Origin of the sequence: Microbacterium sp. NPDC058269, assembly GCF_042881445.1 — a bacterium.
In the GTDB taxonomy this organism is placed as follows: Bacteria; Actinomycetota; Actinomycetes; order Actinomycetales; family Microbacteriaceae; genus Microbacterium.
Map to the genome: position 1 here is coordinate 1,146,599 of NZ_JBHVXT010000001.1, position 55,167 is coordinate 1,201,765.

53 protein-coding genes (2 of these 53 only partly in view) are annotated in these 55,167 nt (G+C 69.2%); 24 read left to right on the top strand and 29 right to left on the bottom strand.

Annotated features, from left to right (window positions below; translation table 11 throughout):
* Both ACFVWL_RS05695 and ACFVWL_RS05700 read right to left on the bottom strand, forming a co-directional pair.
* Positions 1-494: the 5' portion of a carbohydrate ABC transporter permease gene (locus ACFVWL_RS05695; protein WP_387179637.1), read on the bottom strand. Its footprint begins 445 nt before the window's first position; the window shows 494 of its 939 coding nt (coding positions 1-494); it begins with the start codon at positions 492-494; the stop codon falls past the left edge of the window.
* Positions 491-1,822, bottom strand: a complete 1,332-nt coding sequence (locus ACFVWL_RS05700; protein WP_387179640.1) for an ABC transporter substrate-binding protein — start codon at positions 1,820-1,822, stop codon at positions 491-493. The genes ACFVWL_RS05695 and ACFVWL_RS05700 overlap by 4 nt, the downstream gene beginning before the upstream one ends.
* A 100-nt stretch (positions 1,823-1,922) precedes the next feature.
* Here ACFVWL_RS05700 and ACFVWL_RS05705 point away from each other — a divergent pair, with 100 nt between their 5' ends.
* Positions 1,923-3,143, top strand: a complete 1,221-nt coding sequence (locus ACFVWL_RS05705; protein ID WP_387179643.1) for an ROK family protein — start codon at positions 1,923-1,925, stop codon at positions 3,141-3,143.
* Between the two features lie 7 nt (positions 3,144-3,150).
* Here ACFVWL_RS05705 and ACFVWL_RS05710 read toward each other — a convergent pair whose 3' ends face one another.
* From ACFVWL_RS05710 to ACFVWL_RS05725, 4 genes are all read right to left on the bottom strand, one after another.
* Positions 3,151-4,497 carry a dihydrolipoamide acetyltransferase family protein gene (locus tag ACFVWL_RS05710; RefSeq protein WP_387179646.1) on the bottom strand — a complete coding sequence of 449 codons (1,347 nt, stop codon included), beginning with the start codon at positions 4,495-4,497 and terminating at the stop codon, positions 3,151-3,153.
* A gap of 28 nt (positions 4,498-4,525) precedes the next feature.
* On the bottom strand, positions 4,526-5,491 hold the full coding sequence (locus ACFVWL_RS05715; RefSeq protein ID WP_387180934.1) for an alpha-ketoacid dehydrogenase subunit beta: 966 nt from the start codon (positions 5,489-5,491) through the stop codon (positions 4,526-4,528).
* Between the two features lie 11 nt (positions 5,492-5,502).
* Positions 5,503-6,645, bottom strand: a complete 1,143-nt coding sequence (locus tag ACFVWL_RS05720; protein ID WP_387179648.1) for a thiamine pyrophosphate-dependent dehydrogenase E1 component subunit alpha — start codon at positions 6,643-6,645, stop codon at positions 5,503-5,505.
* Positions 6,646-6,760: 115 nt separating this feature from the next.
* The gene (locus tag ACFVWL_RS05725) at positions 6,761-7,828 is read right to left on the bottom strand and encodes a histidinol-phosphate transaminase (protein WP_387179651.1); all 1,068 of its coding nucleotides are present in this window, start codon (positions 7,826-7,828) and stop codon (positions 6,761-6,763) included.
* Between the two features lie 86 nt (positions 7,829-7,914).
* Here ACFVWL_RS05725 and ACFVWL_RS05730 point away from each other — a divergent pair, with 86 nt between their 5' ends.
* Genes ACFVWL_RS05730 through ACFVWL_RS05740 form a run of 3 tightly spaced genes read left to right on the top strand, consistent with a single transcriptional unit; the run spans position 7,915 to position 8,941 of the window.
* Complete coding sequence (locus ACFVWL_RS05730; protein ID WP_055866625.1) at positions 7,915-8,121, top strand: ribbon-helix-helix protein, CopG family; 207 nt, start codon at positions 7,915-7,917, stop codon at positions 8,119-8,121.
* Between the two features lie 3 nt (positions 8,122-8,124).
* Complete coding sequence (locus ACFVWL_RS05735; protein WP_387179654.1) at positions 8,125-8,505, top strand: type II toxin-antitoxin system death-on-curing family toxin; 381 nt, start codon at positions 8,125-8,127, stop codon at positions 8,503-8,505.
* 34 nt (positions 8,506-8,539) lie between these two features.
* Positions 8,540-8,941 carry a phage holin family protein gene (locus ACFVWL_RS05740; RefSeq protein WP_387179657.1) on the top strand — a complete coding sequence of 134 codons (402 nt, stop codon included), beginning with the start codon at positions 8,540-8,542 and terminating at the stop codon, positions 8,939-8,941.
* A 12-nt stretch (positions 8,942-8,953) separates the two neighbouring features.
* Here the strand turns inward: ACFVWL_RS05740 and ACFVWL_RS05745 are convergent, their stop codons facing one another.
* Positions 8,954-10,282 (bottom strand): hypothetical protein, encoded by a 1,329-nt coding sequence (locus ACFVWL_RS05745; RefSeq protein ID WP_387179660.1) that lies wholly within the window; start codon positions 10,280-10,282, stop codon positions 8,954-8,956.
* A 10-nt stretch (positions 10,283-10,292) separates the two neighbouring features.
* A complete protein-coding gene (locus ACFVWL_RS05750) occupies positions 10,293-10,571 on the bottom strand; it encodes a hypothetical protein (protein WP_387179662.1) in 279 nt (92 codons plus the stop codon).
* A gap of 187 nt (positions 10,572-10,758) precedes the next feature.
* Here ACFVWL_RS05750 and ACFVWL_RS05755 point away from each other — a divergent pair, with 187 nt between their 5' ends.
* Genes ACFVWL_RS05755 through ACFVWL_RS05765 form a run of 3 tightly spaced genes read left to right on the top strand, consistent with a single transcriptional unit; the run spans position 10,759 to position 13,037 of the window.
* Positions 10,759-11,208: a low molecular weight protein-tyrosine-phosphatase gene (locus ACFVWL_RS05755; RefSeq protein ID WP_387180937.1), complete on the top strand. Its 450-nt coding sequence runs from the start codon at positions 10,759-10,761 to the stop codon at positions 11,206-11,208.
* Positions 11,209-11,231: 23 nt separating this feature from the next.
* A complete protein-coding gene (gene purB, locus ACFVWL_RS05760) occupies positions 11,232-12,614 on the top strand; it encodes an adenylosuccinate lyase (RefSeq protein ID WP_387180940.1) in 1,383 nt (460 codons plus the stop codon).
* Positions 12,615-12,620: 6 nt separating this feature from the next.
* Positions 12,621-13,037 carry a DivIVA domain-containing protein gene (locus ACFVWL_RS05765; protein ID WP_387179665.1) on the top strand — a complete coding sequence of 139 codons (417 nt, stop codon included), beginning with the start codon at positions 12,621-12,623 and terminating at the stop codon, positions 13,035-13,037.
* Positions 13,038-13,192: 155 nt separating this feature from the next.
* Here the strand turns inward: ACFVWL_RS05765 and ACFVWL_RS05770 are convergent, their stop codons facing one another.
* From ACFVWL_RS05770 to ACFVWL_RS05785, 4 genes are all read right to left on the bottom strand, one after another.
* Positions 13,193-14,626: an MFS transporter gene (locus ACFVWL_RS05770; RefSeq protein WP_387179667.1), complete on the bottom strand. Its 1,434-nt coding sequence runs from the start codon at positions 14,624-14,626 to the stop codon at positions 13,193-13,195.
* 88 nt (positions 14,627-14,714) lie between these two features.
* Positions 14,715-17,918, bottom strand: coding sequence for a glycoside hydrolase N-terminal domain-containing protein (locus tag ACFVWL_RS05775; RefSeq protein WP_387179668.1), 3,204 nt, complete (start codon positions 17,916-17,918; stop codon positions 14,715-14,717).
* 230 nt (positions 17,919-18,148) lie between these two features.
* Positions 18,149-18,505, bottom strand: coding sequence for a hypothetical protein (locus ACFVWL_RS05780; protein WP_387179671.1), 357 nt, complete (start codon positions 18,503-18,505; stop codon positions 18,149-18,151).
* The gene (locus ACFVWL_RS05785; protein ID WP_387179674.1) at positions 18,502-19,152 is read right to left on the bottom strand and encodes an acyl-CoA synthetase; all 651 of its coding nucleotides are present in this window, start codon (positions 19,150-19,152) and stop codon (positions 18,502-18,504) included. The genes ACFVWL_RS05780 and ACFVWL_RS05785 overlap by 4 nt, the downstream gene beginning before the upstream one ends.
* A 304-nt stretch (positions 19,153-19,456) precedes the next feature.
* On the opposite strand from ACFVWL_RS05785, the gene ACFVWL_RS05790 reads away from it, so the two are divergent.
* Positions 19,457-20,380 carry a hypothetical protein gene (locus tag ACFVWL_RS05790; protein ID WP_387179676.1) on the top strand — a complete coding sequence of 308 codons (924 nt, stop codon included), beginning with the start codon at positions 19,457-19,459 and terminating at the stop codon, positions 20,378-20,380.
* Here the strand turns inward: ACFVWL_RS05790 and ACFVWL_RS05795 are convergent.
* Positions 20,368-21,207: a sulfurtransferase gene (locus tag ACFVWL_RS05795; RefSeq protein ID WP_387179679.1), complete on the bottom strand. Its 840-nt coding sequence runs from the start codon at positions 21,205-21,207 to the stop codon at positions 20,368-20,370. The genes ACFVWL_RS05790 and ACFVWL_RS05795 overlap by 13 nt on opposite strands.
* Positions 21,208-21,348: 141 nt before the next feature.
* On the opposite strand from ACFVWL_RS05795, the gene ACFVWL_RS05800 reads away from it, so the two are divergent.
* Positions 21,349-22,239: a DMT family transporter gene (locus tag ACFVWL_RS05800; RefSeq protein ID WP_387179682.1), complete on the top strand. Its 891-nt coding sequence runs from the start codon at positions 21,349-21,351 to the stop codon at positions 22,237-22,239.
* Here the strand turns inward: ACFVWL_RS05800 and ACFVWL_RS05805 are convergent.
* Positions 22,229-23,248, bottom strand: a complete 1,020-nt coding sequence (locus tag ACFVWL_RS05805) for a zinc-dependent alcohol dehydrogenase family protein (protein WP_387179685.1) — start codon at positions 23,246-23,248, stop codon at positions 22,229-22,231. The two genes, ACFVWL_RS05800 and ACFVWL_RS05805, sit on opposite strands and share 11 nt — an antisense overlap.
* Before the next feature lie 128 nt (positions 23,249-23,376).
* Here ACFVWL_RS05805 and ribA point away from each other — a divergent pair, with 128 nt between their 5' ends.
* From ribA to ACFVWL_RS05825, 4 genes are all read left to right on the top strand, one after another.
* Positions 23,377-24,036, top strand: coding sequence for a GTP cyclohydrolase II (ribA, locus tag ACFVWL_RS05810; RefSeq protein ID WP_387179688.1), 660 nt, complete (start codon positions 23,377-23,379; stop codon positions 24,034-24,036).
* Between the two features lie 29 nt (positions 24,037-24,065).
* Positions 24,066-24,539 (top strand): MarR family winged helix-turn-helix transcriptional regulator, encoded by a 474-nt coding sequence (locus ACFVWL_RS05815; RefSeq protein ID WP_387179691.1) that lies wholly within the window; start codon positions 24,066-24,068, stop codon positions 24,537-24,539.
* A gap of 71 nt (positions 24,540-24,610) precedes the next feature.
* Positions 24,611-25,498 (top strand): helix-turn-helix transcriptional regulator, encoded by an 888-nt coding sequence (locus ACFVWL_RS05820; RefSeq protein ID WP_387179694.1) that lies wholly within the window; start codon positions 24,611-24,613, stop codon positions 25,496-25,498.
* 66 nt (positions 25,499-25,564) lie between these two features.
* Positions 25,565-25,930 carry a helix-turn-helix domain-containing protein gene (locus ACFVWL_RS05825; protein ID WP_387179697.1) on the top strand — a complete coding sequence of 122 codons (366 nt, stop codon included), beginning with the start codon at positions 25,565-25,567 and terminating at the stop codon, positions 25,928-25,930.
* A gap of 73 nt (positions 25,931-26,003) precedes the next feature.
* Here the strand turns inward: ACFVWL_RS05825 and ACFVWL_RS05830 are convergent, their stop codons facing one another.
* The 3 genes from ACFVWL_RS05830 to ACFVWL_RS05840 all read right to left on the bottom strand — a co-directional run bounded on the left by ACFVWL_RS05830 (position 26,004) and on the right by ACFVWL_RS05840 (position 28,776).
* Positions 26,004-26,594 (bottom strand): ClpP family protease, encoded by a 591-nt coding sequence (locus ACFVWL_RS05830; RefSeq protein ID WP_387179700.1) that lies wholly within the window; start codon positions 26,592-26,594, stop codon positions 26,004-26,006.
* Positions 26,591-27,205 carry a ClpP family protease gene (locus tag ACFVWL_RS05835; RefSeq protein ID WP_387179703.1) on the bottom strand — a complete coding sequence of 205 codons (615 nt, stop codon included), beginning with the start codon at positions 27,203-27,205 and terminating at the stop codon, positions 26,591-26,593. Before ACFVWL_RS05835 ends, ACFVWL_RS05830 begins: the two co-directional genes overlap by 4 nt.
* Positions 27,206-27,348: 143 nt before the next feature.
* Positions 27,349-28,776 (bottom strand): hypothetical protein, encoded by a 1,428-nt coding sequence (locus ACFVWL_RS05840; RefSeq protein ID WP_387179706.1) that lies wholly within the window; start codon positions 28,774-28,776, stop codon positions 27,349-27,351.
* 214 nt (positions 28,777-28,990) lie between these two features.
* On the opposite strand from ACFVWL_RS05840, the gene ACFVWL_RS05845 reads away from it, so the two are divergent.
* Complete coding sequence (locus ACFVWL_RS05845; RefSeq protein ID WP_387179709.1) at positions 28,991-29,464, top strand: acyl-CoA thioesterase; 474 nt, start codon at positions 28,991-28,993, stop codon at positions 29,462-29,464.
* A 28-nt stretch (positions 29,465-29,492) separates the two neighbouring features.
* Here ACFVWL_RS05845 and ACFVWL_RS05850 read toward each other — a convergent pair whose 3' ends face one another.
* On the bottom strand, positions 29,493-30,743 hold the full coding sequence (locus ACFVWL_RS05850; protein WP_387179711.1) for a trans-sulfuration enzyme family protein: 1,251 nt from the start codon (positions 30,741-30,743) through the stop codon (positions 29,493-29,495).
* A gap of 112 nt (positions 30,744-30,855) precedes the next feature.
* Here ACFVWL_RS05850 and ACFVWL_RS05855 point away from each other — a divergent pair, with 112 nt between their 5' ends.
* Complete coding sequence (locus ACFVWL_RS05855) at positions 30,856-31,323, top strand: Lrp/AsnC family transcriptional regulator (protein WP_387179714.1); 468 nt, start codon at positions 30,856-30,858, stop codon at positions 31,321-31,323.
* A gap of 63 nt (positions 31,324-31,386) precedes the next feature.
* Positions 31,387-33,096: an AMP-binding protein gene (locus ACFVWL_RS05860; protein WP_387179717.1), complete on the top strand. Its 1,710-nt coding sequence runs from the start codon at positions 31,387-31,389 to the stop codon at positions 33,094-33,096.
* 18 nt (positions 33,097-33,114) lie between these two features.
* Here ACFVWL_RS05860 and ACFVWL_RS05865 read toward each other — a convergent pair whose 3' ends face one another.
* Both ACFVWL_RS05865 and ACFVWL_RS05870 read right to left on the bottom strand, forming a co-directional pair.
* Positions 33,115-33,537 (bottom strand): hypothetical protein, encoded by a 423-nt coding sequence (locus tag ACFVWL_RS05865; protein WP_387179719.1) that lies wholly within the window; start codon positions 33,535-33,537, stop codon positions 33,115-33,117.
* Between the two features lie 134 nt (positions 33,538-33,671).
* A complete protein-coding gene (locus ACFVWL_RS05870; protein ID WP_387179722.1) occupies positions 33,672-35,144 on the bottom strand; it encodes an MATE family efflux transporter in 1,473 nt (490 codons plus the stop codon).
* A gap of 155 nt (positions 35,145-35,299) precedes the next feature.
* Between ACFVWL_RS05870 and cycA the strand changes: the two genes are divergently transcribed.
* Entirely contained in the window at positions 35,300-36,769 is a 1,470-nt protein-coding gene (cycA, locus tag ACFVWL_RS05875) for a D-serine/D-alanine/glycine transporter (RefSeq protein WP_387179723.1), read from the top strand.
* Positions 36,770-36,842: 73 nt separating this feature from the next.
* Here the strand turns inward: cycA and ACFVWL_RS05880 are convergent, their stop codons facing one another.
* The 4 genes from ACFVWL_RS05880 to ACFVWL_RS05895 all read right to left on the bottom strand — a co-directional run bounded on the left by ACFVWL_RS05880 (position 36,843) and on the right by ACFVWL_RS05895 (position 41,443).
* Positions 36,843-37,265 carry a DUF2871 domain-containing protein gene (locus ACFVWL_RS05880; RefSeq protein ID WP_387179725.1) on the bottom strand — a complete coding sequence of 141 codons (423 nt, stop codon included), beginning with the start codon at positions 37,263-37,265 and terminating at the stop codon, positions 36,843-36,845.
* A gap of 101 nt (positions 37,266-37,366) precedes the next feature.
* Positions 37,367-37,990 (bottom strand): response regulator, encoded by a 624-nt coding sequence (locus tag ACFVWL_RS05885; RefSeq protein WP_387179728.1) that lies wholly within the window; start codon positions 37,988-37,990, stop codon positions 37,367-37,369.
* The gene (locus tag ACFVWL_RS05890; RefSeq protein WP_387179730.1) at positions 37,987-39,270 is read right to left on the bottom strand and encodes a sensor histidine kinase; all 1,284 of its coding nucleotides are present in this window, start codon (positions 39,268-39,270) and stop codon (positions 37,987-37,989) included. Before ACFVWL_RS05890 ends, ACFVWL_RS05885 begins: the two co-directional genes overlap by 4 nt.
* Positions 39,271-39,304: 34 nt before the next feature.
* Positions 39,305-41,443, bottom strand: a complete 2,139-nt coding sequence (locus tag ACFVWL_RS05895) for an MMPL family transporter (protein ID WP_387179733.1) — start codon at positions 41,441-41,443, stop codon at positions 39,305-39,307.
* Positions 41,444-41,657: 214 nt separating this feature from the next.
* Between ACFVWL_RS05895 and ACFVWL_RS05900 the strand changes: the two genes are divergently transcribed.
* From ACFVWL_RS05900 to ACFVWL_RS05910, 3 genes are all read left to right on the top strand, one after another.
* Positions 41,658-42,644 carry an aldo/keto reductase gene (locus tag ACFVWL_RS05900; protein ID WP_387179736.1) on the top strand — a complete coding sequence of 329 codons (987 nt, stop codon included), beginning with the start codon at positions 41,658-41,660 and terminating at the stop codon, positions 42,642-42,644.
* A 30-nt stretch (positions 42,645-42,674) separates the two neighbouring features.
* Complete coding sequence (locus ACFVWL_RS05905) at positions 42,675-43,328, top strand: IMPACT family protein (RefSeq protein ID WP_387179738.1); 654 nt, start codon at positions 42,675-42,677, stop codon at positions 43,326-43,328.
* Positions 43,329-43,470: 142 nt separating this feature from the next.
* On the top strand, positions 43,471-44,412 hold the full coding sequence (locus ACFVWL_RS05910) for a J domain-containing protein (RefSeq protein WP_387179741.1): 942 nt from the start codon (positions 43,471-43,473) through the stop codon (positions 44,410-44,412).
* A gap of 61 nt (positions 44,413-44,473) precedes the next feature.
* Here the strand turns inward: ACFVWL_RS05910 and ACFVWL_RS05915 are convergent, their stop codons facing one another.
* Positions 44,474-47,977, bottom strand: coding sequence for a GEVED domain-containing protein (locus tag ACFVWL_RS05915; RefSeq protein ID WP_387179744.1), 3,504 nt, complete (start codon positions 47,975-47,977; stop codon positions 44,474-44,476).
* Positions 47,978-48,195: 218 nt separating this feature from the next.
* On the opposite strand from ACFVWL_RS05915, the gene ACFVWL_RS05920 reads away from it, so the two are divergent.
* Both ACFVWL_RS05920 and ACFVWL_RS05925 read left to right on the top strand, forming a co-directional pair.
* On the top strand, positions 48,196-48,618 hold the full coding sequence (locus ACFVWL_RS05920; protein ID WP_387179748.1) for a Fur family transcriptional regulator: 423 nt from the start codon (positions 48,196-48,198) through the stop codon (positions 48,616-48,618).
* A 65-nt stretch (positions 48,619-48,683) separates the two neighbouring features.
* Positions 48,684-50,135, top strand: coding sequence for a catalase (locus ACFVWL_RS05925; protein WP_387179751.1), 1,452 nt, complete (start codon positions 48,684-48,686; stop codon positions 50,133-50,135).
* A 131-nt stretch (positions 50,136-50,266) separates the two neighbouring features.
* Here the strand turns inward: ACFVWL_RS05925 and ACFVWL_RS05930 are convergent, their stop codons facing one another.
* Positions 50,267-50,704, bottom strand: a complete 438-nt coding sequence (locus tag ACFVWL_RS05930) for a winged helix-turn-helix transcriptional regulator (protein WP_387179753.1) — start codon at positions 50,702-50,704, stop codon at positions 50,267-50,269.
* A 67-nt stretch (positions 50,705-50,771) separates the two neighbouring features.
* On the opposite strand from ACFVWL_RS05930, the gene ACFVWL_RS05935 reads away from it, so the two are divergent.
* Both ACFVWL_RS05935 and ACFVWL_RS05940 read left to right on the top strand, forming a co-directional pair.
* Positions 50,772-51,137 (top strand): DoxX family protein, encoded by a 366-nt coding sequence (locus ACFVWL_RS05935; protein WP_387179756.1) that lies wholly within the window; start codon positions 50,772-50,774, stop codon positions 51,135-51,137.
* 58 nt (positions 51,138-51,195) lie between these two features.
* The gene (locus ACFVWL_RS05940) at positions 51,196-51,996 is read left to right on the top strand and encodes an alpha/beta fold hydrolase (protein WP_387179758.1); all 801 of its coding nucleotides are present in this window, start codon (positions 51,196-51,198) and stop codon (positions 51,994-51,996) included.
* Between the two features lie 72 nt (positions 51,997-52,068).
* On the opposite strand, the gene msrA is transcribed toward ACFVWL_RS05940, so the two are convergent.
* From msrA to ACFVWL_RS05955, 3 genes are all read right to left on the bottom strand, one after another.
* A complete protein-coding gene (gene msrA / locus ACFVWL_RS05945; RefSeq protein ID WP_387179761.1) occupies positions 52,069-52,614 on the bottom strand; it encodes a peptide-methionine (S)-S-oxide reductase MsrA in 546 nt (181 codons plus the stop codon).
* Positions 52,611-53,105 (bottom strand): peptide-methionine (R)-S-oxide reductase MsrB, encoded by a 495-nt coding sequence (gene msrB / locus ACFVWL_RS05950; RefSeq protein WP_387179763.1) that lies wholly within the window; start codon positions 53,103-53,105, stop codon positions 52,611-52,613. The genes msrA and msrB overlap by 4 nt, the downstream gene beginning before the upstream one ends.
* 132 nt (positions 53,106-53,237) lie before the next feature.
* Positions 53,238-55,167 carry the 3' portion of an exo-alpha-sialidase gene (locus tag ACFVWL_RS05955; RefSeq protein WP_387179766.1) on the bottom strand. Its footprint extends 32 nt past the window's final position, so the window shows 1,930 of its 1,962 coding nt (coding positions 33-1,962); its start codon lies off the right edge, out of view; the stop codon is at positions 53,238-53,240.

Sequence of the window (55,167 nt, forward strand, 5' to 3'; positions counted from 1 at the left end):
CACGGGATGCCGGCCGCCGCCCCCGCCGCCGGGATCGAGTTCGAGAACAGGAAGTTGAACACGTAGGCGATGATGATGCCCGAGATCACCATCGGGATCACGAAGATCGTGCGCAGGGCGGTCTTGAAGCGGATGCGCGAGGTGAGTCCGACCGCCAGCAGGAACGCGACCACGTTCACGACGATGACGGTCGCGATCGAGAATCCGAACGTGAACAGGTAGCTCTGCAGGATCGACGGGTCGCTGAACAGCGCGATGTAGTTCGTCAGCCCGTTGAAGTTCCACTCCCCGATGCCGATCGAGTCTGTGAAGCTGAAGAAGATGCCGATGACCCCGGGCACCGTGATCGCCAGAGTGAAGATCACCAGGGTCGGCAGCAGGAACAGGTAGTAGATCGGTTCGACGCGACGCGTGTGCCGCCGGAGCTTTCGGTCGCCGCCGGTGACGATGAGGGTCGTGCTGTCGCCGGTCGTGGTGGGGGTGGTGGTGCTCATGGCGCGGACTCCTCTGTCTCGCCGGAAGCGGATGCGGTGTCCTTCGTCGAGGGGATCGGCGCACGGAAGGCGATGCGCGCCCAGTCCGCGTCCATGGTGCGCAGGATGGAGGTGGGAGAGGCGCCGAGCACCATCGCCTGCGCGTAGTTCATCATCGGAAGCGTCTTGGGAACGAGCACCGAGGGACCCTGATAGATCTGCCCGTTGTCGTAGTACTCGATCATCCCCTCGACGCGGGGGTCGTCGGGGGCTGGGGCACCCTTCGTGGGGGTGAAGCCGAGCTGCGAGGCGTTGTACTCCTCGATGTTCTGCGGCTCGTAGAGGAACTCGAGGAAGTCGCGGGCGGCCTCCTGATGGTGCGAGCCCTCCGGGATCATCGCGGCGAGGTCCATGTTGACGCGCACGCCGAGGTCGGCCGGGTCGTCGGTCATCGGCAGCGGGAAGGTGCCCAGCTGCAGGTCGGGTGCGGTCTTCGCGATCTCGCTGAAGGCCCACGGACCCTGCAGGTACATCGCGGCCTCGCCCTTGCCGAACGCGAGGTTGCCGTCGCCGTAGCCGCGGCTCGGAGCATCCTCGTTCGTGTAGTCGTTCGCGAGCTGCAGCATCCGGTCCATCGGCTCGGCGAAGTCCTTCGAGAACGAGACCTCGGAGTCGGGGCCGACATCCGCACCCTCCGCTGCGAGAGCGTCGAAGAAGTCGATCACGTCGACGGAGCCGCCGGCCGTGTAGTCGTACCAGCCCTGCCCGACGGTCCAGTCGTCTTTGAAGGTGCCGTAGAACGGGTCGATGCCGGCGGCCTTCAGCTGGTCGCACACGGCGAGCAGCTCGTCCCAGGTCTGCGGCACCTCGAGCCCCTGCGCCTGGAAGATCTCCTTGTTGTAGATGACGGATGCCGCCATCACCGAGTACGGCAGGGCGCTCGTGCGGCCCTCGCAGGATCCATACTGATCCATGAGCGGCTGCAGGTCGTCGCGGATGTTCGCGGCTGCGTCGGTCTCGGAGAGATCGGTGAGGGCGCAGCGCTGCACGAACCGGGCGATCTCGTAGTTGTAGTTGGCGAGCATGATGTCGGGCGGATTGCCCCGCACGAAGCTCGCCGAGACGACGTCGACGCCCGAGGTGTCGATCTCGACCTTCACGACGCTCTGCGAGGAGTTGTACTCGGCGACGAGGGCGGTCATGAACTCGATCGCCTCGCGCTTGCTGAACGTGAAGCGGATGGTCTCCGCCCCCGTGTCGGGAGCGCAGCCGGCGAGCGCCGTGCCGACCAGGGTGACCCCCAGGGCTGCGGCCACCGCTCGCACCGCGCGTGTTCGTCTCTCAGACACCGTCGTCCTTTCCTCGTATAAATCCATGCACTAAATCTAGTGAGCGAATTTATTCTGTCGAACGGTACTCTCTCATTGGAAGACAGGGAGGTCAAGCGCAATGACAGAAGTCTCCGCAGACCTGGGAACAGGGCGCGCGAGCGTCGGAGCAGTGCTCGACTTCGCCTGGACGGCGGGCGAATTCACCGCGACCGAGGCGATGGCCGGCACCTCCCTGACCCGCTCGACCGCGATCGACGCGATCGACACCCTGGTCGGCGCAGACGTGCTGCGCGAGCTCCCGAACGCACGGGCCGCCGGCACCTACCGCTCCGGTCGCCCCTCTCGCCGCTTCGCGCTGGCCCCCGACCTCGGCGTCGTGATCGGGATGGACGCGGGAGACACCCACCTCGCCGTCACCGTGGCCGACCCCCTCGACCGGACCCTCGTGCATCACCGCGTGGAGTTCGAGCCCTCGCAGTCGGCCGAGGAGCGACGCGCAACGATCCTCGAGCGCCTGGGCGATGCGCTCGCCGAGGCCGACGTGACGCGCGACCAGGTGCTCGCGCTGTGCGTCGGCGTCGCGGCGCCTGTGAACCGCGACGGCATCTCCCCGCCCCACCCCGACGGCTTCTGGGAGCGCACCAACCCCGGCCTGGCTGAGGCCCTGCGCGACTGGGCCCCGGTCGTCCAGATCAAGAACGACGCGCAGCTCGCCGCCATCGCCGAGGGCGCGGAAGGTGCGGCAATCGGATGCCGCGACTACGTCGCCCTGCTCGCGAGCGAACGGTTCGGCGGCGGCGTGGTGGTCGACGGCCACGTGCTGCACGGTGCGCACGGCGGCGTCGGCGAGGGCGTCGTGTTCGACCACATCGTGGGCGTCGGCTCGGCGTTCGGGCTCCGCTACTCCGTGCAGGATCAGGTGCGCGCGGCGCTCGACTCCGGAGAGATCGCGCAGGACAGCGTGGTCGGCCGCCTCGCCGAGACCGACCGCATCGACCCGCGGCTCGTGCTGACCCTCGCCGCATCGGGCGACCCCGATGCCGTGCTGGTCACCTCCCGCGTCGGGGCCACCGTCGCCCGCATCGTCGGCGTGCTCGGCAGCATGTACGACCCGACACGCGTCATCGTGTGCGGAGCGGTCGCCGAGAGCATCGAGCCCGTGCTGACCGCGGCCCGACGCATCCTCCCCGAAGAGCTGCACCTGCCCGCGCCGGAGATCCTGGCCTCGACGCTCGGGGCCGAGGTCGTCTCACGCGGGGCCGTGGCGACCGCTCGCCGCGCGGCCAGGGAGCACGCGGTGCCGCTGTTGGCCGAGGAACGTCTGCGCGCGAGCGCCTAGCGCGGATTCAGTCCACGAGCAGCGCGGGCTCCTCGAGAACCGAGGCGACATCGGCGATGAAACGGCTCATGCCGTCGCCGTCGATCACGCGGTGGTCGAAGGAACCGGCGACCGTGGTCACCCAGCGCGGACGCACCTCGCCGTCGACGACCCACGGCTTCTGGCTGATGGTGCCCATCGCCACGATGCCGGCCTCGCCGGGGTTGATGATCGGGGTGCCGGCATCCATCCCGAACACACCGATGTTCGTGATCGTGATCGTGCCGCCCTGCTGATCGGCCGGCGGGGTCTTGCCCTCGCGCGCCGTGAGCGTCAGACGGTTCAGCGCCCGCGCCAGGTCCTTCATGCCGAGGTCCTGGGCGTCCTTGATGTTCGGCACCAGCAGGCCACGCGGGGTGGCGGCGGCGATACCGAGGTTCACGTAGTGGCGCACGGCGATCTCGGCACCGGCTTCCGTCTCGATCCAGGCGGCGTTGACCATCGGGGTGCGGCGGGCAGCCCAGATCACGGCGCGCGCCATGATCAGCAGCGGTGAGACCCGGATGTCGGCGTAGTCGGGCGAGGCCTTGAGGCGCTTGACGAGCTCCATCGTGCGGCTGGCGTCGATCTCCTTCCACACCGTCACGTGCGGGGCCGAGTACGCGCTCTGCACCATCGCCGAAGACGTGGCCTTGCGCACACCCTTCACCGGAATCGACTCGGTACGGTCGTCGCCGGCGGCCGAAGGCTGGGTCGGAGCGAGTCCGCGTGCGAGCCCTGCCGGTGCAGCCTGCGGTGCGGGCACGGTCTCCTCGCGCACCGTCCCCCACTCGGGAGTCTCGATGTTGCGGAAGACGCTCGCCTGCGAGGCGTGCTTCATGACGTCGTCCCTCGTGACTTCGCCGTCGGCGCCGGTCGCGGCGACCGTCGTGAGGTCGACGCCGAGGTCCCGCGCGAGCTTGCGGATCGGGGGCTTCGCGATCACGCCGACCGAAGAACGGACCGGACGCTCGGCCGGGCGCTTGCGACGCGAGGTCGCACCGCCACCCGTGCCGTAGCCGACCAGCACCGAGCCACCGCCCTCTTCCGCGGCAGGAGCCGCGGCGACCGGAGCCGCCGGAGCACCCGCCGCAGGCTCGGTCACGAAGGTGATGATGGGCGTGCCGACCTCGACCGTCGCGCCCTCTTCGACGAGCAGCTCACCCACCACACCGGCGTGCGGCGAGGGCAGCTCGACGAGCGACTTGGCCGTCTCGATCTCGCAGAGCACGTCGTTGATCGCGACCGTGTCGCCGGGGGCGACCTTCCAGGCCACGATCTCGGCCTCCGTGAGGCCTTCCCCGACGTCGGGGAGGGTGAAGTTCTGCGTGCTCATGACGAGTCCTTTCGGCCGAGCGGATATGTCAGTATGCCAGCGAGCGGTCGACGGCCTCGAGGATGCGATCGGCATCCGGGAGGTACGCGCCTTCGAGCTTCGCCGGCGGGAACGGGGTGTCGTAGCCGGAGACGCGCAGCACCGGAGCCTCGAGCGCGTAGAACGCCCGCTCCATGACGGTCGCGGCGATCTCACCGCCGATGCTTCCGAAACCCTGCGCCTCCTGCGCGTAGACCATGCGTCCGGTCTTTCGCACCGAGTCGAGGATCGGCTCGTAGTCCACAGGGGAGAGCGAGCGCACGTCGACGACCTCGCAACTCGTGCCCTCGGCTTCGGCGAGCGCCGCGGCCTGCAGGAGCGTGGTGACCATCGCGCCGTGTCCGACGAGCGTCACGTCGCTGCCGGAGCGCACGACTCGTGAGGAGTGCAGCGGAACGGCGGACGCGTCGAGCTCGACCTCGCCCTTCTGCCAGTAACGGCTCTTCGGCTCCATGAAGATCACGGGGTCGTTCGACGCGATCGCCTCCTGGATCATCCAGTACGCGTCGTTCGGTGTCGACGGCGAGACCACGCGCAGGCCGGGAGTGTGCGCGAAGTACGCCTCCGGGCTCTCCTGGTGGTGCTCGACCGCGCCGATGTGTCCGCCGTAGGGGATGCGGATGACGATCGGCATGCTGATCGCGCCCTCGTGCCGGTTGGTGAGCTTCGCCAGCTGCGTGGTGATCTGGTCGAACGCGGGGAACACGAAGCCGTCGAACTGGATCTCGATGACGGGACGGAACCCGACCATCGCCATGCCGATCGCGGTGCCGACGATCCCGGACTCGGCCAGCGGGGTGTCGAGCACCCGACGGTCGCCGAAGTCGCGCTGCAGGTGCTCCGTCACACGGAAGACGCCACCGAGCTTGCCGATGTCCTCGCCCATGAGCAGGACCTTCGGGTCGTTCTCCATCGCCTTGCGCATCCCCGCATTCAGCGCCTTGCTGAGCGGCATCGTCTCGAGAGTCACCGGGCTCCTCCTTCGAACGACGCGTCTTCGAAAGACGCCTCGTACTGCGCGCGCCAGGCTTTCTGCTCGTCGATCAACGGATGCGGCTCGCTGTAGACATGGTCGAACATCTTGTCGGCGCTGGGGGCGGTGAGCTCGACGGTGCGGGCGCGCAGATCCTCCGCGGCATCCGCGGCCTCGGCCTCGACGTCGTCGAAGAGCTGCGCCGATGCTCCGCGGCCCTCGAGGAAGGCGCGCATCCGGACGATCGGGTCGCGACCGGCCCAGTACTGCTCCTCGTCGCTGCCGCGGTACTTCGTCGGGTCGTCGCTCGTGGTGTGCGCGCCGAGCCGGTAGGTGACCGCCTCGATCGCCTGCGGTCCGTTGCCGGCGCGGGCCTCGTCGAGAGCTGTGCGGGAGACCGCATAGCTGGCGAGCACGTCGTTGCCGTCGACCCGGACACTCGGGATGCCGTAGCCGGCGCTGCGCTGCACCAGCGGAACACGCGACTGCGTGGACACGGGCACCGAGATCGCCCAGTGGTTGTTCTGGAGGAAGAAGACCGTCGGCGCCTGGTAGCTCGCAGCGAAGACCATCGCCTCGTGCACGTCGCCCTGGCTGGAAGCACCGTCGCCGTAGTAGGTGATGACGGCCTCGTCGCGGTCGAGGTCGCCCGTACCGGTGCGGCCGTCGAAGACGAGACCCATGCCATAGCCCGCGGCGTGCAGCACCTGCGATCCGAGCACGAGCGTGTACAGCCGCGTGTTGCCGTTCTTGGGGTCGGTGGGGTCCCACCCGCCGTGCGAGACACCGCGCATCAGTTTGATGATGTCGACCGGGTCGACGCCGCGGATGCGGGTCACCGCGTGCTCGCGGTAGGAGGGGAAGATCGTGTCCTGGGCCCGGGCCGCACGACCGGAGCCGACCTGCGCCGCCTCCTGCCCCCGGCTCGGCGGCCACAGCGCGAGCTGTCCCTGCCTCTGCAGGTTCGTCGCCTGGGTGTCGATCGCGCGGATGACGACCATGTCCCGGTAGAACTGCTCGAGTTCGGCGTCGCCGATCGCTTCGATCAGGGGAAGGTACCGTTCTGCGGCGGCGGACGGGGCGTACCGTCCGGTCTCGTCCAGAACGCTCACAAGGGGTGTCTCGGAGGTGGTCACGCTCTCACGCTACCCGCGCCCGCATGCTTGGTCACGCATACCTAGGACGCCCTTGTAACTGCCCGGAACTCGGAGAAAACCGCGGAAAACCGCCTCGACCCGGTGGCTCGGCGACTCAGCGGACGGAAGCTGCGACCTCGAGCACGCGTGCGATGGAGTCTTCCTCGCCCACCGAGATGCGGATGCCGTCCCCCGAGAACGGACGGACGATGAGGTCGTTCTCGACGAAGGCCGCAGCCACCTCGTCGGTGCGCTCCCCTGCGGGCAGCCAGACGAAGTTCGACTGGGAGTCGGGGACGTCCCAGCCCTGCGCACGAAGGCCCTCCACGAGGCGACCGCGTCGCTCGACGATGACGGCGACCCGTTCCAGGAGCTCGGATTCGGCGTCGAGGCTCGCGATCGCGGCGTTCTCGGCGGCGGAGGTGACCGAGAGCGGGATGCCGGTGGTGCGTGCGGCGTCGAGCACCTTCACATGTCCGATCGCATAGCCGACACGGAGGCCGGCAAGACCGTAGGCCTTCGAGAAGGTGCGCAGCACCACCACATTCGGGTGCTGCTCGAACACGCGCTCGGCGAGACCGTCGACCGCGTCGGGCGCCGTGACGAACTCGGTGTACGCCTCGTCGAGGATGATCAGGACGTCATTCGGGACGCGCTCGACGAAGGCGGCGAACTCAGCGGACGTGATGATCGGGCCGGTCGGGTTGTTCGGTGTGCACAGGATGATCGCGCGGGTGCGCTCGGTCACGGCATCCGCCATCGCGTCGAGGTCGTGGCGGGAGTCGGCGGTGAGCGGCACCTGCACGCCGGTCGCCCCGGCGACGAGCGGCAGGCTCGGGTACGCCTCGAACGAGCGCCAGGCGTAGATGACCTCGTCGCCGACGGACGCGGTCGCGAGGATCAGCTGGTGCAGGATCGACACGCTGCCGGAAGCGACGTGCACCTGGTCGGGCTCGACCCCGTAGCGGGCGCCGAGACGTGCGCGCAGACGGCCGGCGGTGGCATCCGGGTAGCGGTTGATCGGCGTCGTGCCCTGCAGCGCTTCGAGCACCGACGGGAGCGGATCGAACGGGTTCTCGTTGCTCGACAGCTTGAACGCATCCGGCCCTGCCTGCTTGCCCTGGCGATACGGCGCGAGGGCGGCGATGGCTGGTCGGATGCGGGGCAGGATCGGCTCGGTCACGAGGTCGAGTCTACGAGGGAGCTCCGGGCGGCGACGGGCTCGGACGCGGCCTACCGAGGCGCGATGGGCGGTGGTACCATTCTGGTATGGCGATGACGGTGCGACTCCCGGAAGAACTCGATGCGCAGCTCGAGGCGATCGCGCGCGCCCGGCATACCTCGAAGCATGCGGTGATCATCGAGGCGGCGGCGCGGTTCGCGAACAGCGAGTCGAAAACAGACCGCGTGCTCTCGATCGCCGACGAGGTGACCGAACGCTACGCCGAGACCCTCAAGCGACTCGAAGACGCCTGAGCGATGGCGACGGAATACATCGAGCCGGAGCAGTCCCTCGCCCTGATAGCGAAACTCGGACTGCACGTCCGTGACGAGGGGTTGCTCTTCTCCGCGCTCGCTCGCCCCTCAGCGGGGATGTTCGGAGCCGATGCCTATCCGTCCTTCGCGGAGAAGGCCGCGGCGCTGATCAGTTCGGTCGCACAGAACCACGCGCTGTTCGACGGGAACAAGCGGATCTCCCTGTACCTCACGTTCATCTTCATCCGACTCAACGGATACGAGGTGACGTTCACGAACGACGAGGCATTCGACTTCGTTCTCGACGTCGCGCAGAGCCGTTTGGATCTGAACCAGATCGCACAGGTCATCACCGCACACATCGTGGAAGACACGGCAGGCTGACACCGTCGGGTGTCCGTGGGACACTGGTCGGACTATGCGCTTCATCATCCGCGTCGTCGTCAATGCCTTCGCCCTCTGGGTCGTCACGCTGATCCCTGCCCTGCAGGTCGTGATCACCGCCTTCCCGCCCGGCGAGACGCTGCAGCTGGTGCTGACCCTGCTCGCGGTGGCCGCGATCTTCGCCCTCGTGAACACGATCATCGGCACAGTCGTGAAGATCGTCGCCTTCCCGCTCTACATCATCACGTTCGGGCTGATCGGCTTCCTGATCAACGGCTTCCTGCTGTGGCTGACGGCCTGGATCACGAGCGGCTTCGGATGGGGCCTGACGGTCGGCGACTTCTGGTGGGGCGTGCTCGCCGCGCTCATCATCTCGGTGATCAACGGCATCTTCGGCTTCATCCTGCGCCCGCAGAGCAAGAGCCGCCGCGACTGAGCCCATCGGGGGTCACCCCGTCCGTTCGGCGTGGAACTCGATGCGCTCGACCTCGACGGCTTCACCGAGCTCTTCCCAGTACGCATCGACGGCTTCGGCGCGCGGATCGTGCGACGCATCCACCATCTCCGCCGTCTCGACGTAGGTCTCAAGACCGTGGGTCTGCAACTGCAGATCCTGGATTCCGTCGTGCGGATCCCCTTCGCGCGAGGCCGTGAAGCTGTCAGGTGTTCCCGTGCCCTCCGCCGACCCGCCTGCGGCGAGCGCGGACACGACGTCGTCAGTGTGACGGAGCTGGAGCAGGGTCTGATCGTCATCGAGGGTCGGCTCGGTGGGGCTTCCGGCGGTCATCAGGGTCGACACCTCGAACTCGCTCTCCATCGCGAGGCGGGCGGCGATCATCCCGCCCTGGGAGTGCGCGACGACATCGACCCGGTCACCCGACTCGACGCCCGCGGCCGCCAGGGCATCGAGGGTGGCCTGATACGACGCCGACGTGCCGCCCTGATAGAGCTCGACGTTCGACTCCATGTCCCACGGCTCCGACTTCCCCGCTCGCCACGGCAGGGATTCCCGGGTCCCGGCGACGTAGGCCACGTACCGGGTCGCCCCGCCGACCATCGTGTACTTCTCGACCGCGACCTGCGCGGTCGAGCCCGGCACGCGCCGGAAGGCCGCAGCGAGACCGGTCGGCGCATTCGGAGTCGACGTCTTCACCGGTGTCACCTTCACGGGATCCGCCACCCCCGACAGCACCGCGCTCGACACGACCGTCTTCGGCCGGACCTTCCCGAGGCCCGATGCGACGCCCACCATCGCCCCGGCCAGGAACAGGGGTGGGAGTGCTCCCGCCAGATCGTACTGCTCCCCCAGTCCCTCGAACCGCCGCTCCTTCCACCCGGCCACCAGCCACTCGGCCATGGTTCCGATCCGCTCGTCGTCGGCGACGAGCCTGTCGGCGCGCGCCTGCACGTCGTTCGCCGCCGCGACGTCGGTGAGAGCGAGTGCCTCCGCCTGCGCCCGCAGCTCGACCACCTCGAAGGCGTCGGCCATCACGAGCGTTCCCGCGCAGGCGTTCTCGATCTCGGCACCCAGCGCCCCGATCCGCTCGCCGCTGCGCCGCAGAGCACCGACATCGACGTGCCGCTCGGCGTCTGCGGAGGAGACGAGCACCAGGGCACGAGCGACCGCCTCCCGCGCGTCCTCGTACCGCGACACCACCGTCCGCAGGCGCGCGCCGAGATCGCGCAGCTGCTCGGTGTCGACGGCGATCGCTCCGCCGTGGTCGATGCTCAGCCCTCCGTCGTCGGCTGACGCTCCCCTGCCTGCGATCGCGTTCATTCCGGCACCCTCATGCCGCCCCACCCAGTTCCCATTCATGCACCTTGAGGTGTCCGATCTCCGCTCCGGTGTCGTCGCGCAGCCGCGCGAGCAGAGCGTGCAGCGCGCGGAATCCCTCGGATTGCCAGTCCGATCGGTCGGCGAGCGCGACCAGAGTCGATCCGGCATCTTCCAACGTGGTGACCGCCTCTCCGATCTCCTGGGCGGCGAGAAGTCGATCACCGGCCTGCGCGGAGTCGGCTTCGAGGATGTTGGCGAACGAGTACATGGCCCCAGCATCCGGGATCACGGGCATCTCGCCCGGCCCGATACCCGCAACCGGTGGAGAGATGGATGCCCGTTCGCGGTGTGCAGAGGATCGCGCGGAACGGCTCGCGCTGTGCAGGACGGCCGAGGGCGGGCAGAATGTATCTGTGACATCCCCGGATCCCTTCCGCGTGATCTTCGTCTGCACGGGGAACATCTGCCGCTCTCCCATGGCCGAGGTCGTCTTCCGCGACCTCGCCGAGAGGCAGGGACTCGGCCCGCGCATCGTCTCGCGCAGCGCCGGAACAGGCGACTGGCATCTCGGCGAACGCGCCGACCATCGCACGATCGACTCGCTGGCCCGGCGCGGCTACGACGGCTCGCAGCACCGGGCTCGCCAGTTCACCGCCGCGGCCTTCGCCGAAAACGATCTCGTCGTCGCCCTCGACCGCACCCACGAGCGCATCCTGCGGGAATGGGCGCACGACGAAGACGAAGAGGGCAAGGTCACCCTGCTGCTGGCCTTCGACCCGAACGCCTCGACCCACGACGTGCCCGACCCTTACTACGCGGGCACGGAGATGTTCGATTCCGTGCTCGGTATGATTGAGGCGGCGACTCGGGGCCTGTTCCGCCAGCTCGAACCCGCTCTGCGTCTCCCCCGCACGCCCCGCCTCTGAGGGGCCCGATCAGGAGGACTCCCCTGACTTTCCAGCCTTCGCTCCCGCCCCAGCCCCTGAGCCCTCTCGACGGCCGCTATCGCGGCGCCGTCACCGGTCTCGCCGACTTCCTGTCCGAGGCGGGCCTCAACCGGGCGCGCGTCGAGGTCGAGGTCGAGTGGCTGATCGCCCTCACCGATCGCTCGCTGTTCGAGACGACGCCGCTCTCGGATGCCGACAAGGAGCGCCTGCGCGCCCTCTACCGCGACTTCGGACAGGCCGAGATCGACTGGCTCGCCGAGAAGGAAGCCGTCACCCAGCACGATGTGAAGGCCATCGAGTACCTCGTGCGCGACCGCCTCTCGACGCTCGGGCTCGACGGCATCGCCGAGCTCACGCACTTCGCCGCCACGAGCGAAGACATCAACTCCGCCTCCTACGCCCTGACGGTGAAGCGCGCCGTGGAAGAGGTCTGGCTCCCGGCCCTCGACACCGTGATCGCCAAGCTGCGTGAACTCGCGGTCGAGCACGCCGACGCCGCGATGCTCTCGCGCACGCACGGCCAGCCCGCGACGCCCTCGACCATGGGCAAGGAGCTCGCGGTGTTCGCGTGGCGCCTCGAGCGTGTGCGCGGCCAGATCGCCGCCTCCGACTACCTGGCCAAGTTCTCCGGCGCGACCGGCACCTGGTCTGCACACCTGGCCGCAGACCCCGACGCCGACTGGCCGACCATCGCCCGCGAGTACATCGAGGGCCTGGGGCTCGGCTTCAACATCCTCACCACCCAGATCGAGTCGCACGACTGGCAGGTCGAGCTCTACGACCGCGTGCGTCACGCCGGCGGCATCCTGCACAACCTCGCCACCGACATCTGGACCTACATCTCCCTCGGCTACTTCGCGCAGATCCCGGTCGCCGGGGCCACCGGCTCGTCGACGATGCCGCACAAGATCAACCCGATCCGCTTCGAGAACGCCGAGGCCAACCTCGAGATCTCGGGCGCCCTGCTCGCATCCCTCGGCCAGACGCTGGTCACCAGCCGCCTGCAGCGCGACCTGACCGACTCCACCACGCAGCGCAACATCGGCGTGGCGTTCGGGCACTCGCTGCTCGCGCTCGACAACCTGCGCCGCGGCCTGAATGCGATCTCGCTCTCGCGTGACGTGCTGCTCGCCGACCTCGACGTGAACTGGGAAGTGCTGGCCGAGGCCATCCAGACCGTCATCCGTGCCGAGGTCGTCGCCGGACGCTCCACGATCACCGACCCGTACGCACTCCTCAAGGAGCTGACGCGCGGTCACCGGGTGGGCGCGGCGGACCTCGCCGAGTTCGTGCAGGGCCTCGAGATCGGCGACGCCGCCAAGAAGCGCCTGCTCGCGCTGACCCCGGCGACCTACACGGGCATCGCAGAGAAGCTCGCGCAGTAGCCGGGGATGAACAGTGCAGAACTCGCAGCGACGAAGATGCCGCTGCGTCGGACCGGCAGCCGTTTCGCCGTGGATGAGGTCGACGATGTCGTTGCGCAGTGCGTCGCGGCGCTCCAATCGTGGGAACGCGGGCAGCGACCCGCGCTGAACCCGGACGACATCGTGATCAGGCAGTTCCGGCGGGTGCAGTTCGCCGGAGAGGGATACGACGCCGACAGCGTCGACGATCTCCTCGACGAGATCGTCATCCAGCTGCGGTCGTACGACCCACCCCCGGAGGCGCCCGCTGAGGGCCCGCCCATGCCCCCGACGAAGGACGCGGTTCGCGCGCTCGTGACGTTCCGCGCGCTGACCGTGCTCGGCGTGATCGGCATTGTCGGCGGCATCGTCATCATCGCGATGAGGCTGCTCGGTAGCGCCTGATCACGATGAGAACTGAGCGCAGCTCGCCCCCAGAGCGTCGGTGTGATCGGCGAGTGCACCGGTAGTTGTCGAGTGAACGGGACATTCGCGCACGGATCCCGTGCACTCGGCGAGTTCCCGTGCACTCGACGCCGCTGAGAAGGCGAGCCCGCGGGCTAGGGCGCGGACTCTCCGGAGTGCTCCTCGACCCTGTCCTTCGGCATGAACGCGGCGGCGATCAGGGTGAGCACGGCGGTCACGGCGACCGCGACGAACACCCACACCGACGCGTGGATGATGGTGTCGGGATCGTCCGGACCGGCCCCCTGCGCGATCACGGCGTTGGAGATCGCTCCGAACACGGCGACACCGACGGCGCTTCCCGCTGAGCGGGCGAACGCGTTCATTCCCGTCACCGCTCCGCGCTCGCCCCAGCCGACGGAGGCCTGCGCGGCGATCAGGGTCGGCGCCGCGCTCCATCCGAGTCCGAACCCGAGCACGAACGCGATCCCCGCGACCACGAACGGATTCGGCCACGACGCCACGGACGCCAGAGTGATCGCGGCGACCGTCGTGATGCTCATGCCGATCAGCGTGGTGCGGCGGAAGCCGATGCGCAGGTACAGGCGTCCCGCGTTCGCGGCGGCGAGCGGCCAGCCGAGGGTCAGGGCCGCGACGGCGAGGCCGGAGAGCAGCGGGGCGATGCCGGTGGACCCCTCGAGATAGGCCGGAGCGAAGCTGGTGACGCCGAGCATCAGCGCGCCGATGCCGAGCGACACGATCGTGGTCGTGAGGATGAGCCGACGGGCCGCGAGACGCAGGTCGACGATCGGCTCTGCCACGCGGCGCTCGACGAACCCGAAGGCCACCAGAGCGACGACCCCGACCCCGAAGCAGAGCACGCTCTGTGCCGACAGCCACGCCCAGGCGTTCCCGCCCTCGAGCATGCCGAGGATGAGCGCGGTCAGCCCGATGGTGAGCAGCACCGCTCCCCCGTAGTCGATGCTGTGCTTCTGGGTCTGCTTCTGCTCCTTGTAGTTGCGCAGCAGCATCCATCCGGCGATCAGACAGAGCGGGATGTTGATCCAGAAGATCCACCGCCAGGCGTCGAGCTGCGCGAAGATGCCGCCGAGCGCCGGGCCGACAACCGATGAGATCGCCCAGACGCTCGCGACGTAACCCTGCACCTTGGCGCGTTCTGCGACGGTGTAGATGTCGCCGACGATCGTCATCGACATCGGTGCGACGGCACCGGCACCGATCCCCTGGACGATGCGGAACACGATCAGCGCCGGCATGCTCCACGCGAATCCGCAGAGGATGGAGCCGAGCAGGAACAGGGCGATGCCGAGGAGGATGATCGGCTTGCGTCCGACCGTGTCCGCGAAGCGGGAGTAGATGGGGACGCTCACCGCCTGCGCCAGGAGGTACACCGAGAACAGCCACGGGAACTGCTGGTAGCTGCCGAGGTCGCGGACGATGCTGGGCACCGCGGTCGCGAGGATCGTGGCGTCGATCGCGATGAGACCGGTGGCGAGCATCAGCGCGCCGAGGATGGGCCCTCGCTCCGACCGGAGTCCGATGGAGGCGCGGTCGACGGAGGCAGTCACTACAGGGACAAGCCGATCCGCCGCAGCGGTATTCCGGATCTGCGGATGGCGGCACCGACGTCGCGTTTCGACGTCGGTGCCGCCGGGCTCAGTGCGCCGGGCCGAGGTCGCGCATCGGCTTGCCGTTCTTCGGGTTTCCGGGCTTCACCTTGCGGCGCTCTCCGTTCACGACCACGATCACGTTGCTCATGTTCGGCGCGCGGTCGGCGACGACGTCGTAGGACACGACCTTCCCGTCGCGCCAGGTGCAGTCGATGCGATAGCCGCCCCGTGCGCGGAGCCCGGCGAACGATCCGCTCACCGCCCAGTCCGCGGGCACGGCGGGCAGCAGCCGGATGACCTCGCCGTGGCTCTGCACGAGCATCTCCGCGATCGCGCCGACGATGCCGTAGTTGCCGTCGAGCTGGAACGGCGGATGGTTCGCCCACAGGTTCTGCAGGATGTTGTACGTGAGCAGCCCGCGCACCATGATCCCGGCCCGCTCCGCATCGCCCAGGCGCGCGAACAGACCCGCACGCCACGGCCAGGTCCATGAACGGCGGCTGTCGCCCGAGACCGTCGCGGCGGTCAACGGCACCCCCTCCTTCTCGCCGCATCGTGCCTTGAGCGAGACCAGTGCCGCCGCGGAGAGCTCCGGTGTGTCCGGAGTGATCTGCCGCCCGGGGTATACGGCGAACAGGTGCGAGGTGTGGCGGTGGATGTCGTTCGGGTCGTCGCGGTCGGTCTGCCACTCCTGCAGCTGCCCCCAGCTGCCGATCTTGTTCGGAGCCAGCCGCGCCTGCATGTCGGCGACGGTCTTCCGGTATTTCTTGTCGGCGCCGAGGGCCGTCGCGCACTCGAGGTAGTTCTGGAACAGGTCCCAGATGATCTGCTGATCGTGCATGACGCCGTCTTCGCGAGGGCCGTGCTCCGGAGACCAGCCCATCGGTGCGACCAGCGTGCCGTCGGGGAGCTCCTTGAGCTGGTCCTCCCAGAACTGGCAGATCTCCTTGATCAGCGGGTAGGCGAGGTCACGCAGGTACTTCTTGTCCTGCGTGAACGCCCAGTGCTCGTAGAGGTGCTGGGCGTACCAGGCGCTGGCGATCGTGTTCCACTCCCACGCGTTGCCGCCGAAGATGCTCTGCGAGGTGCGGGCGGTCCACCCGCGCACGTCAGCGCCGAACGCGTTCCGCGTGGCGACCCTGCTGGGCACGGCTACCTCGCGGATGAAGGCCGCAAGGGCCTCGTGCGACTCCGGGAGGTCGGCGGTCTCCGCTCCCCAGTAGTTCATCTGCACGTTGATGTTCGTGTGGTAGTCGCTCGCCCATGCCGGCTGGTTGCTGTTGTTCCACAGCCCCTGCAGGTTGGCCGGGAGCCCTCCGGGCTTCGACGAGCTGAGGAGCAGGTAGCGGCCGTAGGCGTAGAGCGTCTGCTCGAGGGTCGGATCGGTCTCGCCCTTCCCGTAGCGGAGCAGCCGACGGTCGGTGGGCATCGCCAGCACCGCACCGTCGGTCCCGCCCCATTCGACCTTCGCCCGCTGCATGAGCTCAGTGACCTGAGCGGTGTGAGCGGAGCGGAGGCTCTTCCACGATCGGGAGGCCGCCGCGTTCAGCGCCTTCTCGATGGCCGGCTGCGGTGCGGCACCACGCCACCCGTGCGCGGCGCTCAGCCGGTAGTCGGTGCGGGCGTCGAGCAGCAGCGTGATGACGGAGGCCCCCGAGACGCGCAGTCCGCCGTCGGCGGCGACCACCTGTCCGTCGGTCTCCGCGATACGGACGACGGCCGCGTGCGTGAGGTCGTTGGCCATCGTGCCGGAGAAGCTCAGCCGCCGCCCGCCCGCATCTGCCGTGGTCGCGACGCCGTCCTGCTTCGAGGCCAGGGCGACGAGTGCCGTGAGCGCGCCTGCCCGGTCGGCGGTGAATCGCACCGCGATCACATCGGCATCACGACTCGCAAAGGCCTCGCGCAGCACCGTTCCCTGCGCGGTCGCGAAGTGGGTGCTGTGGGTGCCATCGGCGATGTCGAGCGCACGCCGGTAGTCGACGACGGCCTTGGCCCCTGCCGTGCTGAAACCGCCGCCGGTGATGGCGATGCCTCCGAGACGGATCGCGCCGGGCGCGGAGAAGGAGATGCGGTACATCGCGAAGGCGGTGGTGTTCGCGAAGGAGAACGCCCGTCCGGTGCCGCGCTCGGGGAACGTCTCGCCGGCGCGGGTGTCGAGCGTCTTCCAGTCGAGCCCGTCATCCGAGCCGGAGACGGTCCAGTCACGCGGATCCTGCTCCGGTGCATCCGGAGCACTGGTGAGCACGTAGCCGTTCAGCGCGAGCTTCGCGCCGAGTTCGACCTGCCACACCGCGCCGGGCCCCGTGGCCGGAACCGACCAGACCGTCGTGGGATCGGCGTCGATGCTGCCCACGAGGGAGTCGGCGTGCCCGCTGGGCGATGACACATAGACGGCGCTCCCCTGCGCCAGGTCGACCCCACCGAGCGCGATCTCGCCCACCTGGAAGTGGCTGACTCCCCCCTTCGGCGCGAAGACGAACCGGTAGTGCGCGTAGGCCGTGGCGTTGGCGAAGGTGAAGCTGCGCGTCTGGAGCCGCTGCGGAAACGGCGTCTCGGCTCGGGCGTCGAGGGCGACCCAGGTCGTTCCGTCGGCAGACCCCTCGAACCGCCAGTCCTGGGGGTCGCGAGCGGGGACGTCGTTCGCACTCGTGAGCGCATAGGACGCGACGGCGATCGGCTCTGCGAGGTCGGCCTGCCAGATCACCTCGGCGGGCGGTGCGATCAGGCACCACTTCGTCGCGGGGTTCCCGTCGAACGTCTTCTCGACGCTCTCGCCCCCCGACACCTCGTATGGACCCCCGGGAGAGCTGACGGTGGTGCGCGCACCGAAGGCGACGGTCACCTCACCGAAGTCGCGGAACGACCCGAAGCCGGTGACGCTGGTGTCGTACGCACCGTCCGGCTGACCCGCGAGCGCATTGTCGTAGTCGTTGACCCCACCCCACAGGCTCTGCTCGCTGAACTGGATCACCTCGGCGTCCGGATTGCCGAACAGCTTCGCGCCGAGCCGGGCGTTGCCGATGGGGAGCGCCTGGGTCTCCCAGTTCGTCGCCGGCGTCGCGTACCAGAGGGCGTACGGCGAGAGCTGCGGGCGGGGGATCGCACCGGCAGGGATCGCGCGCAGGGCGGCGTGCGCGGAGAACGTGCTCGCGGCGGCGGGGCGAGCGGCCAGGAATTGAGGGACGAGCGGGGCGAGAAGGGCGAGTCCGCCCACCTGCAGCGCCTGTCGACGGGAAATGGGGTCCATCATCACAGCAAACCTCCGGAGCATCGTTGATCATCTGGGGCCGTGCGGCCTCGCAGCCGATCGTGGATGCGGGGCGCGTCAGGAGCCAGTGTGTGACACGAGACATCGGATGTCTAGAGACGATTGTCTAAACGGCACGCCGAAAGTACTGGAGAAGCGAGCGATCGAAGCGCTCTTTAATCGGATGTTCTCGCGACGGTCGACGCGGAATGCGCGACCGAGCAGTCACCGGATCACGAAGATGCGGAACGGCCGGGTGCCTCGGAATCGGGATTCTCCGCTTCCGGCTCCGGGTCGTACAGCACCGGACGATCGATCGTCTTGGTGACATCGGCGGGATCGACGGCGAGGATCAGCATCGCGAGGATCAGCAGCGTCACGATGAACGCCCCACCGCCGACGACGAGGCCGAGCGCGAACGGGGTCAGGCCCTCGTACGTGCCATCGGCGATCGACGCGTTCACCCGCGCGGTGAAGGCTCCGGTGGAGACCAGCGTGACGACCATGGCGAAGACGCCGCAGCCGAGCGCGATGAGCAGCAGGTGCAGGGGCCGCAGAATGTCCCGGCGGGTGGGCTTCTCGTCGCTCATCGCTCTCCTCCGTGCTCCGCAGGAGCGGCGCTGTCGTTCGAATCGGATGCCGCGGCAACGTCGTCGGCCTGCTTCGGCGTGAGGCCGGCGATCCCCAGGAAGACCGCGACGATCGCCGCGTAGCCACCCAGCATGCCGACACCGAGGATGATGCCGGAGAGCACGAACGTGCCCGCCTTGTCGATCGTGTACTCCTGCAGGAATCCGGCGGGGATCAGCAGCAGCGCGACACCGAGCAGCACCCCGAGCGCGCCGACGGTGATCGCGTCGCGCGACAGCATGCCGCCGGTGCGTCGGGAACGGATCCCAGCGAGCAGCTCGATGCCGCCGGTGATGATCGCCCACGACGAGACGACGATGAAGAACAGGTCATCGGAACGCCATGCGGGGATGCCGCTCACCATGCCGGCGACGATGCCCACGGCCGCGAGCAGCACGTACGACCAGCGTGAACCGGCGGGGAGCACCAGCCAGGCGGCGAGCACCTGCACGAGAGCGGTGATGAGGACGAATCCGCTGAAGACGGACAGACCGACGGGTGCGGAGTGATCAGACGAGAAGGTGATCATCAGCGCAGCGACTGCGGCGAACAGAGCGCGCAGCAATTGCACGTGGCGCATGGTGAATGCGCGAGCAGGGGCAGACATGACGGTCCAGAGTCCTCCGGGGTGTTGCTCCCAGTCTACGCGGGGCTGCGCAGCCGCAACGCCGGGAGCCCGCGGAGGGAGGATTCGTGAAGCCCGGCTGATCTCCCCAGATCGATTGCCGGGCTTCACGACATACGCAGCAAGGGGGGCATCACTGCGTCAGGCCGGTGATCGCAGGGTCGGGCACCCTGCCTGCGAAGACGGCCAAGTGACCCCACATGCCCACCCGGTCCCCTGAGGTACGCGCGTGCGGTCGTATGCTCACTCTAAGGCGCTGATCTTCACATACCGGAGGGGATCTGTGATGACTTTCGAAGATGACGCGCGCAGAGCCGAATCCGATGACTTCGCGAACGCGCTGCGCGACGCGATAAACGCGAAGCCGGTGACGCTGTCCTGGCTGCAGAGGCAGCTCAAGGCACGGGGGAACCGCGTGTCGATGGCGACGCTCAGCTACTGGCGATCCGGTGCGCGGCGACCGGAAGGCGTGCAGTCGCTGGCCGCGCTCTCCGACATCGAGGAGCTTCTCGGGCTCGACGGGGGCGCCCTGAGCAGGCTGCTCCGCTCGACGAACCGCACGGGTCCGCTCGGGCCGAACCAGTTCCCCATCGATGAGGAAGAACTCGAGTTGGCGGTGATCGATGCCTTCCGCGCCCTCGGGGCGTCGTACCCCGACACCTCCCGCGAGCTCACGACCCATTCGGTGACCGATGTCGGCGCCGACGGCAACGTCGCCTACAGCATCACACGCAGCATCGTGCAGTCCACGGTGGGCACGATCACGGCCATCCCCTTCCTGGAGATCACCCCCGGTGTCCGCACGCCCGCTCCTCTCCTGAAGGCCGTGGCCGGAGGTCGGATCGCCGCACGATACTCGCACCCGGACGGCGAGGTGCACGGCGTGCTGTTCGAGCTCGATGTTCCCCTGACAGCGCCGGAGACCGCGATGGTCGAGTGGTCGGTGGAGTATCCGCCCGGCTACCCGGAGACGCGCGACACCGGCCACGCCCTGGCACAGAAGGCCAGGGAGCTGCTGGTGTGGACGCGCTTCCATCCGGATGCGATCCCGGACTGGTGCGAGGAGCACGTCGAGACCCCGGAAGGCGTGATCATGACGCCGTTGCCGCCGCCGCGGGGAACCTCGGTGCATCTGGTGCGCAGAGCCTTCGGTCCCGGTGCCCTCGGACTGCACTGGGGATACGGCCCTCGCGAGGATCAGCCGGGCTGATCACCCGTCGCGACCGGGCGGCCGGGGGTGTTCGACCACTGACTCCACGATCCGGGGAAGACCTTCGCCTCGATGCCGACCTCGTGCAGGACCAGTGCGGTGTGCGCGGCCGTCACGCCGGACCCGCAGTACGCCGCGACCGCCGTACCCGGTGTCACCCCGACCTCGGCGAAGCTCGCCAGGATCGTCTCGCGGTCGAGGATGCGCCCCTCCGCGTCGAAGTGCACGGGTTCGGGAAGGTTGCGCGCACCGGGGATGTGCCCGCCCACCGGATCGAACGGCTCGGAGTCACCGCGGTACCGATCGGCCGCACGCGCGTCGATCAGCACGCCCGATGCGGGGAAGGCTGCGGCCTCATCGATCGAGAGCGCATCGCCGCCGATCGGGTCGAGCACGACGTCGCCCGGCTCCGGACTCACATCGTCGGTCGCGACATCGAACCCTGCGGCCTTCCAGCCCTGGATGCCACCGTCGAGCACGCGCACGTCGACGCCGCCCTGACGCAGCAGCCACCACGCGCGAGCCGCTGAGATGCCCCTGAAGTCGTCGTAGGCGACGACGGTGTCCCCCGCGCGCACGCCCCACCGACGGGCCGCGTCCTGGAGGGTGGCCGTGGACGGCAGCGGGTGTCGTCCCTCCGAGGGCTCGCCGTGGGTGGAGAGCTCGGTGTCCAGTGCGGCGAACACGGCGCCGGGGATGTGTCCGGTGAGGTAGTCGTCATGCCCGGCTTCCGGACGGTCGAGTCGCCACCTCACGTCGATCACACGCACCGGCGCACCCCGGGTCAGCAGGTCGTTCAGTTCGACGGCACTCACGAAGTCGCTCATGCTGCGAGGCTACCGAGTCGGCGGTGGTGTCCGGCGCGTCATCGTCTTCTTCCGTCACGATTCGAGCGGCGGCCGCGGCCCGTTAGGCTCTATCCGGCGACGTCGAGAAAGGGCCGAACGATGCCCTCTCGACTCCGCTGGATGCGCTTTCGCCCACAAGAGGCCGCGCTCATCGCGATCACCGCGGTCTGGGGCGGCACGTTTCTGCTGGTGCACTGGGCGATGGAGCATTCCGGCCCGTGGTTCTTCGTCGGCATCCGGTTCCTCTTCGCGGGGCTGATCAGCGTCGTGATCTTCCGACGGGTGCTGCGCGGCATCCGCTGGCGCGACGTCGGTGCGGGCGTCGCGATCGGCGTGATGATCTACCTCGGCTACGGCCTGCAGACCCTGGGGCTGCAGAGCATCGACAGCAGCACCTCGGCCTTCATCACCGCGATGTACGTCCCACTGGTGCCGCTCGCGCAGTGGGCCGTGTTCCGCACGCGTCCGCCCGCCATGGCTTTCGTCGGGGCGGCGCTGGCTTTCGTCGGACTGCTGTTCATCGCGGGCCCGGACGCACTCTCCCTCTCCCTCGGCACCGGCGAGATCGTGACCATGATCAGCACGCTTCCGATCGCGGCCGAGATCATCCTGATCAGCCTCTTCGCGGGGAAGATCGACCTCGGACGCATCACCGTCGTGCAGCTGCTGACCGCCGGTGTGCTGGGACTGCTCACCATGCCCGTGGTGGGCGAGGGCGTGCCGGAGTTCTCGTGGATCTGGGTCGGCTGCGCGGTCGGGCTGGGCGCGGCGAGCTGCCTGATCCAGCTGACCATGAACTGGGCGCAGAAATCGGTCTCCCCCACCCGCGCGACCATCATCTACGCCGGCGAACCAGTGTGGGCGGGGGGCATCGGACGCATCGCCGGCGAGCGCCTGCCCGCGACCGCGCTCATCGGCGGGGCGCTCGTCGTGCTCGGGATCCTCGCCAGCGAGCTGAAGGTGGTGCGGCGAAGGGCGAGGCAGGAAGCATCCCCGGACGTCAGACCGTGAGCAGCACCTTCGTGGCGCGGCGCTCGTCCATCGCCCGATATCCCTCCGCCGCGTCCTCGAGCGGAAGGGTGAGGTCGAAGACCTTGCCCGGGTCGATCTTCCGGTCCCAGATGAGCCGGATCAGTTCGGGGAGGAAGCGCCGCACGGGAGCAGGACCGCCGTGCAGGTGCACGCCGGAGAAGAACAGCTCCTCCCCGGGCAGCGCGACGTCGTGCGAGACGCCGACGTAGCCGACGTGTCCGCCGGGGCGCGTGGAGCGGATCGCCTGCATCATCGACTCCTGCGTGCCGACCGCCTCGATCACCGAGTGCGCGCCCAGGCCGTTCGTGAGCTCCTTGATGCGCGCGACGCCCTCATCGCCGCGCTCGGACACGATGTCGGTCGCGCCGAACTCACGGGCCAGTGCCTGCCGGTCGGCATGCCTGCTCATCGCGATGATGCGTTCGGCGCCGAGCTCCCGTGCGGCGAGGATGCCGAGCAGGCCCACCGCACCGTCACCGACGACGGCGACGGTCTTGCCCGGTCCGACCTCGGCGGCGACGGCGGCGAACCACCCCGTGCCGAGAACGTCGGATGCCGCGAGCAGCGAGGGGATCAGGTCTGCGTCGGGCTGTCCGGGCGTCACGACAAGGGTGCCGTCGGCGTGCGGGATGAGCGCGTACTCGGCCTGCGTGCCGAACCGGCCCATCGGGACGACGTGCACGCAGCGGGACTGGTAGCCCGCCTGGCAGATCTCGCACGTGTTGTCCGATGCCATGAACGAGCCGACCACGAAGTCGCCGACCTTCAGCGTCTGCACCTCGTCGCCGATCTCCTCGACCACGCCGACGTACTCGTGCCCCATCGGGGTGTGGTCGACACTGTCGTCACCGCGGTACGGCCAGAGGTCGGACCCGCAGATGCAGGTCGCGGCGATCCGGATCACGGCATCGGTCGGCCGCGTGATGGTGGGCTTCTCCCGCTCCTCGACCCTGACGTCGCCGGGGGCGTGCATGACTACTCCGCGCATTCGTGGTGCTCCTTCTCTCGCGTGCACTCCAGTCCACACTGATTCCCCGGCGGATGGGAGGGTCTGAGGGAACCCCTCGAAATCTAGGGATCCGGGAATACCCGGCAGGACGCCGCGTTGCACCCGACATGATTGAAACTTCAACCGTCGCTCCGGTCGCCACGGAACGCACTCGCGTCCGCGTGCCGCTGCGCTTCGGCGACGGCTTCTCCACCACTGCCGACGTGGTCACGTTCGACGGCCTGGTCGACGGTCGCGAGCACCTGCTGCTCGGACTCGGCGACTGGCGCGCAGCCCTCGAGCGCGCGATCGACGGCGGCGACGCCCCGCTCGTGCGCCCGCACAGCGAGTGCCTGACCGGAGACGTGTTCGGCTCGGAGCGCTGCGACTGCGGCCCCCAGCTGCGCGAAGCCGTCGAGCGCATCGCAGAGGAGGGCGGCTTCCTGCTCTACCTGCGCCAGGAGGGCCGGGGCATCGGCCTCTACGCCAAGCTCGACGCGTACGCCCTTCAGGACGCGGGCCTCGACACCTACGAGGCGAACGTCGCCCTGGGCCACGGCGAGGACGAGCGCGACTACACCGTCGCCGCCCAGATGCTGAACGCACTCGGGGTCGACGGCATCCGCCTGCTGAGCAACAACCCCGACAAGGCCGTTCAGCTCGAAGCGCTCGGCATCCGCGTCACCGAGCGTGTGCGCACCGAGGTGCACCTGTCGGAGTCCAACACCCGCTACCTGCAGGCCAAGCGCGACCACACGGCGCACACCCTCGATCTGTCGGCGGCGTGACCGTCGGCGTGGCACTCCAGGAGGACACGATGACCGCGGAGCAGCAGCATCCGCGTCGACTCGACGACACCGAGATGGACACCTGGCTGCCCGTCATCCGCTTCGTGCAGCTGCTGCCCCAGGTGCTCGACCGCACCCTGAAGGAAGAGGTCGGGCTCAACCACGCGCGCTACGCCATCCTCGTCACGCTGGCGGGTCAGGGCGAGAGCGCCGTCACGATGACCGAGCTCGCCCGTATCGCCGGCCTCAGCCGGTCGCGCCTCAGCCATGCTCTGGACTCGCTCGAGGAACGCGGCTGGGTGGAGCGCACCTCCTGCGGCTCGGACAAGCGCACCCTCTCGGCCGCATTGACCCCGGCAGGGCGGGAGATGCTGCGCACGGCCGCCCCGGTGCACGTCGAGCAGGTGCGGGAACTCGTTCTCGATCCGCTCACCGCTGAGGAGCGCGAACAGCTCGGGGCGATCCTCGGGAAGCTCCTGCCCGGTGTGACCGCGGCGCTCTGAACCGGCGTCGGCCGATCACCGGTACCGCCAGTACCTCCCTCCGCGGTGGCTGAGCGCGTACCGTCGAAGGCATGGACACCCGCAGCGAGGTGCGCGAGTTCCTCTCCACGAGGCGCGCACGCATCACTCCCGATCAGGCAGGGCTCCCCGCATTCGGCGGCAACCGCCGGGTTCCCGGGCTCCGTCGCGAAGAGGTCTCGCTGCTCGCGGGCGTCAGCGTCGACTACTACACACGCCTGGAACGCGGCGATCTGTCCGGCGCCTCCGACAGTGTGCTCGATGCGCTCGCCCGCGCGCTCCAGCTCGACGAGGCCGAGACCGCGCACCTGTTCGACCTCGCCCGGGCCGCGAACGCCTCCCCGATCGCGCGGACGCCGCGGAAGAAGGCAGCCGAGCTGCGGCCGAGCATCCTCCGCCTGCTCGACGCCATGACCGAGGCGCCGGCGATCGTGCGCAACAGCTACTTCGACTACCTCGCCGCGAACAGCCTGGGGCGAGCTCTCTACGCCCCGGTGTTCGCACAACCGCAGCCGAACAGCGCGCGCTTCGCGTTCCTCGATCCGGCGGCGCAGGACTTCTACCCCGAGTGGGAGCGCAACACGCAGGAGCTCGTCGCTGCGATGCGCGGCGAGGCCGGACGCAATCCGTTCGATCGGAAGCTCACCGATCTCGTCGGCGAGCTCTCCACGCGGAGCGATCGGTTCCGCACCCTGTGGGCCGCCCACAACGTGCGCTTCCACCGCACCGGGGTGAAGCGCATCACACATCCCCTGGTCGGGGAGATCGAACTCACCTACGAGGCGTTCGAGCTGCCGGCCGATCCGGGCCTGCATCTGTCGACGTATACGGCGGAGCCGGGGACGGCGTCGGCCGACAAGCTCCGGGTGCTCGCCAGCTGGACGGCGACGGATGCGGAGTCCCCCTCTCCGGAATCCGCACGAGATCGCACCGAGTTCTGACGCCGAGACGTTCTGCTCTGAGCAGAACGCCTCGAGACGCCCAGATGCCGCGGTTTATCGTGAGGCATGGCCGACCTGATCTCGTTCCCGCGCACCCCACGCCCCGACCGCCCGAAGTCGAGTGACCCCGAACCCCTGTGGCGACACATGTTGGGCGATCAGCTGCGGCGCCGACGCCACGAGCGCGAGGAGACGCTCACCGAGACGGCGGAGAAGGCGGGCGTCTCTCCGCAGTACCTCTCCGAGGTCGAACGCGGGCTGAAGGAGCCGTCGAGCGAGATGATCGCCGCGATCGCCGGCGCCCTCGACACGAGCCTGATCGAGTTGACCAGCGCCGTTGCCGACGAGCTGCGCTCGGCTGAGGCCCCCGCATCGACATCCGCTGCGGTGTCGGTTTCGGCCGCGCGCGGCGCCTTCGTCCTCGCCGCCTGACCAGCCACCGCCCCGTCCGCCTGCCCGGTCCCGGGGCCCCGGGACCGGGCAGAACGCGGCTCCTGCTGCGGGGTCAGCCCCGCGCGCCCAGCACGGTGTCGATCAGTCCGTAATCGAGCGCGGCCGCAGCGGTGAACACCCGATCGCGGTCGGTGTCGGCGCGCAGCTCGACGACCGTGCGACCGCTGTGTCTGGCGAGGATCTCCTCCATGTCGGAGCGCACCCGCACCACCTCGTCGGCCGCGAGGATCAGGTCGGGAATCGCGCCGCGAGACTGTCCGGCCGGCTGATGCAGCACGATGCGCGCGTGCGCGAGGGCGGCCCGCTCCCCCGAATCTCCGGCCGCGACGAGGAGCGCAGCCGGACCGATCGCCTGTCCGACGCAGGTCGTCGCGATGCGCGGACGGATGTGCTGCATGGTGTCGTAGATCGCCAGCGCGGCGCCGGGGTCTCCGCCTTCGCTGTTGATGTAGAACTGGATGCCCGACTCCGGGCTGTCCGCGTCGAGGTGCAGCAGCTGCGCGATGAGGGCGTTCGCGACCCCCGCGTCGATGCCGGTGCCGAGGTAGATGACGCGCTCCGCGAGCAGGTGCGAGTACACGTCCATGACACGCTCCCCCCGGGGATGCCGCGCGATGACGTTCGGGATCGTGTAGCTGCTCATGCGTCCGCCCCCAGCCCGACGCGTGCCCGTCGACGCGGCATCACTTCGCCGATCGAGGCGACGATCCCGTCGATGAAGCCGTACTCCTGCGCCTGGCCCGCGGTGTACCAGCGGTCGTGCAGCGAGTCCTCGAAGATGCGCTCGATGGGCTGACCGGTGTCGTCGGCGATGAGCCCGAGCACGGTGTCGCGCATGTGCCGCAGATCGTCGGCCTGGGTCTCGATCTCGCCGGCCGAGCCTCCGATACCCGCGGACCCCTGATGCATGAGGATGCGCGCGTGCGGCAGGACCCGCCGCTTGCCCGGGGTTCCTGCGGAGAGGAGGAACTGTCCCGCGCTGCAGGCGAGGCCGAGAGCCAGGGTCGCGACGTCGTTGGGGATGAGCCGCATGATGTCGCGGATCGCGAGCATCGACGGCACCGAACCGCCGGGCGAGTGGATCCAGAGCGCGATGTCGGCAACCGGATCCTCTGCCGACAGCGCGAGCAGCTGCGTCATCAGGAGAGTGCCGTTGTCGTCATCGAGGGCGCCGTCGAGCACGAGGACCCGCTCGTGGAACAGCGCTCGTCGGGCTTCGGGTCCGAACTGCGGAATGGGGTTGTCTTCGCTCATGCCCCCAGCATCGGCCGCGGCACGTCGCGCCGGGCGGGATTCTGCCGTGGGCGGCTCTGCCCAGAGCGGATGCCGATGGGGAAGCATCCGCTCTGGGCCCCGGGGGAGAGCGGGGTGGATGGGGTCAGGTGAGGTGGATGGGCTCAGGCAGCCAGCGCCAGCGAGCGGCGGTGGGAGATGCGGTGACCGACCCAGAAGCCGATCGCGATCAGTCCGGCGAGGACGATGCCGAGCCCCCACGGCGTCATCGACGGCGCAGCCCCCGCCGTGGCGGTGGCGAGCGTGCCCGAGCCTTCCGCGATCAGGCCGTTGCCCTCGGCGAGGTCGGCGGCTCCGGCTTCGAGCTTGTCTCCGCCCGCCGCGAGATCGTCCGACCCGTCCGCCACCGCGGCCGCTCCCGTCGAGAGCTTTCCGATGCCGAGGTTGAGGTCACTGGCTCCGGACTGCAGTGCGCCGACGCCGGTGGCGAGCGTGCTCGCTCCGTCGTTCAGGCGGGTCGCGCCCGCGCTGAGGTTCGCCGTCCCCGTGTAGAGCGAGGACGCTCCGGTGGAGAGCGTCTGCAGGCCGGAGGCGAGCTTCGCGGCACCGGCCGAGAGCTGCGCGGTGCCGGACTGCAGGGCCTGCGCGCCGGCGACGAGAGCGGGTGCCCCCGGGGGCGCGACCAGCGCCGCGGTGCCGGGCCACTTCTGGGACGCGTCGCCGCTGATGAGCGCGTTGACGCCGGCTGTGACCTTCGCGGAGCCACCGGCTGCGGCGACGAGCCCCTGTGCGAGAGCGGGAGCCGACGCCGCAGGAGCCACCAGAGCGTCGACCTCCCCGTCGACCTGCATGGCGAGCGTGACGAGGTCACGGAGCTTCGCGTCGTCGGGGTAGGTCGCGAGCAGAGCGGTGAGGCCGTCGGCGAGCTGCTGGGAGTGGCCGGGAGCCATGGATGCGAGACCCTTGAGGGTCGCCTCCGTGGACGGCTGCGCCAGGCCCTGCACTGCGGGCGTCACACCCTTGCGAAGCGTGTCGCTGAAACCTGTCGCGCCGACGAGCACGCCGTTCGCATACGCGTGCGCGCCGTTGACCCCTGCCGATAGGGTCGTCATCCCGGCGGCGAGCGTCTGCGCCCCGGCATCCGCCGTCGCCAACTTCGAGGCGAGCTCCTGAGCCCCGGCCAGCGCCGTCTGCGCACCGCCGCTGACCTTGCCCGCACCGACCACCGCGGTCGAAGCGCCGGCGGCGAGGGTGCTCGCACCTTCAGCCAGCGTCGAGGCACCGGTCGCGGCCGTCGTCGCTCCATCGCTCAGCTTCTGCGATCCCTGCTGCGCACTGGCCGCCCCAGTGGAGAGGTCCTGCGTGCCCGCGGCGAGCTGGGATGCACCGGCCGAGAGGTCTGCGGCGCCGGCGGCGAGATCCGCGGAGCCGTCCTTCGCCGATGTCGTGCCGTCGGCGAGCTCGGACGCACCGGCGGCGATCCTGCTCGTCGTCACGAAGAACAGGATCACCATGGCGGCCAGCAGCAGGCTGAGCACGATCACGGCGATGCGCATGCCGATGCCGTGCGAGTGGGGCGTGGTACTCGTCATTGAGAACTCCCGAGGTCAGTGGCGTCGTTGCCACCGGCGACTGTATGGGCGTGCCACGTCTCGGCTCACGGATTTGCCGTTCGATACCAAGTCTCAGAGCAAGCGATACTCAGTTTCTTGTGGCTAGTACACAAACGAGCACGGCGCACCCCTGTGCCTTCCACGAAAACGGACCGTAACATCGCGGACTCACGGCCCGCCTAGCCTCGTGCTCATGGCGAAGCAGAAGGCACCGGCATGGCAGTGGTCGGAAGACGGACTCAACTTCCGCACCCGCAAGTGGGTGCGCCCCGAAGATCTCAACGCGAACGGCTCACTGTTCGGCGGCAGCCTGCTGAAGTGGATCGACGAAGAAGCGGCGATCTACGCGATCGTGCAACTGGGCAACTATCGCGCCGTCACCAAGCACATCTCCGAGATCAACTTCGAAGCCTCCGCCGTGCAGGGAGACCTGATCGAGATCGGCCTGCAGGCCACGCACTTCGGCACGACATCGCTGACCATGCGCGCGGTCGCCCGGAACATGATCACGCGCAAGCGCATCCTCACGATCGAGAAGATCGTGTTCGTCAGCCTCGACGACGACGGAGTGCCGACTCCGCACGGCTACACCGACATCACCTATGACCGCGACCGGATGCCGACCGAGCGCATCGCCACCGGGACGATCCGACTCCCCTCGCTCTGACGCGCCTCGAGAGCGCCGAGCCACCTCCTCAGGCGCGAACTGCCCCCCGGTGTGTCTCGCTCGAGGAGGTGACCCGGTCGGGGAGGGGCGGTTCGACCGGGAGGGCCGGAACGCCGGAGAACGCCTGAGCGAGGTCGGCGATGAGGTCGTCGACGTCCTCCAGGCCGATCGACAGACGCAGCACGTCGGCGGCAGGGCGCGCTTCCGGCGGCACAGGACGGTGGGTGAGCGCCGCCGGATGCTGGATCAGCGAGTCCACTCCGCCGAGCGAGACGGCGTGCGTGAACAGCCTCGTGGCGGTCGTGACCGCAGACGCCGCGGCGAATCCGCCCCGCATCCGCATCGCGACCATCGCCCCGGTGCCCCGCATCTGCCGTTCCAGGATGCCGCGAGGGTCGCCGTCGAGCCCCGGATAGAAGACCTCGGCGACCTCCGGCCGGTCGATCAGCCACTGCACGATCCGCCGCGCGCTCTCCTGCTGGTGACGCACCCGCACCGGCAGCGTCGTGAGTCCGCGGTGCAGCAGGTACGCCCCGAGCGGATGCAGCAGCCCCCCGGTCACCGCCCGCACGCGGCGCAGTGCTTCCGCCGTCTCCTCGCTGCAGGCGACGACGCCGGCGATCACATCGCCGTGGCCGCCGAGGTATTTGGTGGCGCTGTGCAGCGACATCGCCGCGCCGAAGTCGATCGGGTTCTGCAGCACGGGGGTCGCGAAGGTGTTGTCGACCACCACCGGCACCGATCCGGCCTGCCGCACGACATCGGCGATGTCCGCGATATCGAGTGTGGGATTCGCCGGCGTCTCCACGACAACGAGCCCGGTGTCGGGGCGCACGGCCGCCGCGACGTCGGCGGGGTGGCAGTACGTGGTCTCGACGCCGAGCAGCCCGGAGCCGAGCAGGTGGTCGGTGCCTCCATAGAGCGGGCGCACCGCGACCACGTGGCGCGCACCCGTCGCGCCGGTATGCGCGAGGATCACGGCCGTCATCGCGGCCATGCCCGAGGCGAAAGCGACGGAGGCTTCGGCGTGCTCGAGCTCGGCGAGCGCCTCCTCGAACCGGGCCACGGTCGGATTCCACAGCCGCGCGTAGACCATGCTGCCGTCCACCGGTGGTCGACCGCCCGTGGCCATCGCCTCGTACGAGTCCCCACCGCGCTCGATATCGGGGAGCGGATTCGTCGTGGACAGGTCGATCGGCAGCGCATGGACCCCGAGACCCTCGAGATCGGAGCGCCCGCTGTGGACGGCGACGGTGTCAGGATGCAGCGGTGCAGTCATGACTCCACGTTGCCGGAAACACGATGAATCCGCAGAGGTTTGACAGAGGACGCCAGAAGGTAGCGGCAGAACGCTATTCTGTGCAAGAAGCGGCAGGCGAGGAGGCCCCCCGTTGGCGAAAGCACAACTCGACGAGATCGACCTCGAACTGCTCGCGATCCTGACCCGCGACGCCGAGACGACGAACAAGGCGCTCGCCCATCGGCTCGGCCTCGCCGAGTCGACCTGCGCGCATCGGGTGCGGGCGCTGCGCGAGCGCGGTGTCATCCGCGACACCCGCATCCGGATCGACGGCGCGGCCCTCGGGTTCCCGCTGCAGGCGATCATCAAGGTGCGGCTCGCGAACCACACCGGGGCCAAGGTGACGGCGCTCTTCGATGCTCTCGCCGACATCCCGCGCGTGCTCCAGGTGTTCCACGTCGCCGGCGTCGACGACTTCCTCGTGCACGTGGCAGTGCAGGACGCGACGGCCCTGCGCGACATCGTGCTCGAGCACATCACGGTCCATCCCGTCGTGCGCGGCACCGAGACCCAGCTGGTGTTCGAGCTGCGCGACGGACCGGGGGTTCTTCCGCTCTAGCGTCGCCACCACGGCGACCTGGGCCAAGATGGAAGGCACGCCAGCCAGGAGCAAGGGAGCACCATGAGCCGCAGCGCCACCGCCGCCACGCACACCATCCGCGAGATGCGCGACTTCCTCTTCGCGAACGCCACCGACTACGCCGCGGCGCGCGACGGATTCGCCTGGCCGGAGGTCGACCAGTTCAACTTCGCGCTCGAATGGTTCGACGTGGTTGCCGGCGAGAACCCTGGCCGGCCGGCGGTGCAGATCGTCGAGGCCGACCTGAGCCTGCGCTCGTGGACCTACGGCGAGCTCTCGGCGCGGTCCGACCAGGTGGCCGCCTGGCTCACCCACCTCGGCATCCGTCGGGGCGACCATGTGATCGTCATGCTGAACAACACGATCGAGCTGTGGGAGGTGATGCTGGCGATCATGAAGATCGGAGCCGTGTCGATCCCGACCTCGACTCTCCTCTCGGCGACGGATCTCTCCTACCGCGTCGACCACGGGCGTGCTCGCGCGGTCATCACGCTCGGAGCACTCGCCGATCGCCTCGACGGCATCGACACCGACATCCTGCGCATCGGCGTGGGCGGCGACAGCCCGTCCGGATGGGCGCGCTTCGACGACTCGGCCACCGCCCCGACGAGCTTCGAGCCCGACGGCCCCACACCCTCGTCCGACACCGCGCTGCTCTACTTCACCTCGGGCACCACCAACCGGCCGAAGCTCGTGCAGCACACGCACGTGTCCTACCCGATCGGACACCTGTCGACCATGTGGTGGCTCGGTGTGCGCCCCGACGACGTGCACCTCAACATCTCCTCCCCCGGCTGGGCCAAGCACGCCTGGTCGAGCTTCTACTCGCCGTTCCTCGCTGAGGCGACCGTCTTCGTCTACAACTACGCCCGCTTCGACGCGAACACGCTCATGCAGGTCATGGACACCCACCACGTGTCGACGTTCTGCGCGCCGCCGACGGTGTGGCGGATGCTGATCCAGGCCGACCTCGCACGCCTCACCCGCCCGCCGCGCGAGCTGGTGGGCGCCGGTGAACCCCTGAACCCCGAGGTCATCGACCGGGTGCGCGACGCCTGGGGCGGAACGATCCGCGACGGTTTCGGCCAGACCGAGATGACCGCCTGCATCGGCAACTCCCCCGGCCAGACCGTCAAGGTCGGATCCATGGGCCGCCCCCTGCCCGGGTACCCGGTCGTGCTGCTCGATCCCGTCACCGGAGAGGTCGTCGAGGGCGAAGGCGAGATCGCGCTCGACCTGTCGCAGCCGCCGCTCGGACTCATGGCCGGGTACTACGACGATCCGGAGAAGACCGCGGAGTCACGGGTCGGCGGCTATCACCACACCGGGGACATCGCGGTGCGCGACGACGAGGGATACCTCACCTACGTCGGTCGCTCGGATGACGTGTTCAAGGCCTCCGACTACAAGATCTCACCCTTCGAGCTCGAGTCGGTGCTGCTCGAACACGACCTCGTGATCGAGGCGGCCGTGATCCCGAGTCCCGATCCGACGCGTCTGGCCGTGCCGAAGGCGTATGTCTGCTTGAGGCCGGACGCCACGGACGCCGAGCCGGACGCGGCGCGCGCGATCTTCGCCTACGCGCACGAGCGGCTCTCCTCGCACCTGTGGGTGCGGATCATCGAGTTCGTGCCGGAGCTGCCGAAGACCATCTCCGGCAAGATCCGCCGCGTCGAGCTGCGGGCACGCGAGGCCGAGCGGGTGCGGTCCGGCGATGAGACCGGGCAGCACCGGGACCGCGACTACCGCTGAGTTCTCGGCAGTGGTCGGTCAGCGGACGATCGCGACCGAGGCCGTCGCCGGTCCGGTCTTCGTGAGCGCAGGCTTCGACGTCGGAGCGACGGGCGCCTTCGACGCCGGCACCGCCTTCGGCAGCGCCTCCTCGGCCGTGCGGTCGACGCGTCCGGCACCGGCCGCGTTCACGATCGCACGCACAACGCTCCCGATGATCAGCATCGCCACCAGTGACCCGGACGCCACGATCAGCGGCGTCCAATTCTGCGCGAACGACGCCGCGAAACTCATCAGCGCGCCCACGATCCACAGGCCCACCGCGCCCCCGGCGAGCCCACCGGCCCCTCGGATGATCGCGACCGCCGCGACGATCGCGAAGATGGCGGCGAGCGCCGCACCCACGTAACCGATCGGCACCATCACCGCGGCCAGATCACTGGCCACTCTCATTGTCGTCATGACGACCCCCCGTCAGTGGTTACTCCACTCATTCGACGTTAGAAGTGTCTCCCGGAAAGGGCATCCGTCTCAAGTCCGATCCACATCATCCTGGAGGCGGATATCTGTGGGGATCGGACGAGTCGAGGCGGGCGTCAGCGGCGGCGCGGCCAGCGCAGGCGGCGGGCACGCATGACCCGGATCGGCTGGGTGACGACGGCGTCGACGACCATCGATCCATCGGTCGGTCCGACGATCGCGATGGCCGAGGTCTCGGTCGCCTCCGCGGGATCGACGGGCAGCCGCCCGAGCGCCCGGTGGGCACGGACGTAGGCCGGAACGAGCAGCACGATCGCGCCGAGCCAGGCGAGCGGGTTGCTCAGAGCGACACCGTCGAATCCGATCCACGCACCCAGCACGATGGCCGCCCCCACGCGCATCACGAGCTCGATCACCCCGGTCACGGTGGGGACGAGTGTGTGGCCGAGTCCCTGCAGGGCGCCGCGCAGCACGAACAGCATGCCGAGGGCCCAGTAGCCGCAGCCGTTGATGATGAGCATCCGATGCGCCTCGTCGACGACGATGTCCGACCCCTCGCCGATGAACAGGCGCACCATGGGCGCCCCGAAGGCGATCAGCAGTCCCCCGAGCACGAGACCGGCGACCACGGCCATCCAGGTCGCCTCGACCACACCGCGACGGATGCGGTCGGGACGACGGCCGCCATGGTTCTGCGCCGCATACATCGAGACGGCGAGTCCGAGCGACGAGAGCAGCGCGACCGCGAGGCTGTCGACGCGGGATCCCGTGGTGTACGCCGCGACCGCATCCGCTCCGAGGGTGTTCAGCGCCACCTGCACGGTGAGCGTGCCGATCGCGATGATCGACGCCTGGAAGCCCATGGGCAGACCGAGCCGCAGGTGCTCGGCGATGTCGCCGCGGGTGATGCGCCAGTCCGGCCGGCGCAGGTGCAGCATCGGCAGTCGGCGGCGCACGAACTCCAGGCACAGCGCCACCGAGACGGCCTGCGCGACGACGGTCGCGAGGGCTGCACCACCCACACCCCATTCCAGCGGGCCGACCATCAGCACGACCAGCCCGACGTTCAGCGCGCACGAGACGGTGAGGAACACCAGCGGCGTCTTCGAGTCTCCGATCGCGCGGATGATCGCGGAGAGGTAGTTGAAGAACATCGTCGCGCTCGCGCCGAGGAAGCTGATCTGCGTGAAGATCGTGGCTTCGGCCATCAACTCGGGGGGTGTCTGCAGCAGGGCGAGGATCGGACCGGCGAGGAGGGGCGCTCCGATCGTCAGGATCACACTCGTGACGGCGCTCAGCAGAACACCCGTCGCGACCGAACGGCGCACGGCCGCGTCGTCTCTCGCGCCGAAGGCCTGCGCGATCGGGATCGCGAAACCACTCGTCAGACCCCAGGCGAAACCGAGCAGCAGGAAGAGCAGGCTTCCGGTCGCGCCGACCGCCGCGAGGGAGGTGACGCCGAGGTGCCGTCCGACGACGATGGCGTCGGCGAACTGGTACAGCTGCTGCACCACGTTGCCGAGGAGCAGGGGGATCGAGAAGGCAAGGATGACGCGCCACGGGCGGCCCGTGGTGAGGGAGGTGGCCATGAAGGAGCGGCTCGCAGGACTGAGGGGATGATCGGGGGTGGAGCAAGCCTATCGAATCGATTCGGCGAAGGGGAATACCGCATCTCGATTCCGCGCATCGCGGGGTCGGAAGGTAACTTCGGAGCGACACCGTCGACGACGACCGGAGGAAGAAAGTGACGAAGCAGTACACGGGGGGAACCGGACGCGAGCGCGATGTCGCCGCGGACGGAGAGGAACAGCACCTGCGGCGCGCACTGAGCAACCGCCACATCCAGCTGCTCGCGATCGGCGGGGCCATTGGCACCGGACTGTTCATGGGCAGCGGCAAGACGATCTCGGTCGCGGGCCCGTCGGTGATCTTCGTCTACATGATCATCGGCTTCATGCTGTTCTTCGTCATGCGGGCCATGGGCGAGCTGCTGCTGTCGAACCTGAAGTACAAGTCGTTCAGCGATTTCGCCAGTGACCTGCTCGGACCCTGGGCAGGGTTCTTCACCGGATGGACCTATTGGTTCTGCTGGGTGGTGACCGGCGTCGCCGACGTGATCGCGATCGCCGGATACACGGATGCGCTCATCCCCGGCATCCCGCTGTGGATCCCCGGCGTGCTGGTCATCGTCATCCTCCTCGCCCTGAACCTTCCCACGGTCGCCGCGTTCGGCGAGATGGAATTCTGGTTCGCGCTGATCAAGATCGTCGCGATCGTGGCGCTCATCATCACCGGTCTCGTGATGATCTTCACCGGATTCCAACACGACGCCGGAACCGCGAGCTTCTCGAACCTGTGGGACAAGGGCGGCATGTTCCCGCACGGGTTCATGGGCTTCGTCGCCGGGTTCCAGATCGCGGTGTTCGCGTTCGTCGGCATCGAGCTCGTGGGCACCGCTGCGGCGGAGACCAAGGATCCGAAGCGCAACCTGCCCAAGGCCATCAACGCGATCCCGATCCGCGTGCTGCTGTTCTACGTCGGCGCGCTCATCGTGCTGATGGCGGTCACCCCGTGGACCGAGTACGTCGCGGGCGAGAGCCCGTTCATCGCGATGTTCGCTCTCGCCGGACTCGGGATCGCCGCCACCGTGGTCAACCTCGTCGTGCTCACCTCGGCCATGTCGAGCGCGAACTCCGGTATCTACTCGACCTCGCGCATGGTGTTCGGCCTGGCGCAGGACGGCGACGCCCCGCGGGTCTTCGCCCGCCTCTCCCGCCGCCGCGTGCCGCAGAACGCGCTGTTCCTGTCGTGCATCCTGCTGCTGTCGGGCGTCGTGCTGCTGTATGCGGGCAAGGACATCGGCACCGCCTTCGACATGGTGACCACGGTATCGGCGCTGTGCTTCATGTTCGTGTGGACGATCTTCCTGTGCAGCTACCTCGTGTACCGGCGCACCCGCAAGGACAAGGTCGCCGCCTCGACGTTCCGGATGCCCGGCGGCGTGTTCATGGTCTACGTGGTGCTGGCGTTCTTCGTGTTCATCCTGTGGGCGCTCACGACGCAGCCTGACACGCTGACCGCGCTGCTCGTGACGCCGATCTGGTTCGTGGTGCTGTTCGTGGCGTGGCTGTTCGTGCGACGCTCACCGAACCATCTGAAGCGGCACGCGGCGCACATCGCCCACCTGCGCGACGACTCGGTCGAGGCGGACTGACGGCCCCCGTTTCGAATCGCGCAAATGGTCGCATTCCAGCCGGAAGTGCGACCAGTTGCGCGATTCGAAGGCGTCAGACGGCGGGCTTCGTCGCGAACAGACGCTTTCGCAGCGCGAGGAACAGCAGGACCATGCCGGCGCTGAGCAGGATGTGTCCCATGCCGGCGATGCCCGCGATCATGGCGGACGACTCCTGGCCGAGCACCGTGAGGCAGCCGTGCCAGACCATCATGGCCGACGTCAGCACGAGACCCGCGTTGTACAGCCAGAAGAACCAGCCGAACAGACGGCTCTCGGAGAGGGCGAACGCCTTCTCGAGGAGCAGGACGATCAGGAGCACGATGAAGCCCAGCACGAGCAGGTGCGTGTGCACGAGGCCGAGCTGCGTCGCCTCCCCCTCGGGGAAGTCGTTCATCTTGGTGAACTCTCGGTAGAAGAGTCCGGAAGCGACGCCCACGAGCATGTAGGCGAACGCGGCGGTGAAGAGCCTGCGCATCGGGAATCCTTTCGGTCTGATTCCAGCCTCGACTCCGTGGCCACCCCGAGGATCCATCGAACGGTTGAGATGCGGAGGAGGTCTCGTGGGAACGGCCGAATTCAGAGCAACCCGGACTCGCGCGCGATGGCGATGGCGCGTGCGCGGCTGTCGGCACCGAGTTTCTCGAACACGTGCACCAGGTGGGTCTTCACGGTGGCTTCGGTCACGAACAGGGTCTTCGCGATCTCGCGGTTGGAGGCGCCGGTGTCGAGCAGCCGGAGCACCTCCAGCTCGCGGTCGGTCAGGCGCACCCGCGGCGTGCGCATGACCTGCACGACACGCGCGCTGAGCTCGGGGGTGAGCACGAGTCCGCCGGAGGCTGCCTGCCGGATCGCGCGCACGATGTCGTCGGGCGCGACGTCTTTGAGCAGGTAGCCGGCCGCTCCCGCCTCGATCGCCCCGAGGATCTCGGCGTCGCGGTCGAACGTCGTCAGGATCAGCACAGCGGGTGCCGGCTGCTGCGCTCGGAGGGCGGCGGTCGTCTGCACGCCGTCCATGCCCTCGCCGAGCCGCAGGTCGCACAGCACGACATCCGGGTGCAGGTGCCGGGAGAGAGCCACGGCCTCCTCGCCGGATGCCGCCTCGCCGACCACCTCGACGTCGTCGCGCCGGTCGAACAGCGAGCGCACCCCGGCCCGGACGATGGGGTGGTCGTCGACGAGGAGCACACGCACCGGGGTCATACTTCTCCTCCGCTCCGCCGCCCCTGAGCAGTGCCGCCCAGGGGGATGTGGGCCGAGAGCGCGGTGCCGTCGCCCGGGGCGCTCTCCACATCGAGGCCCCCTCCGAGCTCGCGCAGGCGCGCACGCATCGAGCGCAATCCGTAGCCGCCACCCTGACTGCCGACACCGCCCTGCGCATCCCAGTGCCGCGCGTCGAATCCGATCCCGTCGTCGACGATGTCGAGCCGCACGGCGTCGCCGGCATCGGCAAGGGTGACCACGACCCGAGAGGCCGACGCGTGGGAGCGCACGTTCGCGAGGGCCGACTGCGCCGTCCGCAGAAGGGCCACCTCGGCGTCGATGCCGAGCGACGGCAGGTCGTCGTCGGCGTGCAGGGTCGCCTCGATCCCGGTCTCGTCGGCGAGGCGCTCCAGCATCCGGGCGAGGGCGTCACCGAGCGCCGTGGACTCCAGCTCGGCCGGCATCAGCGCGTTGACGATGCGTCGCGCATCCGCCATCCCCTCGGCGGCGAGCGCACCGATCTGCTCGAGCGCCCGCGTGCGCTGGGCCGGATCGTCCGCCTCCAGGGCGGAACGCGCCAGCATCCCGATCGACGACACGCTCTGAGCCACGGTGTCGTGGATGTCGCGCGACACGCGGGTGCGCTCGGCGCTCGCCCCCGACTCGCGCTGCGTGCGGGCGAGCTCATCCTGCAGCGCGGCCATCTCCTCCTGCGTCGCGACGAGCGAGGCGATCAGTCGTCGCCGCTCCCGGCCGTCGCGGACGAGCTCGAGGTACCCGCGGGAGATCCCCAGCGCGAAGACGCCGCCCACGAGGGGTCCGATCACGTTCGCGTAGGTCGTGGTGCCGGTGTGCAGCAGCGGGGCGGTGACCACCACGGCGAGCACCGCCACGCTGAGCAGCAGCGCCCACCGCAGGCGCATCACGAAACCGGCGAGCAGCCAGAGCGGGAAGGCGAGCCAGACGAACTCCGGGGAGACCACGACGGCGCCGAGCCAGATGAGCGTCAGCCCCAGCAGCCACCAGGTCGCCAGACGGCGGTCGGAGGTGCGTTCGCTGAGCAGGAGCCCACCGCCGTACCAGCCGAGGAAGACGAGCGAGAGGGCGAGGACCCACGGGAGCGGCACGCCGTCCGCCGCGGCACGCCAGGCCCCGATCACGAGCAGCACGACCGTGATGACGGCCTGGCCGATCCGGATCGATCCGACCAGGCTCGCCCACGTACGCGGGGTGCGGAATCCGGCCGCGCGCTCGCCCCGGCCGGCGCGTCCGGTTCGCATCGGCTCGGTTCGCGTCGGCTCGGTTCGCATCGGTTCAGCTCTCGATGGGGGAGGTGGCGACTGCGGCATCCTCGTATTCTCCTCCGTGCGGTCGATCCGCACCCCGATCGGTGCGGGATCCGGCGTTCCCGATCGCGCCCGGCCACCACATCCGCTCTCCGACGATCGCGAAGATCGCGGGGACCACGAGGGTGCGCACGACGAAGGTGTCGACGAGCACTCCGATCCCGACGATGAGCCCGATCTGTCCGAGCGTGACCAGGGGCAGCAGTCCGAGCGCGGCGAACACCGCCGCGAGCACGACGCCGGCACTGGTGATCACGCCGCCTGTCGCGGTGAGCGCGCGCACCATCCCCTGCCGTGTGCCGACCGTCCGCGCCTCCACACGTGCCCGATGGACGAGGAAGATCGTGTAGTCGATGCCGAGCGCCACCAGGAACAGGAACGACAGCAGCGGCACCTGCAGGTCGAGCGCGTCCCATCCGAACACGACTCGGCTGAGCCACGTGCCCGCACCGATCGCGGCCACCGCACTGAGGATGTTCACCGCGAGCAGCAGCACGGGTGCCACCAGCGAGCGCAGCAGCACGATGAGTACGAGCAGACTGACGGCGAGCACGAGGGGCACGATCAGGAGCAGGTCGCGCTGATTTCCCTCGCGCGCGTCGAGATCGGCCGCCACCGGGCCGCCGACCACGGCCTCGGCATCCGGCACCGCGTGTGCGGCCTCTCGCACGGCACCCACCAGGTCGAGGCTCTCGACCGTTCCCGGCGCGGGCTCACCGACGACGAGCAGACGTGTGAGCGCGACGTCGCCGCTGCCCCCTGTGCTCTCCCCTGTCGTCGACACCCGGAGCACGCCCGGGACGTCGTCGATGGCGTCGGCCAGCGCCTCTGCCTCCGCCGTCTCACCGATCACGATCATCGGCTGCGCCTCACCGGCCGGGAAGTGCTCGCCGAGCACCGTGAGACCCGCGGCCGACTCGGACTCGACACGGAACTTCTCGACCTGCGTGAGCCCGACAGATGCTCCGGCGAGACCGCCGGCGAGGACGCCGAGCAGTGCGAGCCCGCCGACCAGCGGCACCCACGGACGGCGTGAGACGCCCTGCGCCACCGCTCCCCACACACGGCCGGTGACTGCGGCATCGCCCACGCGCGGTGCGAACGGCCAGAACAGGCGACGCCCGCACACGGCGAGCGCGGGCGGGAGCACCAACAGCACCGCGGCGAGCGCGATCAGGAGGCCGACCGCCGAGGCGATGCCGAGGCCGCGCGTGCCGGGGATCACCGCGAGGGCGAGAGTCGACAGCGCCAGGACCACGGTGACGTTCGAGGCGACGATCGCGGGTGCGGTGGCGCGCCACGCGGCAACGAGGGCACGACGGTGATCGGTCTCATGCGCGAGCTCTTCTCGATAGCGCGAGATGAGTAGGAGCGCGTAGTTCGTTCCGGCGCCGAACACGAGCACGCTCACGATCCCGGAGTCGAACTGCAATCCGAGTCCGGCTCCGATCGCCGCCGTCGCCTTGTTGGCCAGCTGATCGGCGAGGGCGACCACGACGAGGGGGATCATCCAGAGCACGGGCGAGCGATAGGTGACGATGAGCAGCAGCGCGACGATCCCGAGCGTCACCATCAGCAGCGTGAAGTCGGCGCCGTCGAACGCCGAGGCGACGTCCACGCCGAACGCGGGTCCACCCGTGACCTGCACGCTGACGCCGTCGATCGGATGCTCGGCCACCATGTCCCGCAGACCGTGCACGGCATCGGCGTCGGCATCGGCGTCTTTCAGGGTCAGCGTCGCCTGGATGACCGCGGCTTCCCCGTCGTCGCTCACGATCGGGCCGTGCGGCGCGTGCCCGGTCTCGGCTTCGACGTCGGCCGAGAGACTGCCGAGTGCGGCGAGGTCGGCATCGCCGAGCCGTGCGCCGTCGTCGCGGGCCGCGACCAGCAGCACCGTGTTCTCGTCCGCATCGGGGAAGTTCTCGGCGAGCGCGGCGGCCCGCGCGGATTCCGAGTCGGGCGGAGCCACGTCGTTGCCCGCGGGGAGCGACGCCCGGCCGAGGGCGCCGAGGAGAACCGTGAACGCCACGACCGCGAGCAGCAAGGAGATCCACCCGCCGCGTCGCGAGGTGAGCCACAGGGGAAGAGAGCGGAGGGTGCGGAGCATGGATCCAGTCCAGCCGTCGCAGCCCTCCCGCGGATCGGGCAGGGGACGGAGAACGATCTCCACCGTTCGATGGATCCGCGGCCTCCCTGAGGGGTTCCGGCGTGAGGGGTTCCGGCCAACGGGGTTCCACCAGACCCTCCCCCGCCGGCGCACTCGCGCGTAGCGTCGGATCCAGGCCGCAGACCCGTCCGCGGCCACGACGAAAGGACCACTCATGCACACGCGCACTCTCGGACAGGGCCTGCAGGTCTCGGCGGTCGGACTCGGCTGCATGGGCATGTCGCAGAGCTACGGTCCCAACCCGGGCACCCGCGACGACATGATCGCGGTGCTGCGGTCGGCGGTCGACCACGGCGTCGACTTCTTCGACACCGCCGAGGTGTACGGGCCGTATGTGAACGAGGAGCTCGTCGGCGAGGCGCTCGAACCCCTGCGCGACCGCGTCGTGCTCGCGACCAAGTTCGGGTGGGCCATCGAAGACGGAAAGAGCGTCGGACTGAACAGTCGTCCCGAGCAGATCCGCCGGGTGGCCGACGCGTCGTTGCGGAGTCTTCGCACAGACGTGATCGACCTCTTCTACCAGCACCGCGTCGACCCCGATGTGCCGATCGAAGACGTCGCCGGAACCGTCGGCGAGCTGATCGCGGAGGGCAAGGTGCGCCACTTCGGGCTCTCCGAGGCCTCGGCCGACACCATCCGCCGCGCCCACGCCGTGCACCCGGTCACCGCGCTGCAGAGCGAGTACTCGCTGTGGACCCGCGACCCGGAGACCGAGATCCTTCCGGTGCTCTCCGAACTCGGGATCGGTTTCGTGCCGTTCAGCCCGCTCGGCAAGGGCTTCCTGACCGGCACCGTCGACACGGCAGCCGACTTCGCAGCCGGCGACATCCGCGCCACGATCCCACGCTTCACGGCGGAGAACCGGGCGGCGAACCAGGCGCTCGTGGCACACGTGGCGGAGCTTGCCTCAGCGAAGGAGGCCACCCCGGGCCAGATCGCGCTCGCGTGGTTGCTCGCCCAGCAGCCGTGGATCGTGCCGATCCCCGGCACCCGACGCACCGCGCGCATCGCGGAGAACGCCGGGAGCACGGCCGTCGCGCTGTCGGCGGACGAGGTCGCCGACCTGTCAGCCCTCGCGACGCGCATGGGCGTGAGCGGCGACCGCTACAACCCGGAGCAGATGGCGTTCGTCGACCGTTGAGCGACGCGCGGCCTCGGTATCGTGAGGCGGGTGACCTCCCCCCGCAGCTACCCCGCGACCATCGGGGCCGCGGTCGAGCACGAGACCGTCATCCGCAAATCGCGCTTCCTCACCCGCATCGAGCCCGTCTCCTCGGTCGAGCAGGCCGAGGCCGTGATCGCCGGCATCCGCAAGCGGGCCTGGGACGCCAACCACAACTGCACCGCGATGGTGACCGGTCTGCTCGGCGATCAGGCCCGGTCGTCGGATGACGGTGAACCCTCCGGCACCGCGGGCATCCCGATGCTCGAAGTGCTGCGTCGGAGGGAGCTGACCGACGTGGTCGCGGTGGTGACCCGCTACTTCGGCGGCGTGAAGCTCGGGGCGGGCGGCCTCGTGCGCGCCTACTCCTCCGCCGTGTCCGAGGCCCTCGATCGGGCAGCCCTCGTGCGGCGGGCGGCGCTCCGACAGGTCACGCTCGAGGTGCCGCACGCGGAGGCCGGTCGCTACGACAATCTCCTGCGCGAGTGGGCGGCCCCTCACGGCGCGACACTCGGCGACCCGACATACGCGGCGATGGCCACCCTCGAGCTGTGGGCCCCGGAGTCGGAGCTTCCTCGCCTCGCCGACGACCTGGCAGCCGCATCCGCCGGTTCGGTCGTCCCGATCCTCGGCATCGAACGCATCGTCGACGTGCCGGAGTGACCCGGGTCCGGCTTTCGAATCGCGCACGTGGTCGCTTTTCCGGTCGAAATGCGACCAGTTGCGCGATTCGAAAGCGGATCACCAGAGCCAACCCACAACCAGCGACGGATATCCTGGATGCCGCGGTCGCGGAGGGAGAGCGATGTTCGACAGTCCGCTCTCGGCCTCGGCCTACGAGGTCCTCGGGGTCGACCCCGCCGTCGATGACGGCGAACTGCGACGCGCCTACCGCCTGCGGCTGCGCCAGACGCATCCGGACACCGGCGGTGACGCGGCGATCTTCATCCAGGTGCAGCGCGCCTGGGAGCTGGTCGGCACCGTCGAGAGCCGTGCCGCCTACGACCGCCGCGCCGGCGTGGCGGGAGCGGCGGGAGCGGCGACTCCCGACTCCGGCGGCGAGTGGAGCGGATGGCGGCCGCCCGCTGCCCGCACCGACACCCGTCCGCGCGCCCGCTCCTACGGTCACCCCGGCGGATGGCGTCGCGAGCGCTACCTCGCATTGATCCGCGAATGGGCCGGCCGCGGTGTCGACGTTCCCGATCCGTACGATCCCGCACTCGTGCGCGCCGCTCCCCGCGATCTGCGGCGGCTCCTCGCCGATGCCCTGGCGGAGGAGGCCACGGCCCGCACGGTCTCCGACCTCGGCATGGGCTTCACCGTGTGGCATGACGTCGCCGTGGGAGCGGACGCCGACGACAAGCTCGACCACGTGGTGCTCGGCCCGTCCGGCCTGTACGGCGTGATGTCGGAGGACTTCGGAGGGGTGGTCGGCTTCCGCCGTGGAGAGATCACCGGCCCGAGTCTCGGAACACGCGCGCCGGTCACCGCCGCGCTGGGCCGTATGCGCACGATCGCCAAGGCCGCCCGTGTGCGCTTCGGCGGCGCGATCATCGTGCTGCCCGACGACGACCTCGCCCAGGCCGTCACCCCGCTCGGCACGAGCCGCGGAGTTCCGGTCGTCGTCGTGCGCCGCAGCGCCCTCGCGATGGTGCTGCGTCAGGGTGTTCCGCAGGCGCGGGCGATCGGCGGAAACGAGCTGTTCGACGTGCGCACGCGGCTCCAGCAGACCGTCCGCTTCGTCTGAGTCCGCGTCCGGCCCCGCGCCGGGTGGGCGGATGACTTCTCAGCCGTCCGCCCACCGGTCGTCAGGACAGACGCCGTCGCCGCAGGAGCGTGGCGCCGAGGAAGAGCATCAGTCCCCCGACCAGGAGTGCGGCGGACAGCGTTCCTCCCGTCACGGCCAACGTGGGCGGCGGCGGCGGGAACACCCGCGTCGTGGTCTCCGACGTCGGAGGGTCGATGGGGTCGCCGCCGGGCGGGACGCCGGTGGCCGTGGCCACGTTGCGCACCTGGCCGCGCCCGACATCGGCGGTGGTGACCGTATGCGGAGGCACCGTGCAGGTCATCTGCGCTCCGGAGGCGAGACTCGTCGCCGGGCAGCTCACCGGTCCCGCCGTGGGATCGGTCACGACAATGTCATTGATCGTCTGCGCGCCGGTGTTCGTCACGATGATCGTCCACTCGATCCGATCACCGGGATCGATGACCCCGTTGCCGTTGACGTCGACGGGATTCGCGCGCTTCTCGAGCCCGAGGGAGTTGGTCCCGTCGAAGGGAACCTCGACCGTCGACGGCGGCGAGACCGGAGGCTGCCCCGACGGGGGTGTTCCCGTCGCGGTGGCCGTGTTGGTCAGGAGTCCCGAATCCACATCGGCCTGCGTCGTCTGATACTCCGCCGTGCAGGTGACGATCTGGCCAGGCAGCATGCTGGCCGCACCGGCCGGGCACTCGATGACCGACAGCGATCCCGATCCGGAGAACGCCGTCTCGTCGACGGTCACGTCGGTGAGGGTGACGTTGCCGGTGTTCGTGACCACGAACGAGTAGGCCAGCGTCTGCCCCACGGTCGTCATGGTCGCCGGCGTCGCGGACTTCACGATGCTGATCCCGGGGGCCGGGACGATCGGCACCTCGGTCGTGGAGGGCGGCGAGACCGGAGGCACGAGAACACCGGGGGGCGTGCCGGTCGCCGTGGCACTGTTCGTCACCTGTCCCGCGTTCACATCGGCCTGCGTCAGCACATAGGTCGCCGTGCAGACGATCTGGACGCTCGGCGCCAGGGAGGCGGCACCGGCCGGGCAGACCACGGGAGAAAGGGTGCCCGACCCGGAGAAGCTCTCCTCGTTCACGGTGACGTTCGCGAGGGTGACGTTTCCGGTGTTCGTCACCACGAACGAGTAGGTGATCTCCTGACCCACCTGGTATGCGTCCGGCGTGTTCGGGCTCGCCGACTTCACGACCGTGATCCCCGGCACGGGGTTCGGCGGCACCACGACGGTCGACGGCGGCGACACCGGCGGCTGGCCCGTCGGCGGGGTGCCGGTGGTCGTCGCGGTGTTGCTCACTCCCCCGCCGTCGACGTCAGCCTGGGTGACGACGTAGGAGGCGGTGCACGTGACCGTGGCTCCCGCCGCGAGCGACGCCGCGCCCGCGGGGCAGGTGACTACCGGGGGTGTTCCGGTCCCGGTGAACGCCGTCTCTGTGACGGTCACACCGGTGAGCGTCACGTTGCCGGTGTTCGTCACCAGGAACGAGTAGTTGATCGTCTCGCCCGCCGCAGTGATCTGCGTGAGGTCGGCTGTCTTCGCCACGGTCAGTGCCGGCGAAGAGACCACGGGGATCTCGACGGTCGACGGCGGCGACACCGGCGGGGTGCCGGAGGGCGGAGTGCCCGTCGCGGTCGCGGTGTTGTCGAGGGAGTCGGAGGTGTAGTCGGCGGAGGTCGTCGTGTACGCCGCCGTGCAGGTGATCTGCGCCCCCGGAATCATCGAGGCAGCGCCCGCCGGGCAGCTGATGACCGGAGCCGTCCCCGTCCCGGAGAAGGCCGTCTCGTCGACCGTGACGTTCGCGAGCGTGACGTTGCCGGTGTTGGTGACGACGAAGGAGTAGGCGATCGGCTGGCCTGCCGCCGTGATCTCCGCCGTGTCGGCGCTCTTGACGAGCGTGAGGGCCGCTGTGGCGGTCGCCGGCACGTTCACGGTCGAGGGCGGGGAGACGGGCGGCACGAGGATGCCCGGGGGGACACCGGTCGCGGTCGCGGTGTTCGAGAGCGATCCGCTGTCGATGTCGGCCTGGGTCAGGGTGTAGCTCGCCGTGCAGGTCGCCTGCGCCCCCGGCGCCAGGGGCGTCGTCGGGCAGACCGGGGTCGACATCGTCCCGGACCCGGTGAAGGCGGTCTCGTCGACGCTGATGTCGGTGAGGGGCACATCACCCGTGTTCGTCACCACGAACGTGTAGTCGATGACCTGTCCGACGGTGAAGTCGTCCGGCCCCGAGGGGCTCGCCGACTTGAAGAGTGATATCCCCGGAGTCGCTGCGGCGATGGTGAGGGCATAGTCCTCCACCTCACCCGGACCACCCGCGCCGGTGGGCGTGGAGGTGGTCAAGCCGGTGTCGTTGGCGATCCGGAACCGCGCGAAGGTCGGCCCTGCCACCGTCTGGGCGATGATGCCCGGCCAGGTGAGCGTCACGGAGGAGCCGTCGGGAGTCCCCGCCGGCACGACCGTCGACACGCCTTCGTTCGCGTCGAAGACGCCGTTGCGGTTGAAGTCGACCCAGCCGACGAGCGTCGCGGCCGCACCTTCCACTTTGTTCGAGACGAGGACCGAGACGGAGTAGCTGTCGGTGATCCCCGCTGTGATCGGCCCGAGGGTCGCGACGCCGTTCTCGTCGTTGATGAACTGGTTCGGCGCGGTGCCGCCGACCTGGTTGTCGCCCGTCGCGTTGGCGCTGTACTGCATCGCCGCCTCGGGGTCTGCCGACCATCCGAGATAGGTCGCCGCGTTCAGCTCGTGCGACACCGAGCCGTAGCCGGCCGGGGCATCTCCGAAATCGTCGGGGATGGTGGCGCAGGAGGGGTTGAACCCGTCGATCCCTTCGCCACCGCCCTGCGCGCGGTAGCCGCGCACGAGGATGTCGCTGGTTCCGGTGGTGCCGGCCGGACCGCACCGCGGTGTCGGCGTGTCCAGCCCGCCGTTCGTGTTGAGGTTCTCGCCGATCGTGATGACCGTCGGAGTCGCGGCGAGGTCGACGCGCAGAGCACCCGCCGGCGCGAGGGTCATGGGGCGGCAGGTGATCTGCACGGACGACGGCCAGCGGCTGCCGTTGTCGCCGACGAAGGTGGTGCCGGTGATGCGGTGCACGAAGGTGTTGGCGGGGCAGGTGCCGGTCTGCACGTTGCCGCGGCTCTGATCCCAGGTGGGACCGGTGATCCAGGTCGGATTCACGGTGCCGGTGACGATCCCGGCATTGCTCACGGTGATCGTCGAGCACTGGATGCTGAATCGCACCAGGATCGAGTTCGCGTTGGGGCTGACCGGGCTGGTCTGCTGGCGGTTCTCGGTCTGCACACCGGTGAGCACCGAGTTCGACGGACACTCCGTCGGCGCGGTGAGATCCTTGTCGGATCCGACGGTCGCCGCCTCTGTGGACGGTCCGAGATAGAGCTGGGCGGCATCTCCGGGGGCCGCCGTCGCCGGCGAGGCGGGAACGACCAGGGCCGTGAGCACGAGCGTGAGCAGTGCCGCGACCGCCCAGGGTGCGCGGCGGTCACGTCGTGCACGACCAAGAGTTGTGGCTGAGTTCCGCATGGATCGCCCTCCGGTTCTCTCAGCCGCGATCGAAAGCTGAGACTTGGCTTACAGTATCCGAGGAAATCCCTGGACCCAAGGTTCTTTTTTAGGCTCCGACCTCGCTGATCCTTGCGAGACCCGCCTGTCGCGCCCCGACAGCATCCCGGTATCCTCCCCGCGCAGCATGCCGGTATGCCCTCTTTTGAGTAATTCAAAAAACGAGGTATGCTCGGGACATGGAGACAGAACTCGACTCGGCGCTTCGCGTTGCCGGGCTTCGGGCGACCGCGGGCCGCGTCGCCGTTCTCGAGGCTCTCGACTCCATGGCCCATACAGATGCGGAGCGGCTCTACCGCGCCGTGTCCGAAGTGCTGCCGACCACGTCGATCCAGTCGGTGCACAACATCCTCGCGGACCTGACGACGGCGGGTCTCATCCGCCGGATCGAACCGGCAGGCTCCGCGGCGCTCTACGAGCGGCGCATCAACGACAACCACCACCACGTCGTCTGCACCTCCTGCGGTGCCATCGGCGACGTGGACTGCGTCGTCGGTGAAGCGCCGTGTCTCACCCCGTCCTCGACGGGGGGATTCACCGTCCAGACAGCCGAAGTCACCTTCTGGGGCCTCTGCCCCAGTTGCCAGAACGCCGCACAGTAGCAGTCCGCCGATCACCCATCCCTGGATGGGGTATTCGTTGCGCCTGCGCGGAGAAGGAGAACACCATGACGAAACCTGCCACCACCACGCAGGCCGGAGCCCCGATCGCGAGCGACACGCACTCGCTGACGGTCGGAGCCGACGGCCCCACCGTCCTGCACGACCATTACCTGGTCGAGAAGATCGCGGCCTTCAACCGCGAGCGGGTGCCGGAGCGCAACCCGCACGCGAAGGGCGGCGGCGCGTTCGGCGAGTTCGTCGTCACGGAAGACGTGTCGGCCTACACGCGAGCAGCCGTCTTCCAGCAGGGTGCGACGAGCGAGACGCTCATCCGCTTCTCCTCCGTCGCCGGAGAGCAGGGCTCCCCCGACACCTGGCGCGACGTGCGCGGATTCTCCCTCCGCATGTACTCGGAAGAGGGCAACCTCGACATCGTCGGCAACAACACGCCGACCTTCTTCCTGCGCGACGCGATCAAGTTCCCGGACTTCATCCACTCGCAGAAGCGTCTGGGCGACTCGGGTCTGCGCGACCCCGACATGCAGTGGGACTTCTGGACGCTGTCGCCGGAGACCGCGCACCAGGTGACCTACCTCATGGGTGACCGCGGCCTCCCGCGCAGCTGGCGGCACATGAACGGCTACGGCTCGCACACCTACTCGTGGGTGAACGCCGAGGGCGAGGTCTTCTGGGTGAAGTACCACTTCATCTCGCAGCAGGGCGTCGAAGCGATGAGCAACGAAGAGGCCGAGCGGCTCGCGGGGTCGGATGCCGACCACTACCGACGCGACCTGTTCCAGTCGATCGCCGATGGCGAGTTCCCGAAGTGGGACCTCTACGTGCAGATCATGCCGTACGACGAGGCCGGGGACTACCGGTTCAACCCGTTCGACCTCACCAAGACGATCTCGAAGAAGGACTATCCGCGCATCAAGGTCGGCACCCTGACCCTGAACCGCAACCCGGAGAACTTCTTCGCACAGATCGAGCAGGCCGCCTTCTCGCCGGGAAACCAGGTGCCGGGCACGGGTCTCTCCCCGGACAAGATGCTGATGGGACGCATCTTCGCCTACCCGGACGCCCAGCGCCACCGTATCGGCCCGAACTACAACCAGCTGCCGGTGAACCAGCCCCACGCGAGTGAGGCCCGGAACTACCAGCACGAGGGGTCGATGCGGTACAAGTTCAACGACGCCGCGCACCGCACCTACCAGCCGAACTCGTACGGTGCAGCCGGAGGACCCGAGGCCGACCCGGCCAAGGGCGTGGAGGTGAACTGGGAGGCTGACGGCGAGATCCAGCGCTCCGCCGCGACGCTGCATGCCCAGGACGACGACTTCGGTCAGCCCGGCACGCTCTACCGCGAGGTGTTCGACGGTGAGCAGCGTGCCCGCTTCCTGGAGACGCTGGCGGGGCAGGGTCGTTCGATCACGGTCGACGCCATCCGCGAGCGCTTCTTCCAGTACTGGACGAACGTCGACGCCGAGCTCGGCGCCGCTCTGCGCGTGCGGGTCTGATCGGCCGCACCGGCTGAGACCACGTCTTCGCACCGAGACCCCCTCCTGCGCCCGGCGACAGGAGGGGGTCTCGTCGTCGGGAGCGCTCGGCAGGCTCTTCGCCGCCGAGGGCCGGAAGACATCGGGCGGGTTCAGCGCGTCGCGTCGTACCGCGCGCGGGACTCCTCGATGGCGGGATGATTCGCGAGGGCCCAGTCGCCGATGGTCTTCGCGATCGGGATGAGAGTCCCGCCGCGCGCGGTGAGCTCGTACTCGACCCGCGGCGGCACCTCGGCGTAAGCGGTGCGGCTGATCAGCCCGTCGCGTTCGAGCTGGCGCAGCGTGAGGGTGAGCATCCGCTGCGAGATGCCCGGGATGTGCCGGAGCAGCTCGCTGAATCGCAGACGGTCGCGACGCAGGGTCGCGATGACCAGCAGCGACCACTTGTCGCCGACGCGGTCGAGCACCTCACGGATGGCCCGACCGGCGTCTTCATCGATCGAACAGGAGCTCTCGTAGCCGGGGAATCCGGCGAGCGCGGACTCATCGATGTGCGTCAGTGACATCGGTGTGCCTTTTGCAGTCGCCATCCGCATCCTCCATTGTTGATGTTCGGTCGGTTACCGATCGTAACAAACACACAGAATGGAACCTCGAATGCTCATCGCACTCTGGATCGTCAACGGGCTGCTCGCCCTCGCCATGCTCGGCGGCGGCTTCATGAAGCTCGTCACGCCGAAGGCGACGCTCGCCGAACGCGGCATGGCATGGACGGAGGACTTCTCCGCCGGGACGATCAAGGCCATCGCGGCCCTCGAGGTGATCGGCGCAGTCGGGCTCATCCTGCCCCTCGCCACCGGCATCGCCCCGCTCCTCGCCGCCCTCGCCGGCACCGGGATCGCGATCATCATGATCGGCGCGGTCGTCGTGCACGTGCGCCGCAAGGAGTCCGCCGCCCCCGCACTCGTGCTCGCCGTGCTGGGCGTCGCGAGCGCGGTGCTCGGCTTCCTCGTCGTGCTCTGAGCCGAAGGGCGGGGACGGCGCCGAGCCGCAGACGCGAGAACAGGGCCAAGATGGAGGGGTGGCTGTCCCTCTCTCCGACCTGACCAGTATGCCCGAGCCCCAGCAGGTGTACGCCGCCGACGGCACCCGACTGGCGACCTACACCTGGGGGGAACTCGACGCCCCGGTCGTCGTGATCGTTCACGGCTTCGCCTCGAACGCGCGCGACAACTGGGTGCTCACCGGCTGGGTGCGCGAGCTCACGCGTGCGGGCTATCGCGTGCTGGCGCTGGACCAGCGCGGGCACGGCCTCAGCGAGAAGCCGCACGACCCCGACGGCTACCGCATCCGGACGCTCGTGACGGATGTCGAGACCGTGATGGACACGTACCTCGTCGACGACGCCTTCTACGTCGGCTACTCCCTCGGCGCACGCGTGGGCTGGGAGGTCGTGCGCGAGCTGCCGCACCGCATCGGACGGGCAGTGCTGGGCGGGGTGCCTGACGGCATTCCGTTGGCACGTCTGGATCTCGACCAGGTGCGGGCGTACATCGCCGACGGCACACCGGTGGCCGATCAGACGACGCAGAACTACATCGCGCTGACCGAGCGGGTGCCGGGCAACGACCTGCAGGCGCTGGTCGCGCTCGCGGAGGGCATGCGGGCGTCGGGCATGATCGACCCCGACCCCTCGGATGCGCCGACGCGACCGATCCTCTTCGCCACCGGATCGAAGGACGCGATCATCGAGGGCTCCCGGGCGCTGGCCGCAGCCGCCCCGGACGGACGGTTCTTCGAGATCCCGAACCGCAACCACTTCAACGCCCCGGGCTCGCGCGACTTCAAGGACGCGGCCGTGTCCTTCCTCGCGGAGGCGTAGCCCGCCGAGGAGGCGCAGCAGACAGAAGCGTGGCCCGGTCGAGAGACGACCGGGCCACGCTCGGGATCCGCGTCAGACGGCGGCGGCTTCGTCGCGCTTCGGCAGCACCCAACCCGCACGCGGGAAGTGGCAGGTGTAGCCGTTGGGGTACTTGATCAGGTAGTCCTGGTGCTCTTCCTCGGCCCGCCAGAACGGGCCGGCCGGCTCGATCGTGGTGACGGCCTTCGCGGGCCACAGGCCGGAGGCGTCGACGTCGGCGATCGTGTCGCGCGCCACGGTCTCCTGCTCCGGGGAGAGCGGGAAGATCGCGGAGCGATAGCTGGACCCGATGTCGTTGCCCTGGCGGTCCCGCGTCGACGGGTCATGGATCTGGAAGAAGAACGCGAGGATGTCGCGGTAGGTCGTCTTCGTCGGGTCGAACACGATCTCCACGGCCTCGGCGTGGCCCGGGTGGTTGCGGTAGGTCGCATGGTCGTTCGAGCCGCCGGTGTACCCGACGCGGGTGTCGAGCACTCCGGGCTGGCGGCGGATCAGGTCTTCCATGCCCCAGAAACAGCCGCCGGCGAGCACGGCCGTCTCGGTGCCGGGGGTGCGGGTGATGTTTCCGGAATCGGTCATGACTGCTCCTCAGCGGTGTCGGAAGTTTCGGGGGTATCGGTGGTGGGGTGTGCGAAGAGGGCGCTGTAGCGACCGTACCCCTCTTCTTCCAGACTGCCGGCCGGGATGAAGCGGAGGGCCGCCGAGTTCATGCAGTAACGCAGTCCGCCCTCGGCCCGGGGTCCGTCGTCGAAGACGTGTCCCAGGTGGCTGTCGGCGTTCGCGGAGCGCGCTTCGGTGCGCTTCATCCAGAGCGTCCGGTCGGTGCGAGTGGTCACCGCGTGCGCGTCGATGGGCTTCGTGAAGCTCGGCCATCCGGTGCCGCTGTCGAACTTGTCGGTCGACGAGAACAGGGGCTCTCCCGAGACGACGTCGACGTAGATGCCGTCGTCGTGATTGTCCCAGTACGCGTTGCGGAACGGCGGCTCGGTCGCATCCTGTTGCGTCACCTCGTACTGCAGGGGGGTGAGGCCGCTGACGGCCTCGGGGGTCTTGCCGTAGTCGTTCGACATGATCTGACTCCTTGTCCGACGTCGCTGGCTGCGCCGTCATAGAAGGAGAACCGACGAGCGGCCCGATTTGGTCCCGCAGCCCTGGGAGCGGGCTGTGAGTTTTCGGGCCGCCCGTCGGAGGGGCGACGGGCGTCAGCCGCGTAGCGCCACGGGAGCGCCCACGTGGGTCACGGTGACCGCGGGGGCAGAGCCGTCGGCCGGGGCCACGGTGAAGGAGAACTCCGGGGTGTACCAGCCGCGGTCGATGTCGGCCTGCGTGAGCGTGCGCCGCGGGGTGCTGCAGTTGTAGGCGTCGTACGCCGGAAGGTTCATCCATCGGCACGCGGTGGGAGCGAAGCCCGCGGTGAAGGTGTTCGTCGCCGGAGTCACGACCGTGACGACGCCCGCCGTGCTCACGACCCGCACCCGGAAGCTCAGCTGCTCCCCCGCGGTGTACGGGTTCGTCGTGACGTTTCGCGCGGCCGAGGTGTTCGTCGCGGTGAGGGTCGCCCCGAGCACCGACGACTGCGGGAGGGTGAGCGTCGCTGTCGTCTGGCTCAGGCGACCGTCGGCGGCGGTGAATGCGGCCTGGAGTCGCTGCGGTCCGGCGGTCCCCTGCGGGGCGGTGACCTGCACGTTCACGGTGATGCTCGCGCCCGGTGCGAGACCGGAGACCTGTGCGGTGGTCGCGCTCCACCCGGCCGTGGTGTGGAAGGTGACCGCCCCGCTGAGCGCCGACGCCTCCTGGTTCGTGACCGTGACCGGAACGGTGGTGGCCGCTCCCGGAGTGAGGGTCGTCTGGGGCACCGACAGCGGCGCGCACACCGCATTCATCCACGCCTCATCGAACGACGAGAACTGCATCGTGTTGGTGGAGCCCGCCTCCCACAGGACGCCCACCCTGCCGTCGTCGATCGCCGTCGCACTCGAATAGGCGAAGGTTCCCGTCTCGAGCGAGCGCAGCCCCGGCCAGGTCTCGCCGTCGTCGCAGGAGAGCCGCACCGACCCGTTCACGCGGTCGCCGTTGGCGCCGTTGTTGGCATTGGTGAAGACGAGCTTCTTCGCGTCGACGCTTCCCTCCGCGGCGTCCGGGTGCAGGCGGGTGATCGAGGCATTGTTCGTGGGATCCGGCAGCTCGGCGTCGCGGGTGACCGGGCCGTAGCTGTGACCGCCGTCGGTGGAGATCGCGACCTTGCGCAGGCGCCCGTTGGAGCTGTCGCGCGAGTTGAGCATGACGCGCCCGTCGGAGAGCTCGACGACCTTGTTCTCGTCCATCCCGGTGCCGACGTACTCGCCGCGCTCCCAGGTCTCTCCGCCGTCATCGGAATACACCGAATACGCCTGGAACGCCGTCGATCCGTCGGCCTGCCGTACTGTGCCGGCGTACTGCTGGAGAAGTCGTCCGGCGTGCGCTCCGTACCGCAGTTGGATCCCCTCGCCCGAGGTGGCGAACGCTCCCTTCACGTCCCCCGCGACAGGGGTGTACACGCCGCCGCTGGTCGTGCCGTTCGATGTCTTCGCGACGTCGGTGATCAGCCGCGGTGCGCTCCAGGTCACGCCCCCGTCGTCCGAGTGGATCACGGCCGCGCTCAGGACCTGCCGGTTCGCGTCGTCGTCTCCGTAGGCGCTCCCCTGGAATCCCTGATCCTTGGAGTAGACGAAGAACGCGAAGACACGACCGCTCTCGCGGTCGACGACGTAGCTCGGGTCGGAGTAGCCGTACTGGCCGCTCCCCGCCTTCCCTGCGGCGATGATCTGCAGCGGGCCCCAGGTGCGACCGTTGTCCGTCGAGCGGCGCTGGGTGATCGAATTCGGATTGGGGGCGTCTGTCGCGCTCCCCGGGCGGGCGTCCCACGCCGCGATGACGACGCCGTCGCCGAGGTGGGCGAGCGCGGGGATGCGGTAGAAGTAGTTCGCAGCGGTGCGGTCGGCCCCGATGTTCTGCTCGAGATAGTCGCCGGGGTCGGCGTTCGGGTCGGTCAGGTAGCCGGGTGCCGCGGAAGCGGAGGCCGCGGCGGCGGGAAGGCTGAGCGCGAGGACCAGCGCTCCGATCGTGCCGGATCGCAGCCAGTGCCGACGGCGA

What these genes read in the sequence shown, in the direction of transcription:
- ACFVWL_RS05705 (WP_387179643.1), top strand. Translation starts at nt 1,923, where the DNA reads ATGACAGAAGTCTCCGCAGACCTGGGAACAGGGCGCGCGAGCGTCGGA.
- ACFVWL_RS05710 (WP_387179646.1), bottom strand. Translation starts at nt 4,497, where the DNA reads ATGAGCACGCAGAACTTCACCCTCCCCGACGTCGGGGAAGGCCTCACG.
- ACFVWL_RS05715 (WP_387180934.1), bottom strand. Translation starts at nt 5,491, where the DNA reads ATGCCGCTCAGCAAGGCGCTGAATGCGGGGATGCGCAAGGCGATGGAG.
- ACFVWL_RS05730 (WP_055866625.1), top strand. Translation starts at nt 7,915, where the DNA reads ATGGCGATGACGGTGCGACTCCCGGAAGAACTCGATGCGCAGCTCGAG.
- ACFVWL_RS05735 (WP_387179654.1), top strand. Translation starts at nt 8,125, where the DNA reads ATGGCGACGGAATACATCGAGCCGGAGCAGTCCCTCGCCCTGATAGCG.
- ACFVWL_RS05740 (WP_387179657.1), top strand. Translation starts at nt 8,540, where the DNA reads ATGCGCTTCATCATCCGCGTCGTCGTCAATGCCTTCGCCCTCTGGGTC.
- ACFVWL_RS05745 (WP_387179660.1), bottom strand. Translation starts at nt 10,282, where the DNA reads ATGAACGCGATCGCAGGCAGGGGAGCGTCAGCCGACGACGGAGGGCTG.
- ACFVWL_RS05755 (WP_387180937.1), top strand. Translation starts at nt 10,759, where the DNA reads ATGGCCGAGGTCGTCTTCCGCGACCTCGCCGAGAGGCAGGGACTCGGC.
- ACFVWL_RS05765 (WP_387179665.1), top strand. Translation starts at nt 12,621, where the DNA reads ATGAACAGTGCAGAACTCGCAGCGACGAAGATGCCGCTGCGTCGGACC.
- ACFVWL_RS05775 (WP_387179668.1), bottom strand. Translation starts at nt 17,918, where the DNA reads ATGATGGACCCCATTTCCCGTCGACAGGCGCTGCAGGTGGGCGGACTC.
- ACFVWL_RS05780 (WP_387179671.1), bottom strand. Translation starts at nt 18,505, where the DNA reads ATGAGCGACGAGAAGCCCACCCGCCGGGACATTCTGCGGCCCCTGCAC.
- ACFVWL_RS05785 (WP_387179674.1), bottom strand. Translation starts at nt 19,152, where the DNA reads ATGTCTGCCCCTGCTCGCGCATTCACCATGCGCCACGTGCAATTGCTG.
- ACFVWL_RS05790 (WP_387179676.1), top strand. Translation starts at nt 19,457, where the DNA reads ATGACTTTCGAAGATGACGCGCGCAGAGCCGAATCCGATGACTTCGCG.
- ACFVWL_RS05795 (WP_387179679.1), bottom strand. Translation starts at nt 21,207, where the DNA reads ATGAGCGACTTCGTGAGTGCCGTCGAACTGAACGACCTGCTGACCCGG.
- ACFVWL_RS05800 (WP_387179682.1), top strand. Translation starts at nt 21,349, where the DNA reads ATGCGCTTTCGCCCACAAGAGGCCGCGCTCATCGCGATCACCGCGGTC.
- ACFVWL_RS05805 (WP_387179685.1), bottom strand. Translation starts at nt 23,248, where the DNA reads ATGCGCGGAGTAGTCATGCACGCCCCCGGCGACGTCAGGGTCGAGGAG.
- ribA (WP_387179688.1), top strand. Translation starts at nt 23,377, where the DNA reads ATGATTGAAACTTCAACCGTCGCTCCGGTCGCCACGGAACGCACTCGC.
- ACFVWL_RS05815 (WP_387179691.1), top strand. Translation starts at nt 24,066, where the DNA reads ATGACCGCGGAGCAGCAGCATCCGCGTCGACTCGACGACACCGAGATG.
- ACFVWL_RS05820 (WP_387179694.1), top strand. Translation starts at nt 24,611, where the DNA reads ATGGACACCCGCAGCGAGGTGCGCGAGTTCCTCTCCACGAGGCGCGCA.
- ACFVWL_RS05825 (WP_387179697.1), top strand. Translation starts at nt 25,565, where the DNA reads ATGGCCGACCTGATCTCGTTCCCGCGCACCCCACGCCCCGACCGCCCG.
- ACFVWL_RS05830 (WP_387179700.1), bottom strand. Translation starts at nt 26,594, where the DNA reads ATGAGCAGCTACACGATCCCGAACGTCATCGCGCGGCATCCCCGGGGG.
- ACFVWL_RS05835 (WP_387179703.1), bottom strand. Translation starts at nt 27,205, where the DNA reads ATGAGCGAAGACAACCCCATTCCGCAGTTCGGACCCGAAGCCCGACGA.
- ACFVWL_RS05840 (WP_387179706.1), bottom strand. Translation starts at nt 28,776, where the DNA reads ATGACGAGTACCACGCCCCACTCGCACGGCATCGGCATGCGCATCGCC.
- ACFVWL_RS05845 (WP_387179709.1), top strand. Translation starts at nt 28,991, where the DNA reads ATGGCGAAGCAGAAGGCACCGGCATGGCAGTGGTCGGAAGACGGACTC.
- ACFVWL_RS05850 (WP_387179711.1), bottom strand. Translation starts at nt 30,743, where the DNA reads ATGACTGCACCGCTGCATCCTGACACCGTCGCCGTCCACAGCGGGCGC.
- ACFVWL_RS05860 (WP_387179717.1), top strand. Translation starts at nt 31,387, where the DNA reads ATGAGCCGCAGCGCCACCGCCGCCACGCACACCATCCGCGAGATGCGC.
- ACFVWL_RS05865 (WP_387179719.1), bottom strand. Translation starts at nt 33,537, where the DNA reads ATGACGACAATGAGAGTGGCCAGTGATCTGGCCGCGGTGATGGTGCCG.
- ACFVWL_RS05870 (WP_387179722.1), bottom strand. Translation starts at nt 35,144, where the DNA reads ATGGCCACCTCCCTCACCACGGGCCGCCCGTGGCGCGTCATCCTTGCC.
- ACFVWL_RS05880 (WP_387179725.1), bottom strand. Translation starts at nt 37,265, where the DNA reads ATGCGCAGGCTCTTCACCGCCGCGTTCGCCTACATGCTCGTGGGCGTC.
- ACFVWL_RS05885 (WP_387179728.1), bottom strand. Translation starts at nt 37,990, where the DNA reads ATGACCCCGGTGCGTGTGCTCCTCGTCGACGACCACCCCATCGTCCGG.
- ACFVWL_RS05890 (WP_387179730.1), bottom strand. Translation starts at nt 39,270, where the DNA reads ATGCGAACCGGACGCGCCGGCCGGGGCGAGCGCGCGGCCGGATTCCGC.
- ACFVWL_RS05895 (WP_387179733.1), bottom strand. Translation starts at nt 41,443, where the DNA reads ATGCTCCGCACCCTCCGCTCTCTTCCCCTGTGGCTCACCTCGCGACGC.
- ACFVWL_RS05900 (WP_387179736.1), top strand. Translation starts at nt 41,658, where the DNA reads ATGCACACGCGCACTCTCGGACAGGGCCTGCAGGTCTCGGCGGTCGGA.
- ACFVWL_RS05910 (WP_387179741.1), top strand. Translation starts at nt 43,471, where the DNA reads ATGTTCGACAGTCCGCTCTCGGCCTCGGCCTACGAGGTCCTCGGGGTC.
- ACFVWL_RS05915 (WP_387179744.1), bottom strand. Translation starts at nt 47,977, where the DNA reads ATGCGGAACTCAGCCACAACTCTTGGTCGTGCACGACGTGACCGCCGC.
- ACFVWL_RS05920 (WP_387179748.1), top strand. Translation starts at nt 48,196, where the DNA reads ATGGAGACAGAACTCGACTCGGCGCTTCGCGTTGCCGGGCTTCGGGCG.
- ACFVWL_RS05925 (WP_387179751.1), top strand. Translation starts at nt 48,684, where the DNA reads ATGACGAAACCTGCCACCACCACGCAGGCCGGAGCCCCGATCGCGAGC.
- ACFVWL_RS05930 (WP_387179753.1), bottom strand. Translation starts at nt 50,704, where the DNA reads ATGGCGACTGCAAAAGGCACACCGATGTCACTGACGCACATCGATGAG.
- ACFVWL_RS05935 (WP_387179756.1), top strand. Translation starts at nt 50,772, where the DNA reads ATGCTCATCGCACTCTGGATCGTCAACGGGCTGCTCGCCCTCGCCATG.
- msrA (WP_387179761.1), bottom strand. Translation starts at nt 52,614, where the DNA reads ATGACCGATTCCGGAAACATCACCCGCACCCCCGGCACCGAGACGGCC.
- msrB (WP_387179763.1), bottom strand. Translation starts at nt 53,105, where the DNA reads ATGTCGAACGACTACGGCAAGACCCCCGAGGCCGTCAGCGGCCTCACC.